Genomic DNA, 56,764 nt, shown 5'->3' with positions numbered 1-56,764 from the left:
GGATCTACTACGGCATCTTCCCGAACAACGTGCTGTCGATCATGCCGGAATCGGTGCAGTTCTATCAGGAATTTCCGCTGTCGACGGGTGAGACGCTGCTGCGCGGCGCCATCTACCGCTATCGCGACGAGACCAGGGAACAGGCGGCAGCCCGCTACCTATCCTACCGCATCGACCGCGACACGCTGGCCGAGGACGTGAAGCTTTCGATATGGTCCAACGAATCCATGCTGTCCGAAGCCTTCGGAGGTTTTTACCTCTCCGATCTCGAATATGGCGTGCGCACCCACCACGACCATTTGCGTAAGCAAGTTCCCGTGCTCGGATTGGAGACCGCGCCCGAGGAGAAGGATATGTGGGCACTCAACGAGGCGCTCAGATCACGCTCCTGACGCCCTGGTCCTCAGGCCCAGATGGCGACGGGAATGCCTAAACGATCGGCGAGCGGCGGATCCGGAAACGGCATTGCCTCGCCTTTGACGATGCGTCCGGCAACCAGCATCATCGCCGCGGCATCGAGGAAATCGTCGGCGGCCGCGCCGCGCGGCGGCGTCTGGTCGAGAAAATCCTGGCTATAGCCATGCCGGGCAAGCAGCGCCTTGCGTTCGGCCATGCCGGCCGGATTGATGTTGCCCCTGATCTTCTTTGGCAGGCGCATCGCCCGGTCGCCGTTCAGTTTGCAGAAGGCAACTTCCGGATGCGATTCGAACACGCGGCTGCGCAGTTCGGGGCGCGCGATCAGCAGCGAATCGATCTCACGGATCTTGGCGAAGATGCCGAAGGCCTGGATCGAGACACCGCGCGGCGGATCTGAGGTCGTCTTGGCCACCTCACTTGCCTTGCGATGTGCGGCGTACCAGGCGTCGACCGTGGTGAAGGCTTCGATCTCCGCGTAGAGCGCGGCGCGGGAGGGGATGGCAAAGACACTGGACTGCCGGGCCCCAAGCAGCGGCCGCACCAGCGCCTCCGGGCCGCGACCGCCTCTTTGGGAGAAATCGGGCAGGCCGATCGGCATATCGACCGCTACCAACGAGTCGGCGGGCAGTCGGTCGAGCAACGCCGCGAAGCTTGGGAAAACGGCTGTCGACGGTGCCGCACCGGGATCGCGGCGGACGGCTATCCAGCCGGCCTTGCAACCGTCGACGCCGACAAGCACAACACCCCAGGGCATAACATCGTCGGGCGCAACGTCCTTGGGCGCACCATCCTGGGGCACGGCGTCTTCGGCCTGTGTCACGCCCGGCGGTCCCGTTCCGGATGCAGGAGATGGCGAAGCTGCACCATCGCCATCGGGTGCGACAGGCTCTGGGCATCGGTCTCGAGCTGCAACTCGTCGCCGCCGCGCTTGGCGGTCCGCGCCAGGATCTCGTAGACCGCCGCCGTGGTCGATTGCAGCGCCTTGGCGGCCGGCTGGCCGGACAGGATCCGCGCCAGGTAGACGGCCGCCGTCAGGTCGCCGAGCCCATTCGGCGGCTTGTCGATGAGCCGGTGTTCGGCAAGCAGTGCCTCTCTGCCGGCGAGCAGTAAATTGCCGGTGCCGCCGGCCATCATCGCCGGCGCCGATGTGACCAGCATGGCCGGTGGGCCGGCCTGCAGGGCTGCAGCCATTGCCGATTTCAAGTCGGGCAGCGGCGCTCCGGCCATCCATTCCAGCTCGTAGCGATTGGGCGTGGCGATATCGGCGATCGGCATCAGCCGGTCGCGCATGGCGATTGCGGTCGGCTCAGGTACGTAGAGCCCGCCCGAATCGCCCATCACCGGATCGCAGATATAGAGGGCGTCCGGCGTCTTCGCCTTGACCGCGCCGACCAGCGAAGCGACGGCTTCGGCCTGGCCAGCCTCGCCGAGATAGCCGGACAGCACGGCGCCGACCTCGCCCAGCCACGGCGCGCGCTCGAGGTCGGTCATCAGCGCCTTGAACTGGTCCAGCGGTGGCACAATGCGGGTGGCCCGGCCATGGCCCGGATGCCAGGGCAAAATGACAGTCGGCACCGCCCAAACCGGAAAGCCGAGCGTCTCCAGCGCAAAGACGGCGGCACGGTTGCCGACCGAGCCACGGGCGACATGGCTGGAGACGACGATGACCGCGCGCGGCGCGTCGGTTTTTTCGGCACTCATTGATTTTTCCTAACTGCCCCTGGTGACGAAAAGCACGAGCCAGATCAACAGGCCGATGGCAATAAGCAAGCCCGCTGCCCGACCGATGCGGGTGCCCCAATATTCGATCGGGTCCGACCGGTCGGCATCGGCCGCGGTGACGTGGTCGCGCGCGCCTTTAGTGGTTCGTGCAAGGAACGAGGTGCCGCCCGGGTCGGTCTCGCGCGCCACCCGTTCGATGATGCGGCGCGATTCCGCGTCGCTGTCGTGGCGTTTCGCCATGGTGATGTCCCGTTTTATGCCGAGCTTAACCCGTTCGCCTCGTCTGTCACAGGGCCCGACGGCGAATGGCAGAAACCAGTAACACTTCTCGGCCGAAGTCATTTTCTTACGCAAGGATTGTGCTAATGCTTCGCCTGCCAATGCTATCGAGGGGACTTATCATGCTTGCCCAGCGCCTTTCTTCGCCGCCAATCTTCCGTAATTTAGCTGCGTTCCTGGTTATGGCCGTCATGCTGCCGCTACTTGCCGGCTGCGGCTACAACACCATTCCAACAGCTGAGGAAAACGCCAAGGCCGCATGGAGCGAGGTGTTGAATCAATACCAGCGCCGCGCCGATCTCATCCCCAATCTGGTCAACACGGTCAAGGGCTACGCGGCGCACGAGAAGGACACGCTCGATGCCGTGGTCGAAGCGCGCGCCAAGGCGACGCAGGTGACCGTGACGCCGGAAACGCTGAACAATCCGGAAGCCTTCAAGAAATTCCAGGACAGCCAGGCCGGCCTGACCAGCGCGCTGTCGCGCCTGCTGGCGGTGGTGGAGAACTATCCCGATCTCAAGGCCAACCAGAACTTTCTGGCGCTGCAAGCACAACTCGAAGGCACCGAGAACCGGATCACGGTCGCCCGCCGCGACTATATCCAGGCAGTGAGAGAGTACAATCTGACGCTGAGGACCTTCCCGTCGGTGATCTGGGCGACCTTGTGGTTCCGCGGCAACCAGCCGTTTGCGAATTTCACCATCGAGGAGGATAAGATGCAGCCGCCGAAGGTCGATTTCGGCACGCAGCAGGGCGGGTGAAGAACAGCCGGTGAGCGTGGTCCCTATTGGCCTTGCACTCCGTAGCGCCCCCCTCTGCCCTACCGGGCATCTCCCCCTCAAGGGGGGAGATTGGCAGCTTTGGCCTCACCGCCCATCCGGCAACGTTGGAGATTGGCGAAAACAGCCGTGACAGCCGATCTCCCCCCTTGAGGGGGAGATGTCCGGCAGGACAGAGGGGGGCGCGACAGAACGCCAGCCTGGCCTTCCTGCTCGTCTTCCAAAGCCTTCTCCTCCTCCCTCTCATCGCCTTCGCCGCCGACCTGCCAACCCTCACCGGACGGGTCGTCGACAATGCCGGCATCATCGATGCCGCAACCGAGACGGCGCTGACGCAGAAGCTTGCCGATTTCGAGACCAAGGGTTCGGACCAGATCGTCGTCGCGACCATCCCCAGCCTCGACGGCGAGGAGATCGAGCCTTACGCCAACCGGCTGTTCCGCGCCTGGAAACTGGGCCAGGCGAAGGAGAACAACGGCGTCCTGCTTCTGGTGGCGCCGAACGACCGCAAGATGCGCATCGAAGTCGGCTATGGGCTGGAAGGCACGCTGACCGACCTGCACACCAAGCTGATCATCGAAAACGACATGGTGCCGGCCTTCCGTGCTGGCGATTTCTCAGGCGGCATCAGCAAGGCCGTCGACGACATGATCATGGTGCTGGAAGGCAATCCCGAAGAACTGGAGGCGCGCGGCGAACGCAACCAGCAGCCGCCGTTCAACAGCGACGATCTGTTCTTCACGATCTTCATAGCCATCTGGGCAATCATCTTTTTCGGCGGCCTCGCGGCCTCCATCCTGCCGCCGATCTTCGGCCAGAAGATCGGTCCCGGCCGCTATCGCTGGCTGGGCATGACCTTCGAGCCAAACCGGCGGTCATCCGGCGGCTGGTCGGGAGGTTCCGGCGGGGGATGGTCGTCGGGTTCAAGCGGTGGCGGGTTTTCCGGCGGCGGCGGTTCGTCCGGCGGCGGCGGCTCCTCGGGAAGTTGGTGACGAGATGACAAGACACGCCATCAGCCCGGTGGAATCCGGCCGTTTCATCAAAATGATCGGCACCGCGCTGTTGGCCATGGCGGTGCTGCTGGTCGGCTTCGCGGCCCTCGCCGCCGCACTGCCGGCGCTGACCGGACGGGTCGTCGACAATGCCGGCATCATCGATGCCACGACCGAGGCGGCGCTGACGCAGAAGCTTGCCGAGTTCGAGACCAAAGGGTCCGACCAGATCGTCGTCGCGACCATCCCCAGCCTCGACGGCGAGGAGATCGAGCCTTACGCCAACCGGCTGTTCCGCGCCTGGAGACTCGGCCAGGCGAAGGAGAACAACGGCGTCCTGCTTCTGGTGGCGCCGAACGACCGCAAGATGCGCATCGAAGTCGGCTATGGGCTTGAAGGCACGCTGACCGACCTGCACACCAAGCTGATCATCGAAAATGACATGGTGCCGGCCTTCCGTGCCGGCGATTTCTCGGGCGGCATCAGCAAGGCCGTCGACGACATGATCATGGTGCTGGAAGGCAATCCCGAAGAGCTGGAGGCGCGCGGCAAGCGCAATCCGGCGAATGACAATCCTGTCGATCCCATCTTCATGCTGTTCATTGTCCTGTGGGCGACGATGTTCTTCGGCGGCTTGGCAATGGCGTTCCTGCCGCCGATCTTCGGCACGCAACTGTCGCCGGGCGTGTACAAGTGGCTGGGCATGACGTTTCGCTACGGCCGTGGGCCAGCTTCGTCATCCTCCGGTGGCGGTGGCTGGACGTCGGGGACCTCGTCTGGCAGTGGCTGGTCGTCTGGAAGTTCCGGCAGCGGTTGGTCGTCCGGAAGTTCCGGCGGCGGGTTTTCAGGCGGCGGCGGTTCGTCCGGCGGCGGCGGTTCTTCAGGAAGCTGGTGAGACATCAATCATGGCAACACGACCGATCAGCCCCGAGGATCATGAGCGCATCGCCGGTGCGATCCGCGCTGCCGAATCAAAGACCGACGGCGAGATCTACTGCGTCGTGGCGCATGCCAGCGACAGCTATTTCTTCCCGGCCGCTTTCATGGCGACGCTCGGCATGCTCGTCGTCAGCCTCGCGGTCGGTTATGGGCTGGAAGCCTGGTGGCTGTCGATCCGCTTGCCGCATTTCGTCATCGCCGAGCTTCTGGCGCTTGCCAGTGTGCTCATCCTGTTGTGGGCATTGCCGGCATTGCGCATCCATTTGGTGCCGAGGCGGCTGCGCTACCAGGCCGCCCACGCCAATGCGATGAAGCAGTTCCTCGCCCGCAACGTCCACCGCACCACGGCGCGCACTGGCGTGCTGGTGTTCGTCTCGATTGCCGAGCGCTACGCCGAGGTGGTCGCCGACAGCGGGATCGATTCTCGTGTCGGCCAGCATGTCTGGGACGGTGTCGTCCGCGACCTTACGGCGCATGCCGGCGACGATCGGCTTGCCGAGGGGTTCGTCAAGGCGATCCAAGCAGTCGGTGCGGTACTGGCCGAGCATTTTCCGGTCTCGACCGGCGACAGCAACGAACTGGACGACCATCTGGTCGAGATTTGATCTCGCCAAAAGCGGTTTCGCAGCGTCTCAAGGACGCACCGTCCGGCTGTGTGAAAGCATCGCGGCGGTTGACCGGACTCTTGCAATCGGGCGCGGCGGGTTTATGGTTAACCAATCATGAATACGCTGAGCATCGACATCAGGAAAGCCGAACCGCGCGATGCAGCCGCCATCGCCGACGTGCATCTCGAGGCCTGGCGCGGCGCCTATTCGGGCATCATCCCGCACCGCACGCTGACATCGATGATCAACCGCCGCGGCGCCGACTGGTGGGCGAATGCCATTCGCCGCGCTGCCACCGTCCTGGTCGTCGAAATCGGCGGCAAAATTGCCGGCTATGCGACGATCGGCAAGAACCGCGCCCGCGAACTCAGGCAGCAGGGCGAGATCTACGAACTTTACCTGCGGCCGGAATATCAAGGCATCGGGCTCGGCACCCGGCTGTTCTCGGCCGCGCGGGCACGGCTGGCCGACCATGGCCTGAAAGGCATGGTGGTCTGGGCGCTGGAAGACAATCAGAACGCACTTGCCTTCTATGCCGGCGCCGGTGGCCGCGATGTTGCCGAAGGCGTCGAGATATTCGAGCAGAAGGCGCTGAAGAAGGTCGCTTTCGTCTGGGAATGACGGCCAGCGCATGATCCGGCCGGTTTTCGGTTCGGACGATCTCCCCGTACCATTCGCCGCATTGCACCATTCGCCGTCGCCCGCTATCGATCTGCAATCGAGAGAGGGATAAAGCGATGCGTATCGAAGCGATTGCCAGCGGAAAGAACCCGCCCGAGGACGTCAACGTCATAATCGAGGTGCCGATCGGCGGCGAGCCGATCAAGTACGAGATGGACAAGGAAGCCGGCACGCTGTTCGTCGACCGCTTTCTGCACACGTCGATGCGTTATCCCGGCAATTACGGTTTCGTACCGCATACGCTGTCGGGCGACGGCGACCCGATCGACGTATTGGTCTGCAACACGCGCGCGCTGGTGCCAGGCTGCGTCATCAATGTACGGCCGATCGGCGTGCTGGTGATGGAGGACAATGCGGGCCAGGACGAGAAGGTGATCGCGGTACCTTCACCCAAGCTGACCTTGCGCTACGAGGACGTCCACGAATACACGCAATTGCCCGACATTACCCGCCAGCAAGTGCAGCACTTTTTCGAGCACTACAAGGATCTCGAACCCGGCAAATGGGTCAAGATCGAAGGCTGGTACGATGCGGCCTATGCCAAGAAGATGATCGTCGAGGCAATCGAGCGGGCCAGGCGCAAGTAATTATCGGGCGCAAATAATCAGTTGTCGACGCGGCCGAAAGCGGGCGCGTCGCCAAGCACCTCACGCTTGTCCTTGCCGCAGGCGAAGGTGCGTGCCTTCTCGTCGGCAAGCTTGCGCGCCTGATCGTTGGCGGCGGGATTGCCGGTGGTGAGCACAAGGCCGATCGTGCAGCCTTCGTGGGCGTCAGGCTGGGCAACCTTGGCGACAATCAGCACTTCCGTCGACTTGTTCTCGCCCTCGCTATCGCTGATCGAGCGACGATGGATGACCGCGAAAGGAATGGCAGTTTTGCCGTTGGTTTCGATACGCCACTCGACCTTGGGTCCAGCCGAATTGAGGCCGGAAAAGCTTTCCCAGACCGTGGTCATATCGCCAGGTGGAAAGCCGTAGAACAGCGATTCCCGCGCATCATCGTAGGAAACCAGCACCGGGTAGCCGCGGTAGCCCGAACAGGCGAGATCGGCCCAGTCGCCGTCGCCTTCTTCCGCTTGGGCATAGGTGACGCAGTCCTTCTCCCAATCGAGATCGGTATAGACGCTGGATATGTCGCCGGCCCGGGCCACCTGGCAGAAACCGGCGAGGATAAGCGGAACAAGCAGCAGGGCACGCATGGTGGAGAATCCCCTCTGAACCCTATCTCGACCTAAGCCTTGCAAAAAAATACAGGGCGTACAACGCGGAAAAAGAAGAAGATATAACGAACGTTTGGTAGTGAAGCAGGAACATCTTTTGAAGATCGTCCAAAATTGTTCGAGCAATCGAGTTCAAGGCGTTACGTGCAATGTGAGGCCAAAGCGTAGCAATCATATTGCTCCCGACCGGCACAGACAGCAAGAGAGCTATTTCTTCAAGCTTGCCTCGATCAGAAGATCGGCGTTGCGGGCCACCGACTGCGCCGGTCCGCCGGCACCGAACAGCTGGCCGCTAATATAGGCGCCCTCGATCAGCAGCAGCAGCCCGTCGCCCAGCGTCTCGGCGTCGCCGGCGCCCATCGCCGCCGCCATGGCGCGCAAGCGGCGGCGCAGTTCCTGCTTGTTGGCCTCACTCACGACGCGGGCCGGATGGCCATGTTCGGGATATTCGACCGCGGCATTGGTCATGCCGCAGCCACGATAATCGGGCCTTTGCGTACGCTTGCCGACACGCGTCAGGAAGGCGACGATCTGCGCGCGCGGATCGCCGGGATGGGCATCCACCGCCTCGTCGAAGCGCTCCCAGAATTCGAGGTCATAGTGCCGGAGGTAGGATGCGGCCAGCTCATCCTTGGACGGAAAGCTGCGGTAGAGGCTGGGCTTGGTGACGCCGGCACGCCGCACGATCTCGTCGACGCCGATCGCCCTGATGCCTTGCCGGTAGAACAGATCGCGCGCCACCTGGAGAATCCGTTCGGCGGCGCGAGGCGGGGGTGCGTCATTCGCCTTGATCGTTGGTTCAATGCTTTTCATGCCTGGTCTGCCGATTAGCTGGTTGACAATGTTACCGGTCGGTACGTATGTTTCGCGCTCCTGCAACGTACCGGTCAGTAACATGATAGCTCAATCCCGCCCGTTTGGCCAGCGCTACGCTTTCGTCGTGGTCGCCGTCATCTTCCTCTGCCTGCTGATCGCAGCGGGCCTGCGTTCGGCGCCGGCAGTCATGATGCTGCCGCTGGAGAACAGTTTCGGCTGGCGGCGCGACGTGGTGTCGCTGGCGGCGGCCACCGGCATCTTCCTCTATGGCCTGACCGGGCCGTTTGCCGCGGCGCTGATGGAGCGGATCGGGCTGCGCCGCACCTTGCTTGCCGCGCTGCTGTTGATGTCGGGATCGACCGCGCTCAGCCTGTTGATGACCAAACCGTGGCATCTGCTCCTCACCTGGGGCGTGTTTTCCGGCGTCAGCTCGGGCGCCGTCGCCACCGTGCTCGGCGCGACCATCGTCAACCGCTGGTTCAAGACCAATCGCGGCTTGGTGATGGGGCTGATGTCGGCGTCCAGTGCCACCGGGCTGCTGGTCTTCCTGCCGCTGCTCGCCTCGCTCGCCCAGTCGGGCGGCTGGAAGCCGGTCGCCATCGCCATTGCCGTGGCCACCGCCTGCCTGGTGCCGCTGGTCTATATGCTGGTGCCGGAGCGCCCGGCGTCGATCGGCATGGTCCGCTATGGCGCCGATGCCGACGACGTGCCGCCGGTGCCGCCAGCCTCGCAAGGCAATTTCCTTTCGCATACGCTGAGCACGCTGCGCCGCGCCGCCGGCACGCGCGTGTTCTGGTATCTGTTCGCCACCTTCTTCGTTTGCGGCTTCACCACCAACGGGTTGGTCGGCACGCATCTGATCGCCTTTTGCGGCGATATGGGCATTGGCGAAGTGCAGGCCGCAGGCCTGCTCTCGATGATGGGCATTTTCGACCTTGTCGGCACGACGCTGTCGGGCTGGCTTACCGACCGTTTCGACCCGCGCAAGCTGCTCGGCGTCTATTATGGCATTCGCGGCCTGTCGCTGATCTATCTGCCCTATTCCGGCTTCTCGGCGACCAGCCTGATCATCTTCGCGGTGTTTTACGGACTGGACTGGATCGCCACCGTGCCGCCGACGCTCAGGCTTTCCAACGAGGCGTTCGGCGACCGCAGCGGGCCGATCGTCTTCGGCTGGATCGTCGCCGGCCATCAGGTTGGCGCCGCGACAGCGGCCTTCTTCGGCGGCACCATGCGCGAGCTGCAAGGCAATTACGAGCTTGCCTTTCTGATTGCCGGCATGACGGCAATAGCCGCCGCCTGCATCTCGCTGCTGATCAACACCACCCGCCCGGCCTTTGATCCGGAACCGCAGGCGGCTTGAGCTGCGACGGCTGAGCGCTAATCTCCCCGACGGGGAGATGGCCGGGAAGCAGCCTGAGGGGGTCGGTCCAACCGGGCTCGGCTCCTTATCGCAGGCGCAAGAGGTCGGTGCTCCATGCGAGACGACCCCCTTCTGTCGCCTTCGGCGACATCTCCCCCCTCAAGGAGGGAGATTCGCCAGCCTGTTCACTGTTATCAAACCTTCATCGTTTCGAAATGTGCCTGAAACATTGAAGCTGGAGCTTGGCGGCGACGTTCAATGCCATCCAGGAGACAGCCATGAACAAGATTTCGATGACGCGGCGCGCTTTCGTCATGTCGGCCAGCGCCGTTGGCCTGGTCGGCGCCTCGGGCCTCGCCCTTCCCTATTACTCGCGCGCCAATCAGCGCCCGGCGTTCACCCATGGCATCCAATCCGGCGACGTCGACGCCACCAGCGGCATGGTCTGGACACGCACCGACCGGCCGTCGCGCGTCATGTTCGAGGTGTCGCCGACCGAAAGCTTCACCAATGCCGTCCGCCTGGCGCCGCTCGATACCTCGCCGGCCAGCGATTATACGGTGAAGCGGCTGCTTACCGATCTCGCCTCCGACCAGGACATCTTCTACCGCATGGTCGCGGCCGATCTTGCCGACATCAACGCCGTTTCCGAGCCGGTCGTCGGCCGCTTCCGTACGGCACCTGCCTCGAAGCGCGACATTCGCTTTGCCTGGTCGGGCGACACCGCCGGCCAAGGCTGGGGCATCGACGAGACCGGCATGAAGACCTACGCCACCATTGCCAAGCACACGCCCGACTTCTTCCTGCATTCGGGCGATACGATCTATGCCGATGGTGCGATGAAGGACGAGGTCGACCTGCCCAACGGCGGCAAGTGGAAAAACAAAGTGCTGATCGACGAGAAGCGCAAGGTTGCCGAGACGCTGGACGAATACCGGGCGCAGTGGAAATACAACATGATGGACAGGCATGTGCTGGCGCTCAGCGCCATCTGTCCGACCTTCTATCAGTGGGATGACCACGAGGTGCTGAACAACTGGTCGGACTCGAAGGACCTGAGCGCCGACGATCGCTACACTGAAAAATCCATCCATGTGCTGGCGGCACGTGCGGCACGCGCCTTCCACGAAATGACGACGATCCGTTACGAGCCGTCGGAGCCCGGCCGCGTCTACCGCAAGATCGCCTATGGTCCGCTGCTCGACGTGTTCTTCCTCGACATGCGTTCCTACCGCGGCCCCAACGGTCCAGATATGCAGGAGACGATGACGCCGCAATCGCGCATCCTCGGTGAACAGCAGATCAAGTGGCTGAAGCGTGAACTGGCGAATTCCAACGCAACCTGGAAAATCATCGCCGCCGACATGCCGCTCGGCCTCGTCGTCTGGAACGACGGCACCAAGAAGGTAGGGGCCGAGGCGGTCAGCAATGGCGACAATGGCCCGGCCAAAGGGCGTGAGCTGGAAATTGCCGACCTTCTTCGCTATATAAAGAATGCGGGTATCAGCAACACTGTCTGGCTCACCGCAGACGTGCATTACACAGCCGCGCATTACTACAATCCGGACAAGGCACAGTTCCAGGACTTCAATCCGTTTTGGGAATTCGTTTCGGGTCCGATCCATTCCGGCACGTTCGGGCCTAATGGTTTCGATATGACATTCGGCCCGGAGCTGAAGTTCATAAAGGCACCAACTGCCGAACAGGGTCAAAACCTGGCGCCTTCGGCCGGCCTGCAGTTCTTCGGGCTCGTCGAAATCGATGGCGCCACCGAGCAGTTGACGGTGCGGCTGATGGATCGCGACGACAGCGAGCTCTACAAGGTCACGCTCGATCCGGTGCGGTCGGCGTGAGCGACGGCGCCACTACCCTCGGGCCAGCCCGAGGGTAGGACGTATATCAATCGGGATAGCAGACGACGGGAATGTTGGGCCAGACGGCGCTGTCGCATCCGGCATTTTGCTGCCGCTGCTTGAAGGCGGCGCTGACCGGCCCGGTCACCACCGGATCGACGCCATCGGGAGCATCGGCAAAAAGCTGCTCCGCCGACGGCTTGTCGGACGGCAAAGCAGACCGCGTCTCCTTGAACGACGCCGCCGACTGCGCCGCGCCGGCCGCGAGGAGGACGGCGAGCGCGGTACATGCCAAAATCGGCCGGAGTTTGATGCCTATCTCGATCATGAAATTCGAACTGTCCGGACCATGAAAGGTTCCGCCTTGGTTAATAATTCCACTTCACACCAAGACATTTAAGATTTGGTGACTTTATTTGGTGGCTCGCCTCCTCTTTCGCAATTGCGAAAAACCCTGTATGAGCCGCCCAACCGAAAGAGGCAGCGCCTTTTGGCCTGCTGCCTGCAACGCTCCCGAGACCGAAACATGAAAATCCGCAATATCGCGATCATCGCGCACGTCGACCATGGAAAAACCACCCTCGTCGACCAGCTTCTGAAACAGTCCGGCTCGTTCCGCGACAACCAGCGCGTCGCCGAGCGCGCCATGGATTCGAACGACCTCGAAAAGGAACGCGGCATCACCATCCTGGCCAAGGCGACCTCGGTCGACTGGAAGGACACCCGCATCAACATCGTCGACACGCCCGGCCACGCCGACTTCGGCGGCGAGGTCGAGCGCATTCTGTCGATGGTGGATTCGGCCATCGTGCTGGTCGACGCCGCCGAGGGGCCGATGCCGCAGACCAAATTCGTGGTCGGCAAGGCGCTCAAGGTTGGACTGAAGCCGATCGTCGTCATCAACAAGATCGACCGGCCCGATGCCCGCCACGTCGAAGTGGTCAACGAGGTGTTCGATCTTTTTGCAGCACTTGACGCTACCGACGAGCAGCTCGACTTCCCTATCCTTTACGGTTCAGGCCGCGACGGCTGGGTCTCGGAAAACCCCGAAGGTCCGAAGGACCAGGCTCTGGCGCCGCTGTTCGACCTCGTCATCAAGCACGTGCCGGCGCCGACCGTTCATCCCGGCCCGTTCCGCATGATCGGCACCATCCTGGAAGCCAATCCGTTCCTCGGCCGCATCATCACCGGCCGTATCGAATCCGGCACGCTGAAATCCAACCAGGCGGTCAAGGTGCTGCACCATGACGGCACCCAGGTCGAAACCGGCCGAATCTCGAAAATCCTTGCTTTCCGCGGGCTCGAGCGCCAGCCCATTGACGAGGCGCAGGCGGGCGACATCGTCGCTATTGCCGGCCTGTCGAAGGGCACCGTCGCCGACACCTTCTGCGACCCGTCGGTGACAGAACCGCTGCATGCGCAGCCGATCGATCCGCCGACCGTGACGATGTCGTTCCTGGTCAATGATTCCCCTCTGGCCGGCACCGAAGGCGACAAGGTGACCAGCCGCGTCATCCGCGACCGCCTGCTGCGCGAGGCCGAAGGCAATGTCGCGCTGAAGATCGAGGAATCGCCGGACAAGGATTCGTTCTTCGTCTCCGGTCGCGGCGAATTGCAGCTGGCCGTGCTGATCGAGACGATGCGCCGCGAAGGTTTTGAGATCGCCGTGTCGCGGCCGCGCGTCGTCATGCAGAAGGGCGACAGCGGCGAATTGCTGGAGCCGGTCGAGGAAGTCGTCATCGACGTCGACGAGGAGCATGCCGGCGTCGTCGTGCAGAAGATGTCGGAGCGCAAGGCCGAGATGGTCGAGCTTCGCCCTTCGGGCGGCAATCGCCAGCGCATCGTCTTCCACGCACCGACGCGCGGGTTGATCGGCTACCAGTCGGAACTGTTGACCGACACGCGCGGCACCGCTGTGATGAACCGGCTGTTCCATGCCTATGAACCTTACAAGGGTGAGCTGCCGGGCCGTACCAACGGCGTGCTGATCTCCAACGAACAGGGTGAATCGGTGGCGTACGCCATGTGGAACCTGGAAGACCGCGGCCCGATGGTCATCGACCCCGGCGTCAAGGTCTATCAGGGCATGATCATCGGCATCCATTCCAGGGACAACGACCTCGAAGTCAACGTGCTCAAGGGCAAGAAGCTGACCAACATCCGCGCCGCCGGCAAGGACGAGGCGGTGAAGCTGACACCGCCGATCCGCATGACGCTGGAACGCGCGCTGGCCTGGATCCAGGACGACGAGCTGGTCGAAGTGACGCCGAAGACCATCCGCCTGCGCAAGCTCTATCTCGATCCGAACGAGCGCAAGCGTTTTGAGAAGTCGGCGAAAGTGGTCGGCGCGGCATAAGAGCTTTTATTCTGGGCGGAATGGAGGGGCGAAACACGCGTTCCTTCCCGCTGAGCGGACACGGCTTGTCGCCAGAAGGAATGTGGCGCCGGCCGCTCAGTGTCTCTTCAGGGGACTACAGCGGAGTCGTCGCAATACCATGATATTTTCGCTCTCTCCTTCTTTGTCACGGTAGTTTAGCTGTGGGTAAAGGCGGGGAAACGGGTGTGGGAAATGCCGTTCTGGCTTTCGTCCGGAGCCTTATGCAAGATGACATGCGGCGAAGGCTCGTTGCTCACAAGAATCTTGTTGGATTTGGCAATGCAGTATTGCCAGCGATCGAGCACGAACTTGCAAGGATCGATCTAGGCAAGGTTTCCCATCACGAAATCGCAACGCTTGTGGCGGGCCTCGCTACTGCTCTGCACGATATCAACGAAGACGCATCCCGACGATATATGTCGGCTTCGCTCGCAAGACCGATAACTCCCCTCATGCGAGCTGCGCTCCGCAGCATCGTCCGCTGTACAATGGACGACTGGCGGCGGTCTTCGGTCGGCGGCATCATTGTTCTGGAGCATGGCAAGCTCGACAGTCGCTTTGAAGCCTCTCGGCACGTTGGCCGCTGGCTCGCAAATGTACCTGAAGCCGATCTGGTTGGCATTTCGCGAATCTACATAATCCCGGAACCTCCCGAGCCCGAATTCGCAGGTACCTACCTCCAGGCGGTATCGGTCATCGAGATTGTCTGGCGACGCCCATCCGAGCACAGGATTGGGAACGTAGTTCGGAGATTCATGATCGAGAAAACGCTCTATCATGAGGTAGGACACCACGCGCTGCAGCATGTCGAATCTGGACAGGATCCTGATCAGGAACGGCAGGCAGACCGTTACGCATGGAAAATGATGCGCAAGGCACATCCCAATCTATCGATGCTTACTCTTCCCTTGCGATTCCTTGGCGCGTTTCACCGAAGGAAAAATGCCAAGGATTTGGAAACAGCTTAGGATTGCGTTTCGGGAAATCGGCGAAAGTGGTCGGCGCGGCGCAAGTTTCTTTCTTGTAGTCTACAACAACGAGGGAAGGGAGCAGTCGTGTGCTCCCTTCCCTCGTTGTTTCATCCGCCGGCAGCCGAGATGATGGCTTCCCGGTCGGGCTCGCCGACGAGATAGACGCGGATCGTCGTTCCCGCTCGAGCCGGCTTGCGCAAGGCTTTGCCCCCGTCCGGACCAATGACCAGCAATCGCTTCTCTTTCCAAACCTGAAGCCGCGATCGCGAGACACCGAGTTCGTTGGCGAGCAACCGGTCGAGCCGCAGCGCTGTCGGCATTTCGAGCCAGAGCTGAAGTTCGAGCGCGCTGGTATTTTCCGGCCTGTCCCCGAGCACCTGCTTATGAACGATGGCTTCGGGAAACTCCTCGACGCGCCCGATCCTGCTTCGCAATGCGGCAACATCGAAAGCATGGCGCCGCGCCAGGACCGGATTATTGCTTTCGAGCGCCTGCAATATTGTCGGTTCGATATCGCGGCGGCTGCAGCGCTCCAGAATGCCGAAATTCCAGGAATTGTCGCAGTCGATGCAGCGGTAGATCAACCAGGCGTCAATGCGCTTGCCGTTGGCATTGACCCGGAATTTGCCGCTGCAGCGATAGGCTTTCAGGCCGCCGCAGCGATTGCAGTTGAGGTGAGGTCGAGGTGCGGTCTTGGGTGTGATCGCCCAGCGGATACGCAGTATCGAAGGCATGCCGAAAAGCCCTTCCCGTCGGGAAGTTCGTCAGATCGGCGATATCGAGAACCCATGCGGGCACGGCGTGGCGAGAGACTGCGGCAGTTGGAAATCAGGTGTCGCGGGTGGTTATGCGCGACAGCGGTTCAGCAGTGCCAAACCGGTCTCGAACCGCCACCCGAGGAACACATGATGTGAAAACAGGCATCGCGACTGCGACGCCCTGCTCTGTGTTGGGGGAGTTGACGAGACCGGCGGTTACGTAGGCAAAGTGAAGCTCGAAATGATGTCGGGACGACATTTCTAGCCGCGAGGTGCCTGGCCGACAAGCCTTCTTTCCGTGGACGCTACTGTCGTCGGACCAGTTGGGTTATGTTGAACGACCCAAACATTTCAAACGGGATCCGCGTCATGCATTTCACATCGCTTCTGATTTTTGCCGGCGCCCTGCTTGTTGCCGCCGGCTCGCCCGGCCCATCGATCGCCGCTCTTGTGGCGCGGGTCATCGCAAAAGGGTTTCGCGACGTGTTCCCGTTCCTGCTTGCGATGTGGATCGGCGAAGCGATCTGGCTGTCGCTGGCGGTGTTTGGCCTCGCCGTGGTGGCGCAGACGTTCCATTTTGCCTTTGTCGTCGTGAAATGGGTTGGCGTTGCTTATCTCGCCTGGCTGGCCTGGAAGATGTGGACGGCGCCGGTCGAGGCAAAAGAAGGTTCGCTGCCGCGCGAAGATTCGCCCGTCAAGCTGTTCTTTGCCGGCATGGCGGTGACGCTCGGCAACCCGAAGATCATGATGTTCTACCTGGCGCTGCTGCCGACCATCATCGACCTCGGTTCGGTCAGCATGATCGGCTGGGTCGAGCTGACCGCGACCATGGCCGTTGTCCTGGTCGCTATCGATTTGACCTGGGTGCTCGCCGCATCACAGGCGCGCAAGCTGCTCAAAAGCAAGCGGGCGATGAAGATCGCCAACCGCGTCAGCGCCGGAACCATGGCCGGCGCTGCGGCGGCTATCGCGGCGCGGTCCTGAGCCGGCGCGTCAACCCATTTCGATTATCGGCGCAATCTCGACGCTGAAACCCGGGTCCGTCAGGATAGGACAATCCTTGGCTTTGCCGACGGCATCGTCGATGTCTTTCGCTTCGATGATGGTGTAACCGGCGGTCGGATTGCTACCGCCATTGTTCTCGACCTTGCCGCCGGGCAGCAGGGTCTTCGACATGCCGACTGGATTGCCACCGTCGACCACGGCTGAGCCAAGCTTGCCGTACCAGCCGTTCCAGGCATCCATCGCTGCCTTCCGTTCGGCCTCCTCGGTCGGCATCTTGCCCGAGCCGTGATAGACGTAGAGAAATTTCGCCATGTTCTCCTCCTTTGATCGGCGGCATCGAACCGGCATGCGGTCATGCCGCATGCCGATCATCGGACCAAACCGGCAAACAAGCAACGAGAATGCGAAGTAGCTAATATAATATGCTGTTGGCTCGCAACGGCGGTGCCCTATCGCGCCATCGCGTGGTATTCATCGTTCGGCCGCATGTCGATTGCCGATGCCAGCCGGTTCGACATGTTGAAGAACGCTGCGGTCGAGGCGACGTCCCAGATGTCGCGGTCGGAAAAGCCGACTTGCCGCAACGCCGCCCGGTCCGCTTCGACGATCTTTGCCGGCTGCCCGGTCAGCTTCACCGCGAATTCGAGCATGGCGCGTTGCCTGTCCGACAGCTCGGCGGCGCGAAAATTCATCACCATCATCTCGCCGAAGGCCGGGTCGCCGGAAAGCTGGCGCACCGCCGCGCCATGCGCGACCAGGCAATAGTAGCAATGGTTGACCGACGAGACGGCCACCGCGATCATCTCGCGCTCGAGTTTCGACAGGCCGGATTCACCCAGCATCAAATCATTGTACATGTCGGTGAAAGCGCGCAGCTTCTTCTCGTCGAAGGCATAGGCGAGCAGCACATTGGGAACGAGGCCGAGCTTCTCCCGGCACTTGGCGAAATAGGCCTTGGTCGCGTCGCTCAACTCCGCCGGTGCCAGGTCAAGCGCGGTAATTTTCTCCGTCATGGCGGATTTCTCCTCGTTTTCGCCAGGCTGCCGGTGAATTCCGACATTTCGTCGCAAGCCGTCAAACCTTTGTCGCCAAATACCCGTCATCTGTTAGCATAGCCGCAAAAACATGTGACGGGAGGGACTCATGGCCAGCGTAAAGTCAGCGAGCCGGTTGAAAAAAGCCGGCGTGACGAGGGGTGAAGCCGCGGGTGGCGAAAAGCCCGGCAGGCTTGCCGACTACCTGCTGGCCCGAGCTCCGGCCGAAGATGTCGCCGCCTACGACGTCATCGATCTCGAACGCGCTGCCGAACTCGCCGGCCGCGCAGTGGCCAGGCACAAGAAGGACGACTGCGTCGTTGCCATAGACGTCGATTCCGGTGTCGTCCGCCAGGGCCGGCCGATGACGGTGATCACCGTCGTCAACGACAACATGCCGTTCCTGTTCGATTCCGTCCTCGGCGAGATTACAGAAAGCGCCGGCGAGCCGCTGCTGGTTACCCATCCGGTCATAGTCGTCAGGCACGGCAAGAACGGCGTCGAGGAAATCCTCGGCGATGGCGGTTATGCCAAGGGCGACCACAGTCATGACCGACTGAGCGTCATCCATGTCCATATCGGCCGCCTTTCGGCCGAGCAGGCCGAAGGCCTGGCCGCACGCCTGACCAAGCTGCTCGGCCAGGTGCGAGCCGCCGTCACCGACTGGAAGCCGATGCTTGCCCGCCTCGACCAGGCGATCTCGGAATTCCGCTACTCGCCAGTGCCGCTCGACAAGGCCCATGTCACCGAGGCGATCGCCTTCCTCGAATGGCTGCGCGACGACAATTTCACCTTTCTCGGCATGCGCGAATTCAACTACACTGGCGGCGAGACGAGCGGCATGCTCGAGCGCGCCGAAAAGCCCGGCCTCGGCATCCTTTCCGATCCCGACGTGCTGGTGCTCAGGCGCGGCACCGAAGCGGTGAGCACGACGCCGGAAATCCGTGCCTTCCTGCATGGGCCGGAACCGCTGATCGTCACCAAGGCCAACGCCAAGTCATCGGTGCACCGCCGCATCTACCTCGACTACATTGGCGTCAAGACCTACACCGGCAAAGGCGTGCTTTCAGGCGAGCTCCGTATCGTCGGCCTGTTCACCTCGACTGCCTATACGCGCTCGGTGATGAAAATCCCCTACCTGCGCTCGAAGGCGGAAACCGTCATTGCCAAATCCGGCTTCAATCCAAGCGACCATTCCGGCAAAGCTTTGATCAACGTCCTGGAGAGCTATCCGCGCGACGAGCTGTTCCAGGTTTCGGTGCCGATCCTGCGCAAGCATGCCGAAGCCATACTGGGCTTGATCGAGCGACCGCGCGTCAGGGCATTGGTGCGTGTCGACCAGTTCGACCGCTTCGTCTCCGTGCTCGTCTTCGTGCCCCGCGACCGCTACGACAGCGTCGTGCGCGAGAAGATCGGCACCTATCTGAAGACCGTCTTCGAAGGCCGGCTGTCGGCATATTATCCGGCCTTCCCGGAAGGCGGGCTGGCGCGCGTCCATTTCATCATCGGCCGCTCCGGCGGCAAGACGCCGAAGGTCGAGCAGGCGACGATCGAGGCGGCGATCCGCGACATCGTACGGACCTGGGACGATGCACTGCGCGAGACCGCGACAGAGACCGGCGCCGATGCGAGACTCACGGCCATCGCCTCGCGTTTTTCGGAAAGTTATCGCGACAGTTTTCCGCCGGCCGTGGCGCTGGCCGACGCCGGGCGCATCGCCAAGCTCGATGCGTCAAATCCGATCGCCATCGACTATTACCGTCACACCGTCCAGAAGCCGCATCAGGCGGCGCTGAAGATCTATCACCATGGCAGCCCGGTGGCGCTGTCGCGGCGCGTGCCCGTGCTGGAAAACATCGGTTTCCGCGTCATCAGCGAGCGCACATTCGAGGTCGGCGACATTCAATCCGGCATGATCAATAGTGATCAGCCCGGCATGGTCTTCATCCACGACATGGAACTCGAGAACAGCTACGGCAGGCCGATCGACCTCGGCAATGGCGGCGCGCTGTTCGAGGATGCGTTCCTTTCCGTCTGGCGCGGCGATGTCGACAATGACGGCTATAACGGCCTTGCCCAGACCGCCGGCCTGTGGTCGGGCGAGATCACCGTCCTGCGCGCCTATGGCCGCTATCTGCAGCAGGCCGGCATCCCGCAGAGCCAGGATTTCATCGCCGCCGCACTCAACCGTTATCCCGAGATCGCCCGCGGCCTGCATGCGCTGTTTGTCGCCCGCCTCAGCCCGACGGCCGAGACGGAAGGCGTCGTTCAGGCCAAACATCTGAAAGCCAAGATCACGGATGCGCTGGAAGACGTTCCCAACATTGACGACGACACCATCATCCGCCGTTATCTGAATCTGATCGAAGCCTCGCTGCGCACCAATCATTTCGTTGCCGATACGAAACGGAAAGGCCAATCGCTGGCGATCAAGCTCGATTCGCAATCGGTCGACGGGCTGCCGGCGCCGCGGCCATGGCGGGAGATCTTCGTCTACGGCTCCGAGGTCGAGGGTGTGCATCTGCGCTTCGGCCCGGTCGCGCGCGGCGGCCTGCGCTGGTCGGACCGTGCGCAGGACTATCGCACCGAGGTGCTCGGCCTGGTCAAGGCACAGCAGGTCAAGAATGCGGTGATCGTGCCGGTTGGCGCCAAGGGCGGCTTCTACCCGAAAAAGCTGCCGATGAGCGCCGGGCGCGACGCAATTTTCGAGGCCGGCACGGCCGCCTACAAGAATTACGTTTCCAGCCTGTTGTCGATCACCGACAATATCGGGCTGGACGGCGTCATCCCGCCAGCCGGCGTCGTGCGGCGCGATCAGGATGATCCGTATTTCGTCGTCGCCGCGGACAAGGGCACGGCGACCTTCTCGGACATCGCCAACGCCATCAGCGAAAGGCACGGCTTCTGGCTCGACGACGCTTTCGCCAGCGGCGGTTCGGCCGGCTACGACCACAAGAAGATGGGCATCACCGCCAAGGGCGCCTGGGAAGCGGTCAAGCGGCATTTCCGCGAGATGAACCGCGACATCCAAACCACGCCGTTCACCGTCGTCGGCGTTGGCGACATGTCGGGCGACGTGTTCGGCAACGGCATGCTGCTGTCGGAGCAGACCCGGCTGATCGCCGCCTTCGATCATCGCGACATCTTCATCGATCCCAATCCCGACATGGCGGCTTCGATGGCCGAGCGCCGGCGTATGTTCGCTCTCGCCCGCTCAAGCTGGCAGGATTACGACAAGACGAAGCTGTCCGAAGGCGGCATCATCGTCTCGCGCAGCCAGAAGTCGATCACCTTGCCGGCCGCCGCGGCCGCAGCTATCGGCCTCGGCAAGACAACGGCCACGCCGGTCGAGATCATGAGTGCCATCCTCAAGGCGCCGGCAGATCTTTTGTGGTTCGGCGGCATCGGCACCTATGTCAGGGCATCGGGCGAGACCAACCAGGACGTCGGCGACCGTGCCAATGACGCGATCCGCATCACCGCGCTCGACCTGCGTGCCAAGGTCATCGGTGAAGGCGCCAATCTCGGCGTCACGCAGCGGGCGCGCATCGAATTCGGATTGAATGGCGGCCGCTGCAACTCAGATGCGATCGACAATTCGGGCGGCGTGAACTGCTCAGACGTCGAGGTCAACATCAAGATCGCGCTGGCTTCCGCCATGCGGAAGGGATCGCTGACGCGGCCGTCGCGCAACAAATTGCTGGCCGAGATGACCGACGAGGTCAGCGCCCTGGTGCTGTCCAACAATTACCAGCAGACGCTGGCGCTGTCCCTTGCTCGCAAGCGCGGCCTTGCCGACATTGCCCATCAGAGCCGCTTCATGGAGGCGCTCGAGGCGCGCGGGCTGCTCGACCGTGCCGTCGAGACGCTGCCGTCGCCGGCGGCTCTTTCCCCCCGCGAACCCCGCGGCGAGCCGCTCACCCGGGCCGAGCTCGGCGTGCTGCTTGCCTATGCCAAGATCGTGCTGTTTTCCGATATCGTCGCCAGCGACGTGCCGGACGATCCGCATTTCGACCGCGACCTGATGGGTTACTTTCCCGACCGCATGGCAAAGAAATATGCGGCGGAAATCCACGGCCATCGCCTGCGCCGCGAGATCATCGCCCGTGTCGTCGCCAATGATCTGGTCAATCGCGGCGGCCCGTCCTTCGTCAACAGGCTGCAGGAAGCGACCGGGCGCAGTGCCGCCGATGTCGTGCGCACCTTCGCCGTGGTGCGGGATGGCTTTGCACTGCCGGCGCTCTATCGCCAGATCGATGCACTCGATAACCAGATCGACGGGCAGATCCAGCTCGACCTCTATCAGGCGGTCAGCCGGCTGATCTATGTGACCAGCGGCTGGTACCTGAAGAACGATGCCGACACTGCACTGCTCGGGCAGCGGATTGCCGAGTTGCAGGATGCGCGCAAGGCGCTGGAGCCGAAGCTCGTTTCGCTGCTGCCGGCCTTCTCGCGCGAGCGGATCGAGGAGCGGCGGCACAGCCTGTCGAAGGGCGGCGCGCCCGAGAGCCTTGCCGAGCAACTGGCGTTGACCGATGTGGCGGAACTCATCCCCGACATAGCGCTGACGGCGCGGACGGCAAATGCCGGCATCGTCGCTGCCGCCAAGGCGTTTTTTGCAGTCAGCGATGTCTTCCGCATCCCGCGCGTCGAAGATGCGGCGCGCTCGATCACGCCCTCGGATTATTACGATCAACTGGCGCTTTCCCGCGCCACCGACACGATCGGCGCGGCCAGGCGCGGCATCGCGGTGGCGGCGCTGACCGGCCATGCCGAGGCGGCGGATCCGGTGTCGGCATGGTTGGAGGCCGGCGGCGAACGGGTCGGACGCATCCGCGAGCGGTTGCAGGCGCTGACCGAGGGCGGCGACATCACCGTGTCGCGGCTGTCGGTGGCATCCGGCCTGATGAGTGATCTGACGCAGCTGTGAGACGTCTTCCATATCGCGCGGGATTGCCGGGAAGAACTGCGCTATTGAGCGAACGGCGCCCTGCTTTGGGGGGCGCCGGAGCATGATCCCAAAAAGTGACGATCGGCTTTTGGACAAGATCGTGCTCAACAGAAGACGGAGCGTCATTCCGATTCGATCGGCATGGAGCAAGCTCCAGTGGAGGGGACATGGCTGAGATGGCAGTGCAGCGGGCATCGGGACGCGGCATCTGGGGATGGATGCTGTTCGACTGGGCGGCACAGCCGTTTTTCACGGTCGTTACCACCTTCATCTTCGGTCCTTATTTCGTCTCGCGCATGGCCAGCAATCCGGAGACCGGGCAAGCGGCCTGGGGCTACGGCATTGCCGCCGCCGGCCTCGTCATTGCCGTTTTGTCGCCGGTCCTCGGCTCGATCGCCGATCAGACCGGACCACGCAAACCGTGGATAGCCTTCTTCGCCGCGGTTAAAATCACCTGCCTCAGCCTGCTGTGGTTCGCCGCGCCCGGCTCTAATCTTTTTCTGGTCGTGGCGTTGTTCTCGCTGGCGTCGGTCGCGGCGGAATTCTCGACTGTGTTCAATGATTCGATGATGCCCCGCCTGGTGCCGAAGAGCGACATCGGCAGGATCTCGAACATGGCCTGGGGACTCGGCTATCTCGGCGGCATGATCGCACTGATCTTCGTCGTTACCGTCATGGCCGGCTCGCCTGAAACCGGCAAGACCGTCGTTGGGCTCGACCCGATCTTCGGCCTCGACCCCAGGCTCGGCGAGGACGCGCGCGCTACCGGGCCGTTGTCGGCGGCCTGGTATTTCCTGTTCATCCTGCCGATGTTCTTCTTCACGCCTGATGCGATCAAAGGCATTCCAATCGGGCCGGCGGTGCGCGAGGGACTATCGGAACTGAAGTCGACGCTGGCCGAAGTGCGCAAGCGCAGCGGTATTTTTCGCTTTCTCGTCGCCCGTATGATCTATCAGGACGGCGTCAACGCACTGCTGGCGCTGGGCGGAACGTTTGCGGCGGCAATGTTCCATTGGTCGATTACCGAGATCGGCCTGTTCGGCATCATCCTCAACGTCGTTGCCATCGTCGGCTGCCTGGTTGCCGCACGCCTCGACACAGCGCTGGGTTCCAAGACCATAGTGATGATTTCGCTGGTCATGCTGAGCATTGCCACGATCGGCATCGTTTCGACCGGACCGGGCTATACGCTGTTCGGCGCCTGGGTGATGCCCGGACTGGATGGTGGCGGATTGTTCGGCACGGCGGCGGAAAAAGCCTACATTTTCTACGGCCTGCTGATCGGGCTTGCCTTCGGGCCGGTGCAGGCATCGTCGCGCTCCTACATGGCGCGCAGCGTCACCGCAGCCGAATCGGGCCGCTATTTCGGCATCTATGCGCTGGCCGGCCGGGCAACCAGTTTTGCCGCACCCTTCATGGTGGCCACGATCACCCTGGCCAGCGGCTCGGCGCGGCTCGGCATGGCGGCGATCGTGCTGTTCCTTGGCGCCGGCATGGCGATCCTGATCGGCACGCCCTATCCAGCGGATCGGCCGGCGGAGTGAGCTGCTCTTGCCTTCTCCCACAGCGGGAGGGTAACGAGTTCAATGCCGGAAATGCCTCACTCCGGTGAAGACCATGGCAATGCCGTGAGCGTCGGCGGCGGCGATGACATCGTCGTCGCGCATCGAGCCGCCGGGCTGGATGACGGCTGTGGCGCCGGCTTCGATTGCCGACAAAAGCCCATCCGCGAACGGGAAAAAGGCATCCGAGGCGACGACCGAGCCCCTGGTCAAAGGCTCCGTCAGGCCGGCAGCCTCGGCCGCGTCGAGCGCCTTGCGCGCCGCGATGCGCGAGGAATCGACCCGGCTCATCTGGCCGGCGCCGATGCCGACTGTAGCGCCATCCCTGGCATAGACGATGGCGTTCGACTTGACGTGCTTTGCCACGCGAAAAGCGAATTTCAGATCGGCCAATTCGGCCGGCGTCGGAGCGCGCCTGGTCACCACTTTCAGCTCGAGGTCATCCACCACCGCGTTGTCGCGGCCCTGGACCAGCAAACCGCCAGCAACCGATTTCAAGCCAAGGCCCGCCGCGCGCGGGTCGGGCAGGCCGCCGGTGACTAGCAGGCGTAGGTTCTTCTTGGCGGCAATGATGCGGACTGCTTCTTCGGACGCCTCCGGTGCGATGATCACTTCGGTAAAGGTCTTGACGATCTCTTCGGCGGTTCCGGCATCGAGGATGCGGTTCATGGCGACGATGCCGCCGAAGGCCGAGACCGGGTCGCAGGCCAGCGCCTTGGCATAGGCCGCCTGCAGCGAAGCGTCCTCAGCGACGCCGCACGGGTTGGCGTGCTTGATGATGGCAATTGCTGCGGAGCGCGACGGGTCGAACTCGCCGACCAGCTCGAAGGCAGCGTCGGTGTCGTTGATGTTGTTGTAGGAAAGCTGCTTGCCCTGAAGCTGGCGCGCCGTGGCGACGCCCGGCCGCCTGTCGCCGTTGACATAGAAGCCGGCGCCCTGATGCGGGTTTTCGCCATAGCGCATCACCGATTGCAGCTTGCCGCCGAAGGCGCGCCATGTCGGATGCTCGATCTCGAGCGCCTCGGCGAACCATCCCGAGATCGCCGCATCGTAGGTGGCAGTACGGGCAAAGGCCTTGGCTGCCAGCTTCTTGCGGAAATCCAGCGACAGCGAGCCGAAATTCATCTCCAGCGCGTTGAGCACCGAGGCATAGTCGTCAGGGTCGGTGACGATACCGACATAAGCGTGGTTTTTGGCCGAGGCACGGATCATCGCGGGGCCGCCAATATCGATGTTCTCGACGATCGCCGCGTAGTCGGCGCCGGAGCGGCGCACCTCTTCGAATGGATAGAGATTGGAGACGACGAGATCGATCGGCTCGATGCCGTGGTCGCGCATCGCCGTGGCGTGCTCGGGATCGTCGCGAACACCGAGCAGTGCGCCATGCACCGACGGGTGCAGCGTCTTGACGCGGCCGTCCATGATCTCGGGAAAGCCGGTGAGCTCGGACACGTCGCGCACCGCCATGCCTGCCTCGGCAAGGGCCCTTGCGGTGCCGCCGGTCGAGACTAGCTCGACGCCGGCCGAAGCCAGCGCCCTGGCGAAATCGATCAGGCCGGTCTTATCAAAGACGGAAAGGAGCGCGCGACGGATGGGTACAAGGTCGGGCGCGGGAATGTTCTTGGCGGCGACGGCCATGGGCTGGCGGCCTTTCCAGTTCTGGTTGGAGAGCGTCCGCGGGCCGTAGCATATGAGGCCCGGAAATCAAGCCGCAAGACTTGATCAGTGTCTGCCGTTGCCGTCGGCTTCAGCTTTTTCCGGACGGCCGGCGATGATGGTGCGCGTCAATTGCCAGTGGACCTCGGAAATTTCCGAGGCCTTGAACGCAAGCACGATCTGGCGGCTGCGGCGCGGGCCGCCAAGCCCTGCGAAATAGATCGATTCCTCGACCTCGGGCACCACTTCGGTAGAGGTAAACACCCAGGTGTCGGCATGGTCGGCGGCCAGCACCAGACGGTCATGCTCATCCTGGAGCAGGCTTATATCGGGATGGACATGGAAACGCACCGTGACGAAGTCACGGCCATTGTTGCGGATAGAAGCGCCGCCCGGGCGCAGGAAACGGTCCCTGCCGGCAAGCACATTGCCTTCGGTCGATAATTTCAGCTCGCGCTCATGCAGGAAGCCGAAGCGCGCCACATAGCCGTCATGGCGGGCGATGAAGCCCTGGCTGCCCTTCTGGTCGGTGCGCTTGCAAGGCACATGCTGCGGCCCGCCGATCAAAGGCGTGCCGAGCAGGTCGTTGACGCGCAAGGAGTGATTGAAGCGCGCCGACGACGTGTCGTTGATGGTGGCGGTCGAGTGGGCGGCGGTGGCGCGGGCAAGCGGCCGGAACTCGGCGGCGCCATAAGTGTCTATTCCGGCGTTGACGATATAGTGCTGGCGGCCCGACGACAATTCGAAGGCGAGGCATCCGGCGTGAGCGGCATTGGATACGTCGACGGGGGGCGGCGGGCCGGTATCGGCGATCACAGTGACACCGCCCATCGACAGGCGCTCATAACCCGAATGCGGCGCGTGCAGCAACGGTGCGCCGGCGGTGTCGTCGTGATGCAGGATGCTGGCGATACGGTCGTGAATGGTGGCGCCCATGCCGTTGAAGCGGGCAAGGCTGCCGTCCTGATGGCGAAAGAAGCGCAGTGCCGGCAGCATCCGGTCTATGGCGCCGATCAGGGCGGCCGGCGGCGTCTCGGCCTGATTGGCGTATGTCTGGCGCAACGGCAGAAGGTCGGCGAGGATTTCAAGCACGGTCATCGGATTACGCGAGATATGGCCGCCGTCAGGCAGGATCTGGCGGTCGAGCTCCTCGGCGAGATTGCGGGTAGCACCGCGTAGCGCCGAGGCCGGCGCCGGCAGCGACAAAGCGGCAAAGGCCAGCGCAATGCGGGCGCGCAGCCTGTCCTTGCCGTCCGGCATCTCGCGCACCATGGCGCGCAGATAGCGGATCTGGACGGCGAGCGATTTCAAGAACGCGCGGTAGAACGGAAATTCGGCGCCCTGCAACACGATCGAGGAATGCTGCAGCCAGGCAATGACACGCTTGGCCGTCGTGCCGGGCTCCCAGGCGACGCCGGAAATATGGCTGCCATGGATTGCAATCCAGTCGGAAACCAACGCCCGCGCGTTGGCGGCGGCGAGCTCGGTACCGGCGGCACGCATATGGCGCAGCCAGCGAAAGCCATGCAGCGTTTTTTGCCAGCCGGGATTGGGCACGTCGATCTGGAAGGGCGATTTGCCGCCGGTCTCGACCAGATGCCCCGAAAGCGGATAGCGGCCGTAATAGATCTCGAGCGCGATCTGAGGATCGGCGAGCCGCAGGTCCGGTGGGGCGATCAGGACGCGCTCCGGCGTGCGGCCTGAGTAGCGCCAGCGATAGAGTGGCCCGGCGCGCAAGCGCCGGCGCGTCTTGCGCCAGAACTCCCTCGCGACAAGCGTCCACAGACGCGTCGTGTTACCGGCAGCGATTGCCAAAACCCCTCCTGATCGTCCTCACCCAAGCACAAGTTTATATGATTCAAGAACTTGTGCGAAGGCGAATTCCGCGGCAGTGGGGCCGTTCAGCCTGTTTTCCATGCCTCCTCGCCCCAAGAAGCCGGACGGCGCTTCAAGATCGGCCCTTAGCCGGCTCTGCGCATGCGGGCGGCGAAGAAGCCGTCCAGCCCGGAGCGGCCCGGCGAGCCTAGCTCCAGATCGGCAGGCGTGGTGCGCAACGTGCCTTGCGGCGTCAGAAACGGGTCGATGCCGGCGATCTCACCCGGCCGAAGCGGGTCGTCGACAATCTCCGCATTGCCGGCGAGAAAGTCGCGATAGAGCTCTTCGCCTTCCAGCGGATCGAGCGAACAGTTGGAAAAGACGATGCGTCCACCAGGCTTGACCAGGGTGACGGCGCGGGCAAGCAGCCGGCGTTGCAGGTCGGCCAGTTTTTCGACGTCGGCCACCGTCTTCGTCCAGGGAACGTCGGGATGCCGCCGCACCGTGCCGGTCGAAGAGCAAGGTGGGTCGAGGAGGACGGCGTCGAAGAGGTCCTTCGGCTCGTATTTGAGCAGATCGGCCTGGACGATCTCGGCGGCCAGACCGAGCCGTTCGAGGTTCTGCGTCAGCCGTGCCAGCCGCGTTTTGGACATGTCGAGCGCGGTGACGTGGGCGCCGGCGAGGATCAGCTGGGCGGTCTTGCCGCCCGGCGCGGCACAGAGGTCGGCGATTCGCAAACCATCGATGTCGCCGAACAGCCGGGCCGGCAGGCTGGCCGCTGCATCCTGAACCCACCAGGCGCCTTCCCCAAAGCCGGGCAGTTCGGTCACGGAAGCGCTGAGCTTTTCCACCCGCACCGTGCCGGTCGGCAAGACAAAGCCGCCGAGCCGTTCGGCCCACAGCGCCGGGTCCGACTTGACCGAGAAATCGACCGGTGCCTCATGGCGATGGGCGAGCAGTATCTGCCTGGCCTTGTCGAGGCCGTAGACCGTCTTCAAACGGTCGGAAAACCATTTTGGCGCCTCGTCGGTAGCGGCAAGTGCTGCGGCGAGCTCGTCCTGCTTGGCCCGCGCCAGCGTGCGCAGCACGCCGTTGACGAGGCCGGAAAAGCGCGCCGTGCGCGGATCGGACTTGGCGTGTGTCACGGCGAGGTCGACGGCGGCGCTGTCGGGAACATCGAGGAACAGGATCTGCGCTGCCGCCACATGCAAAATGTGCGAAAGCGCCGTGGCGTTGGGCGGCAGCGGCTTTTCCAGGCGACGGGCCAAAAGGCCTGATATGGTCATGCGGTAGCGCAGGGCGGTGACCAGAATGGCGCGCACCAAGGCGCGGTCGCGCAGGTCGAGCGCCTTGTACTGCGGATGGCCGTTTTCATGGTCGGTCAGCCCGTCGAGCGGCGTTTTCGCGTCAATGACGGCGGCAAGCAGGCGCGCGGCTGCCTTGCGCGCGGCGAGACCGGCTACGGCCTCGCCGCTCGAATTGTGTTCACGATCGCCTGAAATTCCGTGCCGGCGCTTCGCTGAACTCACGACCACGGACCTTTGGGTCCGGTCGGATTGCGTCCCCAGGGATTGGGTCTCGGCTTGGCCGGCTCAGGCGGCCTCTCGGGCCGCGCGGCCCTGTCCCACGGACCAGACGGCTGCTGCCCGGTCCCTTCCGGCGCTGGCCTTGGCGTCGCGGCCGCTTCGGGTGCGCCGGCCATTTCGCTCGCCATCCTCTGCAACGCGGCGATGCGGTTTTCTGTGCTCGGGTGAGTGGAAAACAAACTGTCCATGCGCTCGCCGGAAAGAGGATTGATGATGAAGAGATGGGCGGTTGCCGGATTGCGCTCGGCATCCGGGTTGCGGATGCGTTCGGCGCCCCGCGCGATCTTGTCAAGTGCCGAGGCGAGCCACAGCGGGTGTCCACAGATTTCGGCACCGCGCCGGTCGGCCTCATATTCGCGGGTGCGGCTCACCGCCATCTGCACGATCATGGCGGCCAGGGGCGCGACTATCATCGCCACCAGCACGCCGACGATGCCAAAGGAATTGTTATTGTCGCGGTTGCCGCCGAAAAAGAAGGCGAAATTGCCGAGCATCGAAATTGCGCCGGCAAAGGTGGCGACGATCGTCATAGTCAGCGTATCGCGGTGCTGCACATGGGCGAGCTCGTGTGCCATCACCGCCGCGACTTCTTCATGCGATAGCCGCTCGAGCAGGCCGGTGCTGGCGGCGACAGCGGCATTTTGCGGATTGCGGCCGGTGGCGAAGGCATTGGGCTGCGGATTGTCGATGAGATAGGTTCTCGGCATCGGCAGGCCGACACGTTGCGCGAGACCCTTCACGATGGCGTAATATTCAGGCGCGTTGCGTTCGTCGACTTCGATCGCACGGTGCATCGACAGCACCATCTTGTCGGCGTTCCAATAGCTGAACAAATTGGTGCCGGCGGCGATCAGCAAGGCAATCATCATGCCGCCGGATCCGCCGACCAGATAGCCGACGCCCATGAACAGGGCCGTCATTGCGGCCAAAAGCATGGCGGTGCGAAGGGTGTTCATCGTCTGCTCCATTTTGGCCCAACAAAGGGGTCGATCCTTGTGGGCCCATCGCTATATGATGGGAAACAGCGGTTCCCGTTTCAATCGGGGCCTGTTTCAATCTAGCGGAAGATCGCATGATCGACAAAACCAGCCAAACGCATGCTAACGGCTCGCCGCAAAAGCCGCTGACCCCGGCAGCCAGGCGCGCCTTGGTCGAGGCCGAGGCCCGGCGGGAGAAATATCGCGAGCAGGAAGCCACGCTGCCGAGGGAGATCGACGGGCGCGGAGGCAAGGAGCCCGGCCGCTACGGCGACTGGGAGGTCAAGGGCCTGACCAGCGACTTTTAGCCCAGGCGGGGTGCTAGTCAAACAGGCAGCGCGGCCCGCTCCACTCCGATGGCAATCCAGCCGCTGGAATCGACGGCGATGCCGATCGCGTCATAGCCGGCGATGGTGGCATGCGGCGTCTCCAACGGATGCCGGTGCGTGGCGCTGATCACCACGACCGCAGCGCCCGCGGCTTCGGCCGCCGCTATGCCGGCCGGCGCGTCCTCGAAGACGAGGCAGTCGCCCACATCGACGCCGAGCCGTTCGGCCGCCAGCCGGAAGCAGTCGGGCGCCGGCTTGCCGCGCGATACATCCTCCGCCGCAACAATCACGGCGGGAGCCGGAATACTCGCGGCCTGCAGGCGCAGCAGGGCGAGCTCGCGCGGTGCCGAAGTGGCGATCGCCCAGCTTCCAGGCGGCAGCGACGCCAGGAAGGCCGCGGCGCCGGCAATCGGGCGAATGCCCTCGACATCGGCCGCCTCGGCCTGCAAAAGCGAATCGGCTTCGCGGGCAGGATCGACGCCCGGGAGCGCCAGCCGGCCGATGGTCTCGATCGCCCGCACGCCGTGGATGGTCGGCAGGAATGCGGCGACGTCAAGACCTTGCCGATGCGCCCACGCTGCCCAGACCCTTTCCGCTGCGGCGATCGAATTGAGAATCGTGCCGTCCATATCGAACAGGAAGGCCGCGAATTTTCTGCCTGCAAACATCGGTTTCCCGGGGTTATCTTGGAGGGATTATTTCGAAAGACGCGTGTCAATCGACCGTAACGTTGCCGCGTCCGTATGGGAAGCCGCGAGGCGTCGTTTTTGACGACCACAAGGAACCGCCACACACTGTCCCGCGTTGATCGGCACTATCTTCCATGACGATCGTAGGGGAGGGCGATGCTGATTCGGCTCGGCTATGAAATTGCCATTGAATGCGTTGCAGCAACGCCGGTCGTTTCATTGCTCGATATCCACAGGGACCGCCAGGCCGACATCAAGCGGCAGACGCGCGTGCTGACCTCGCCGTCGGTCCCGACCAGGGTCTACCACGACCTTTTCGGCAATAGCTGCCGCCGCTTCACGGCGCCGGCCGGAAGCTTTCGCATCCTCTATGACGCGGTGGTCGAGGACAGCGGCGAGACAGACGAAGTCAACACGCTGGCCAGGGAAGTCCCGGTTGCCGAATTGCCGGACGAGGTGCTCGGCTATCTGCTCGGCAGCCGTTACTGCGAGACCGACCATCTCGGCGACCTGGCCTGGCAACTTTTCGGCCAGCTTCCGCCGGGCTGGGCGCGGGTGCAGGCCATCGTCGACTATGTCCACAACCGCCTGTCCTTCGGCTACGGCTATGCGCGCTCGACCCGCACGGCGGCGCAGGCGCATGAGGAACGCGTCGGCGTCTGCCGCGACTTTGCCCATCTGGCGATCACGCTCTGCCGCTGCATGAACATCCCGGCCCGCTACGTGAACGGCTATCTCGGCGATATCGGCGTGCCCGCCGATCCGGCGCCGATGGATTTCTCGGCCTGGTTGGAAGTGTTCCTCGACGGCAGGTGGTACACTTTCGATCCTCGCCACAATGTGCCGAGGATCGGCCGCGTCGTCATCGCCCGCGGCCGCGACGCCACCGACGTGCCGCTGCTGCACAGTTTTGGCCCGCATCGGCTCACCCTGTTCAAGGTCTGGACGCACGAGCAGGAAGGTAATCTGTTCAAGCCGCCTTATCGTGGCGTCGACAAGACGGTCAGCGCACGGATGCTGGCCTAGTCTTTCGGGACACATTCACAGTCCGTGTTTCCATTTCCCGCCACCGCGATCGTGCTGAACCGGTTCGATACATCTCGTCTGTACCGGATTGGGACGCAGTCCAGTCGTCCTGAATTGCGAGCCTGTTCGTGGTAAGCGCTTTGTCAACAAAGCCGTGCCGGCGCAGCTTTCGTTTACCCGCTGTTTACCCTGCCGCCGCTCGAAACCGTTTGGAAACAATGACCTGATCGCGGGCCGGTCGCTTTCCCGGGCCTGGCGGCGCGATCCGGCCGGATTCCTGCAATGCGCGTTCGGACAGCTGCAGGCTGTAGCGAATGGAGGCGGAAGGAATGCGGCGTTTCGGGGGTCTTGTTCAGACGATCGGCGGCTTTGCCGGGGATCGCAGCGGAAATTTCGCGGTCCTGTTTGGGATAATCGGCTCAGTGCTGGCACTGAGTGTCGGCTTTGCGGTCAACGTGTCCCAACTCTACAATGTAAAATCGAGCCTGCAAGGCGTGGTCGATGCAGCGGTCACCTCGACGGCCCGCGACCTGACAACCGGCGTCATCAGCGAGGCCGACGCCGGCAAATCGGTGCAGGCCTTTCTCGATGCCAACAGCACGGCGGGTATCCTCCAGGACAACCAGATCGTCCTCGACAATCTGGTTGTCGACAGGACAGCCAAGACTGTCCAGGCGGACGTCCATGTCAACGTCAACTACTATTTCCCGCTTTTCAGCACGGTTGGCATGCAACGCGTCCCCGCATCGACGATGGCGCTCTATTCGGACAAGCAGATCGAAGTCGCTATGATGCTGGACGTGACCGGTTCGATGGCCGGCCAGAAAATCATCGATCTACGGGCGGCCGCGGCGAATGCCGTCGACAGTTTCCTGGGCGGCCAGGACCCTGCCAACCCGCGAGTGCGCGTCTCCATCGTGCCCTACGCGAATTCGGTGAATGCCGGCGCGCTTGCCGTCAGCAGCGTCTATGTGGAAACCACCGCCAGTCAACGCAAACAGGCGCCGGCCAATGACGCCGTGCAGTATGTCTCGGGCTTTATCCGTCCCGATAATTGCGCCACCGAGCGCAAGGGGATCTATCAATATTCGGACGCAGGCCCCGACGCCAGCATGGTCAACCGCGACTACCTGCTGTCGTCCTTCGCGTGGCAAACCGGCACCGCCGCCTGCCCGAGCGCCGCGCTGATGCCGCTGACAGCGGATGCGACGGCGCTCAAGACGGTCATCAAGAATTTCGTCGCCTCCGGCGGCACCGCTGGCCATATCGGCGTGCAGTGGACCTGGTACATGCTCTCGGAGAACTGGGGGGGCATCATGAGGACTTCGCAGCGGCCGGCCAAGATGGATCCAAAGAAGGTCGCCAAGATCGCGATCCTGATGACCGACGGCGAATTCAACCTGTCCTACTTCGATGCGAGCACGGTGAGCGACGTCTACAATGACGCCGGCAAGGAGCCGACCCGCACGGCCGCCAAGAAACTTTGCGCTGCCATGCGCGACAAGGGCATCGAGGTCTTCACCATTGGGTTTGACCTAAACGAAACGAATGCCAAGGCGACGCTCCAGGATTGCGCGAGCCCGGACACCGCCAAGATCAAGCACTTTTATCAGGCGGCCAATGGAACGGAACTCAACCAGGCTTTCCAGGATATAGCGCGCAACGTCGAGATGTTAACCGTAACCAAATAGGGGACAACAGCCCAAAAAAGAAAAGGCCGCCGCTTCTCGCGAAGCCGGCGGCCTTCCGTGTTTCCGTCCATGGCGCGGCTCCTGGCGGCGACGGTTGGTCGCCAGCCGCGCATCTCGCGCCTTAACGGGAAGACTGCTTCCCGAAAGTGCGATCCGCTGAGGCCACGTTCTGGAAAACGAAATCACTCGACATCGGATCACCTCCTTTCGATTTGTTGAACACTCCCTCATGATGGGGTGTCATCCGGCAAATGGCAAGGCGCGGCACCCGAAAATCCTGAACAAGCCTGCTTGTGCACTCGGGCGGCTTGCGGCCGGCCGATCGGGCAGGCAAGATCGAGCCGCTATTGTTCCGGGCCACTATTTTGCCGGGTAAGGGAGGACGGGGATGGAGGCAGCCGAGAGAGCGGCCCGGATTGTTCGGACGGTCATCGAGACGCTGAAGCCGGGTTTTGCGGTGAGGCTGTGGACAGGCGAGCGGATCGGCCCGGCTGCCGGCCCGGTGCTCACCATCAACGACCAGGACATCGTCTGGCAGATCGTACGTCGGCCCTCTTTATCGACGCTGATCGAGATGTGGATTGCCAAGGCGGTCGACGTCGAAGACGGATCGCTGTTCGATTTCTACGCCTTGCCCACGCAGGGCAAGCTCAGGACGAAGCTCAAGACATTGCCGAAGCTGGCGATCCTGCGCGACCTGCCGGCGGTGCTGTTTTCGCGAAAACAGATGACGACGCGAACCGATCTTTCCGGCCGCAATCCTTTTGTCAGCGGTTCGAGCAAGGAGGCGATCCAGCATCATTACGACATTTCCAACGCATTCTACCGGCTCTTCCTCGACGAGCGCATGGTCTATAGCTGCGGCTACTTCAAGGATTTCGCCAACGATATCGATCAGGCCCAGAGAGACAAGCTCGACCATATCTGCCGCAAGCTTCGGCTGAAGCCCGGCGATAGATTGCTCGACATCGGCTGCGGCTGGGGAGCGATGCTCATCCATGCGGTGAAGAATTATGGCGTCGTCGGCCACGGCGTTTCGCTATCGGAAGCACAGACCGAGCTCGCCCGTGACCGCATCCGCGCCGCCGGGCTGGAGGACCGCATCACCATCGAGATCAAGTCCTATGCCGAGCTGTCCGGCTCCTTCGACAAGATCTCCTCGATCGGCATGTTCGAGCATCTGGGGCTTGCCAACCATGCGGCCTATTTCTCGAGGATCCATCGCCTGCTCAAGCCCGGCGGCATCTATCTGCACCACGCCATCACCCGGCGCGACAAGGGCAGCTTGAAGAAGACGCTGCGCAAGGGGCCGGAATTCAAGGCGCTGATCAAATACATTTTTCCGGGCGGCGAACTCGATACGATCGGCATGACGCTCGGCAATCTCGAGGCGCACGGCTTCCTCGTCTACGACGTCGAAAACTTGCGCGAGCACTATGCGCGCACCTGCAGGCTATGGGCAGAGCGTCTCCACGCACGCTTCGACGAAGCCATCGCCGAGGTCGGCGAAGCCAAGGCGCGGCTCTGGCTGCTTTATCTGACCGGCTGCTCGATTACCTTCGAACGCGCCTCGGCGCAGGTTTTCCAGACCGTCGCCACAAGGCGCGCGCGTGGGCCGAGCGGCCTGCCGCCGACGCGGGCGGATTTGTACCGATAGCTACAGGAGGCGCATCGTGGCGCCGATCTCGACGCGGGCCGGTCGATCGACGGTGCAGTAGACGCCGAGGTTATGGGCGTTGTGGCGGACCAGGCTGCGCAGGATTGCCGGGTCGTGGTCGAACCCGTCCTGGCCAATGATGGTGAAGCCGCAGCGGCGGCACGGCTCGGAGATGGTCAGGAGCAGGTCGCCGATTGCCAGCTTGCGCCCGATCCATTCCGTCTCGGGGAACGATCCCTCGACCTCCGGCATATCGACGACGATGTTGGGGCGGAAGCGGCGCGCGTCGGCGGTGCCCTCTGGATGCAGCACTTTCAAACGCGCCAGTGAGGCGGTGGTCAGCAGATGAATAGGGGCTTTGACGTAGCGTTCCGTCAGCGGAGGGCCGGCGTAATCCGGAGCCGCATTTTCCCGACGGAACGGCCGGATGGAAGCCGCAAAGCCGAGATAGGCGCAAATGGCGCGATCACTTTGCGCGCCAGGTGCCGAAAGCCAGCGTCCGTCGGGGATGGCGACCTCCAGCCTGCCGGCCTGCGACAGCCGGGTGCGGATGCGGGGCACCTTGTGCCATTTCGCTTCGCGGTCGGGCCGTGCGATTTCATCGGTCGAGGTATCGACAAGACCAAACAGGCGGTCGCCTTCGACGGTATGCCAGTCGACGGAGATCGCCTGCTGAAACTCGCCGGCGAGCGAGCTCGCGGGATAGCGCCAAAGCTCGGTGACGGCGCCCAATGCGGGTTGCATCAGCCCTTCTTGTTTTGCCGGTTGGCGATAAGGTCGTCGACGACCGCCGGATCGGCCAGCGTCGAGGTATCGCCGAGCGCGGCAAAATCATCCTCGGCGATCTTGCGCAGGATGCGTCGCATGATCTTGCCGGAACGCGTCTTCGGCAGGCCGGGCGCGAACTGGATCTTGTCGGGCGAAGCGATGGCGCCGATCTCCTTGCGGACGTGGGCGACGAGCTCCTGGCGCAATTCCTCGCTTGGCGTCTCGCCGGCCATCAGCGTGACATAGCAGTAGATGCCCTGGCCCTTGATATCGTGCGGGTAGCCGACGACGGCGGCCTCCGAGACCTTCCCATGCGAAACCAGCGCCGATTCGACCTCGGCGGTGCCCATGCGGTGGCCGGAGACGTTGATGACGTCGTCGACGCGGCCGGTGATCCAGTAGTAGCCGTCAGCATCGCGGCGGCAGCCGTCGCCGGTGAAGTATCTGCCCTTGTAGGTCGAGAAATAGGTCTGCACGAAGCGGTCGTGATCGCCATAGACGGTGCGCGTCTGGCCCGGCCATGAGTCGGCAATACAAAGATTGCCGCTGGCTTCGCCTTCGAGCACCTTGCCGTCGGTATCGACCAGCTGCGGCTTGACGCCAAAGAAGGGCCGCGTCGCCGAACCCGCCTTGAGGTGGGTGGCGCCCGGAACCGGCGTGATCATGATGCCGCCGGTCTCGGTCTGCCACCAGGTATCGACGATCGGCACCTTGCCGTTGCCGACGACGTTGAAATACCACTCCCAGGCTTCCGGATTGATCGGCTCGCCGACGGTGCCGAGCACGCGCAGCGACTTGCGCGACGTTTTGGTGACATGGGCATCGCCGGCGCCCATCAGCGCGCGCAACGCCGTCGGCGCCGTGTAGAAGATGTTGACCTTGTGCTTGTCGATCACGTCCCAGAAACGCGACTGCGACGGGTAGTTCGGCACGCCTTCGAATATCAGCGTGGTGGCGCCGTTGGCGAGCGGCCCGTAGACGATATAGCTGTGGCCGGTGACCCAGCCGACATCGGCGGTGCACCAGTAGATATCGCCGTCATGATAGTCGAAGACATATTGGTGGGTCATCGAGACATAGACGAGATAGCCGGCGGTGGTGTGCAGCACGCCCTTCGGCTTGCCGGTCGAGCCGGATGTGTAGAGGATGAACAGCGGGTCCTCGGCGTTCATCTTCTCGGGCTTGCATTCGGCCTTAACCGTGGCGACCTCGTCATGGTACCAGACGTCGCGCCCGGCGGCCCAGCCGGTCTTGCCGCCGGTGCGGCGCACGACCAAGACCTTTTCGACTTTCGTTCCGGCCTTGGCGGCGATCTCGATCGCCTTGTCGGTGTTCTCCTTCAGCGGGATAGGCTTGCCGCCCCGCAGGCCTTCGTCGGCGGTGATGACGAAGGTCGACTTGCAGTCATCGATGCGTCCGGCCAGCGCATCCGGCGAAAAGCCGCCGAAGACGACCGAATGAATGGCGCCGATGCGCGTGCAGGCGAGCATCGCATAAGCGGCCTCCGGGATCATCGGCATGTAGATGGTTACGCGGTCGCCCTTCTTGATGCCGTGCTTTTTCATCACATTGGCGAGGCGGCAGACATGCGCGTAAAGCTCGTTATAGGTGATCTTCCTGTCGTCGTAGGGATTGTCGCCTTCCCAGATGATGGCGGTCTGTTCGCCGCGCTTCTTCAGATGCCGGTCGATGCAGTTCCAGGAAACGTTGGTCTGGCCATCCTCGAACCATTTGATCGAGACCTGGCCGTCGAAGGACGTGTTCTTGACCTTGCTGTAGGGCTTGAACCAGTCGATGCGCTTGCCGTGCTTGCCCCAGAACTTGTCCGGGTTCTTGACACTGTCGGCGTACCATTTCAGGTAGGTGTCGTTGTCAATCAGCGCGTTCTTCTTCCACGCCGGCTGGACGCGATGGACATGAACATCGGACATTTCTTCGCCTTCCTCCCCAAAACCAAACCGCCGGCTTGACTGCCGGCAGGATCGCGGCGATGCGGCCGCGAATTCGCGCGCATTATTAACAGTTCGGCCGCGACGGCAACATTAGACGTTGGATTCGCGCGGCGGGATGCCGCAGGTGCCTTGCCGGGCGGTGTCAGCACTCTCGTGAGGCGGCTGCTAAGCGCATGTTTTTGCGGGAGGAATCTAGTTTGATCGCAGAAATATCAATAGACGAATAAGTAAATGGGGTGCACAATTTCAGGCTGGGAGGAAGGAGAATCAACCAGGGGACCGCAATGCGCGACCATTCAGAAATGGACCTGATGCTCAAGGGCTATGGCTTGACCACGGCCAAAATTCTTTATCACTTTCCAGATCATCCGCATCTGCTGCAGAGCTTCATCTGGCAGGATTACGATATCGCCCCGAAATTTCCCGTGCTGATCCGTTTCATCGAGTTCTGGAAGGCCAAGCTCGAAGGCCCGCTGCATTCGGTCAGCTACACGCACCAGAAGTTGATCGCGCCTAACGAATGGCGCAAGGTCGACGGCGAGTTCGTGCTGCATTAGCCCGGGGGCGGCAGCCTGGGAGCCGCCGCCCAGCTTTTGGAGCGTCAGACTGCGGGCGGGTTCAGCCGGGCAAAACCCTCCTGCCGGCGATAGGGAAAATACGGATAGGGTGCGGTGACCTCACTTGCCGTGTCGAGCTTCTTCATCTGCTCGGCTGTCAAGGACCAGCCGACGGCGCCGAGATTCTGGCGCAACTGCTCCTCGTTGCGCGCGCCAACGATGACGGAGGTGACGGTCGGCCGCTGCAGCAGCCAATTGATGGCGATCTGCGGTACGGTCTTGCCGGTTTCCTCGGCGACAACATCAAGCGCGTCGACGACCCGATAGAGATGCTCATCCTCGACGGGCGGTCCGAAGCTTGCCGTGTCGTGCAGCCGGCTTTTTTCAGGCAGCTTCTGGCCACGGCGGATCTTGCCGGTCAGGCGGCCCCAGCCGAGTGGGCTCCACACCAGCGCACCGACGCCCTGGTCGAGGCCGAGCGGCATCAACTCCCATTCATAATCGCGTCCGACCAGCGAGTAATAGACCTGATGGGCGACGTATCGGGGATAGCCATATCTATCCGCCAGGCCGAGCGACTTCATCACTTGCCAGCCGGAAAAATTGGAGACGCCGACATAACGCAGTTTGCCGGCGCGCACGAGACTGTCCAGCGTCGACAGCACCTCCTCGATCGGTGTTGCGGCGTCGAAGGCGTGCAGTTGCAGCAGGTCGATGTAATCGGTGCCAAGACGCTTCAGCGCGTCTTCGACGGCCTTGATCAGGCGTGAACGTGACGATCCGGCATCGTTGGGACCGTCGCCCATCGGCAGCGAGGTCTTGGTCGAGATCAGCACGGCGTCGCGGCGGCCCTTGATGGCAGCGCCGAGCACTTGTTCGGAAGCGCCATTCGAACAGACGTCGGCGGTGTCGAACAGGTTGACGCCGGCCTCAAGGCAGATGTCGACCAGCCGCCGTGCTTCCGTCGCATCGCTGTTGCCCCAGGCGCCGAACAGCGGGCCTGAACCGCCGAAGGTTCCAGCGCCGAACGAGAGCGCCGGGACCTTCAGGCCTGATGCGCCAAGATTTCGATAATCCATGGGTTTGCTCCTTGTGGAAGGATGGCTGTTTCAAAGATTGGTTGAGGTTTGCCGTTCTATGACCGCGCGATTTCCGGTGTGGCGAGGACAGGATCTCGGTCGAGGCGCAGCGCAAACGCCGCCACGGCAAGCGCTGAAAGCGGCAACAGGGCCGCGACCCAGGTGACGGCATCGAGGCCGGGACCATGGGAGATGACCACGCCGCCGAGCCAGGCGCCGGCAGCATTGCCGAGGTTGAAGGCGGCGATGTTGAAGGATGAGGCGAGGCTCTGGCCGGCGCCTTGTGCCTTTTCCAGCACCCACATCTGCAGCGGCGCCACGGTGGCGAAGGCGGCGGCGCCGAGCAAGCCGACATAGATAGCGGCCATGACCTGGCTGTGCAGGGCGAAGGTCATGGTGCCGAGCACCATCGCCAGAACGACGAGACTGCCGAGAACGGACGGTACCAACCAACGGTCGGCGAACTTGCCGCCGGCGAGGTTGCCGGCGATGAGGCCGCCGCCGAAGACCAGCAGGATCGGCGACACCGCTGCTTCGTCAAAACCGGTGATCTCGGTCAGCAACGGGGCGATGTAGGTGAAGACGGCGAAGACGCCGGCATAGCCAAGCACGGTGGTGGCAAAGCCAAGCAGGACCGGCGTGCGGCCGAGCACGGCGAGATCGGCGCGCAAATTGCCCTTCTCGGGCTCTGTTCGGCTGCGCGGCACCAGCAGCAGAATGATGGTAAAGGCGGCGATGCCGACCAGGGTCACCGCCCAGAAGGTCGCGCGCCAGCCGAAGGCTTGGCCGAGCCATGTGCCGAAGGGCACGCCGAGGATGTTGGCGATGGTCAGACCGGTGAACATCAGGGCGATCGCCGAGGCTTTCTTGTTGGGCGCCACCAGTCCGGTCGCCACGACCGAGCCGACGCCGAAGAAGGTGCCGTGGGCGAAGGCGGTCAGTACGCGCGCACCCATCAGCGTCCAGTAGTCTGGGGCAAGCGCACAAGCGAGGTTGCCCAGCGTGAAGATCGCCATCAGCGCCAGAAGCACGGTTTTGCGCGGCCAACGGCCGGTCGCGATCGTCAGCAGCGGCGCGCCGATGACGACGCCCAGCGCATAGCCGGAAATCAGCTGGCCGGAAGCTGAGATCGAGACGCCGAGATCAGTGCTGACGTCGAGCAGCAGGCCCATAATGACGAATTCGGTGACGCCGATGCCAAAGGCACCGGCGGCAAGAGCGTAAAGAGCAAGGGGCATGGCGGTTCCCACTTCGATGACGACCAGATTTGACGACGGGCGCCGTGTCCTCCCACGCCCCGATGCGGAAGATCGTGCCGCGATGTGCTGTGAACCAGTCTTGCATCGGGCACATCGTCTGTGAAATAGATTCACCAATGGCCAGGCCCGACATCAATCGCTCCGGCGAGATCGAAGTGTTCGTCCGCGTCGTCGAGGCGGGCAGCTTTTCAGCCGCTGCCCGCGCGTTGCGGATGACGCCGTCGGCGGTGAGCAAGCTGATCGCGCGGCTGGAGGCGCGGCTTGGTGCGCGGCTGGTCAGCCGTTCGACGCGCAAGCTGCAACTGACGCCGGAGGGGGCGGCGTTCTTCGACAGCGGCGTGCGCGTCCTGGCCGACATGGCGGCGGCCGAGCGCGAGGCAGCGGTGGGTGCCGCGCCGCGTGGCCGGCTGCGGATCAACAGCTACGTGCCTTTCGGGCAGCATCGGCTGATCCCGCTTTTGCCGCGTTTTCTAGAGCGCTACCCCGAAATCTCGGTCGATCTGGTGTTGACCGACAATGTCATCGACCTGATGGAGGAGCGCGCTGACGTCGCCATCCGCGCCGGACCGCTCGGCGAATCACGGCTGGTGGCGCGCAAGCTCGGGCAGAGCCGGGTGGTCGTCGTTGCGGCGCCATCGTATCTCGAAGCGCGTGGCACGCCCAAGACGCCCGCCGATCTCGATCGTCACAACCGGATGGGCTTCCGTTTCGTACGCCACCTCGAGGGCTGGCCTTTTATCGACGCGGCCGGCAAGCCTACCACCCTGTCGATCATCGGAAACACACTGGTCAGCGACGGCGAGGCTATGCGGCTGATGGCGCTCTCGGGGGCGGGCATCGCCCGGCTGGCACGCTGGCATGTGGAGGCCGACATTGCGGCCGGCCGGCTTCTGCCGCTGCTGGAAGAGTTCAACCCCGGCGACGAGGAACTCACCCACGCCGTCTATGTCGGCCAAGGCAAGCATCTGCCGGCGCGGGTGCGGGCGTTTTTGGACTTTTTGGTCGAGACTGTCCGGCTGACCTGAACCCAAAAAAATCGGGAGCCTGCCGGCTCCCGAAGTATCGAATCGAAGGTGAGATTGAGTTACGTTTTCGGCACAACGGGCGCCGGACGCCGGCCGGCAGCCTGACGTTCCAGCATCCAGCCGGGGTATTCGGCGGGCAGGGCACTGACTTCGTCGAGGCGAACGAGATCATCGGCATCGAGCTTCAACTCGGAGGCTGCAAGGTTCTGTTCCAACTGCTCCATGCGGCTGGCGCCGATGATGACGCTCATCACGAATGGCTTGGCCAGGACATAGCCGAGCGCCACCGTGGCGACGCTGACGCCGTGCTTGACGGCGATCTCGCGCATGACGGCGACTGCTGCCCAGGCACGGTCCTCATTGACCGGCGGGAAATTGAAGCTAGCGCGGCGGCCCTCGCCATTGCCGGGGGCGCCCGGTCCGTATTTGCCGGAGAGCAGGCCGCCAGCCATCGGCGACCAGACCATCAGCCCGAGCTTCTCCTCGTTGAGCAGCGGCACGATTTCGCGCTCGAGATCGCGGCCGGCGATCGAGTAGTACGACTGCACGGTCTCGAAGCGGGCAAAGCCTTTGCGCTCGGCAATACCCAGCGCCTTGGCGATGCGCCAGGCCTGCCAGTTCGAGACGCCGACATAGCGGACCTTGCCGGCGGCAACCAGGTCGTCGAGCGCCCGCAGCGTTTCGTCGATCGGCGTCACCGTGTCGGTGCCGTGCAGTTGGTAGAGATCGATGTGATCGAGCTGCAGCCGCTCGAGGCTGCCTTCGACCGAATCCATGATGTGGCCGCGCGAGGAACCGCGCTGGTTCGGGCCGCCGCCCATGGCGCCATGAACCTTGGTGGCGATGATCACGTCCTGACGGTTGACGCCAAGGTTCCTGAGCGACTGGCCGAGAAGCCGTTCCGAGGCGCCGAAGGAATAGACATCCGCCGTGTCGAAGAAATTGACACCGGCGGCGAGCGAGCGGGCAACGATCTCGTCGACGCCCTTCTGGTCGAGGCTGGCGATCAGGCCCCATTGGGCATTCTCGCCGGCCGCGCCGAACGTCATCGTGCCGAGGCAAAGTTCGGAGACGAACATCCCCGTATTTCCAAGTTGATTGTAACGCATGGTGGCTCCAGACGGGTTGAGAATAACTCGACCCATATAGGAACGAAACGTTCCGTTTCTATACGCTGGCTTAGTCAATGTCAGCCTGTGGCCTAAGGCTGGCTGCGCCTCATCTGGCGCCGAAAATCGCCGATCCAACCCTGACACTGGTCGCGCCGAAGGCGATCGCGGTTTCGTAGTCGCCGGACATGCCCATGGAGAGCTTGTCGACGCCGGCCTCGAGCCCAAGCTTTTCCAGCAGCGCGAAATGCGGACCGGGGTTCTCGTCGGCCGGCGGAATGCACATCAGCCCTTCGATGGCGAGGGCGTGAACCGAGCGGCAGCGGGCCACGAAGGCGACAGCCTCGCATGGCTCGATGCCGGCCTTTTGCGGCTCCGAGCCGGTGTTGACCTGGACGTAGAGCCTTGGCGTCCTGCCCTGCCTGGCGATTTCCTTGGCCAGCTCTGCGGCGATCTTTTCACGGTCGACGGTTTCGATGACGTCGAACAATGCCACCGCTTCCTTAGCCTTGTTCGATTGCAGCGGACCGATCAGATGCAGCTCGATGTCGGAAAATGCCTCCTTCAGCACCGGCCATTTGGCTTGTGCTTCCTGGACGCGGTTTTCGCCGAAGACGCGCTGGCCGGCCTCGATGACGGGGCGGATATCGGCGGCGTCGAAGGTTTTCGAGACTGCGACCAGCGTCACCGCTCCGGCCTCGCGGCCTGCCTCGCGCTCGGCGGCAGCGATCCTTGCCTTGACCGTGAAAAGCTGTTCGACGGCGCTCGCCATGCCTATATCCTGCCTGTGTTTGGCTTTTCGCCGGATCGCCGCAGTTGACGGGTCCGGCAATCCATGGTGAACACCGCGACGACATTTCCTGAGCCGCCCGGGCATTGTCCGGCGGCTCGCGCATGCTTTTAAGTGAAAAACACCCGATGGCAACCGAACGATACAATCCGCGCGCGTCAGAGCCCAAATGGCAGAAGGCCTGGGACGCCAAGAAGCTGTTCGAAGCCGACAATGACGACCCGCGCCCGAAATACTACGTGCTGGAGATGTTCCCGTATCCGTCGGGGCGCATCCATATCGGCCATACCCGCAACTATACGATGGGCGACGTGGTGGCGCGCTACAAGCGGGCCAAGGGCTTCAACGTGCTGCACCCGATGGGCTGGGACGCCTTTGGCATGCCAGCCGAAAACGCGGCGATGCAGAACAAGGTCCATCCCAAGGACTGGACCTATCAGAACATTGCCGCCATGCGCGAGCAGCTCAAGGTCATGGGCCTATCGCTCGATTGGGCGCGCGAGTTCGCCACCTGCGATGTCGACTACTATCACCGCCAGCAGATGCTGTTCCTCGATTTCGTCGAGAAGGGGCTGGTGACGCGCAAATCCTCCAAGGTCAACTGGGATCCGGAGGACATGACGGTGCTTGCCAACGAGCAGGTCATCGACGGACGCGGCTGGCGCTCAGGCGCGCTGGTGGAACAGCGCGAGCTGACGCAGTGGTTCTTCAAGATCACCGATTATGCGCAGGATCTGCTGGATTCGCTCGATCAGCTCGACGACTGGCCGGAAAAAGTGAAGCTGATGCAGGCGAACTGGATCGGCCGTTCGGAAGGGCTGCTGATCCGCTGGCCGCTGGCCAAGCCAATCGCCGGCGAGCATGAGCTCGAAGTCTATACGACCAGGCCCGACACGATCTTCGGCGCCTCCTTCATGGCGATTGCAGCCGACCATCCGCTGGCCAAAAAGGCCGCCGAAGACAATCCGGCACTGGCAAAGTTCATCGACGAAGTCCGCCATATGGGCACTTCGGCGGTGGCCTTGGAGACGGCCGAGAAGAAGGGTTTCGATACCGGCATTCGCGTTGCCCATCCGTTCGACGAGAGGTGGACGCTGCCCGTCTACGTCGCCAATTTCGTGCTGATGGACTATGGCACCGGCGCCATCTTCGGCTGCCCGGCACATGACCAGCGCGACCTCGACTTCGCCAACAGATACGGCCTTCCGGTCATTCCGGTGGTGATGCCGGAAGGCGAGAATCAAGGAAGCTTCCAGGTCATCGACGAGGCTTATGTCGATGATGGCGCGATGATCAATTCGCGCTTCCTCGACGGCATGAAGCCGGATCAGGCATTCGACGAGGTGGCGAAGCTGCTGGAACAAAGGACCATCGGCAACCGGCCGATGGCAGAGCGCAAGGTGAATTTCCGCCTGCGCGACTGGGGCATTTCGCGCCAGCGCTATTGGGGCTGCCCGATCCCGATGATCCATTGCGAGGATTGCGGCGTGGTGCCGGTGCCGAAAGCCGACCTGCCGGTCAAGCTGCCGGACGACATCGAGTTCGACCGGCCGGGCAATCCGCTCGATCGCCATCCGACATGGCGGCACGTCAAATGCCCGCGTTGCGGCAAGGATGCGCGGCGCGAAACCGACACGATGGACACATTTGTCGATTCTTCGTGGTATTTCGCTCGCTTCACCGCGCCGTGGGCAAACGATCCGACCGATCCCGAGGCCGCGACTGAATGGCTGCCGGTCGACCAGTATATTGGCGGTATTGAGCATGCGATCCTGCATTTGCTCTATTCGCGCTTTTTCACCCGCGCCATGCGCGAGACCGGCCATGTCGATCTCGCCGAGCCGTTCAGGGGCCTGTTCACGCAAGGCATGGTGGTGCACGAGACCTATCGGGTTGGCGGCGCCTCGAACGGCCGCTGGCTTGCGCCAAGCGAGGTCAGGCTGGAAGACGCCGACGGCAAGCGCCGCGCCTTCGAAATCGCCACCGGCGAAGAGGCGGTGATCGGTCCGCTCGAAAAAATGTCGAAGTCGAAGAAGAATACGGTGAGTCCGGAAGAGATCACCGACGGCTACGGCGCCGATACGGCGCGCTGGTTCATGCTGTCGGACTCGCCGCCCGAACGCGATGTCGAATGGACCGACGAGGGTGCGGCCGGCGCGCACCGCTTCATCCAGCGCATCTGGCGCCTGGTGTCGACGGCTGCCGAATCGCTCGCCGGAGTCCGGCCAGAGGCGGCGAAGGACGGCGAGGCCGGGACAGTGTCCAAGGCCGCGCACAAGATCTTGAAGTCGGTCGGCGAGGATATCGAAAAGCTCGCCTTCAACCGCGCCATCGCCCGCATCTATGAGCTCGCCAATGCCTTGACCGTACCGCTCAACGAGGCGGCAGAGGGCAAGGCCGGTCCGGCGCTGCAAGCGGCCTGCCGTGAGGCCGTCGAGATCCTGGTGCACCTGATCGCGCCGGTCATGCCGCATCTGGCCGAGGAGTGCTGGCAGACGCTCGGCGGCACCGACCTTGTCGCCGAACGGCCCTGGCCGGACTACGATCCCTCGCTTGTCGTCGACGCCGAGATCGTGCTGCCCGTCCAGGTCAACGGCAAGAAGCGCGGCGATTTGACAATTGCCCGCGACGCGGACCAAGGTGCGGTCGAAAAAGCGGTTCTGGCCCTCGACTTCGTGCAGAAAGCGCTCGAAGGTAAGGCGCCGCGCAAGGTGATCATCGTGCCGCAGAGGATCGTCAATGTCGTTGCCTGATCCGAAAAAAGCGGAGCTGACGCTGCGCCGTATCGTGCTTTACGGGCTGCTCGCCTCGGTGGCGCTGGTTTCCGCCTGCACGGTGCGGCCGCTCTATTCGAGCGCGCCGCTGATCGCCGGCTCGCGGGTCGGCGCCGCTGCCGAGCTGGCATCGATCTCGGTCAAGCCGGTCAAGACCCGCTACGCCCAGAAGGTCCGCAACAATTTGATCTTCGCGCTCGGCCAGGGCGCCGGCGAGCCGGCTTCGCCGGTCTATTCGCTTGATCTTGGCGTCTCCGAACTCGTCGAATCGGCGGCAATCGAGCAGGTCACGACCGACGAAGACGAGCCGACCGCCGGCACTGTGACGCTGACTGCCAACTATGTGCTCAGCGATGCCAAGACGGGCACGGTCATAGCGAGGGGCAAGCGCTCGATTCCGTCGTCATACGACAGGCCGCGCCAGGAATTCGCGTCATACCGGGCCCAGATCGACGCCGAGAACCGTGCGGCGCGCGAGCTGGCAGATGTGCTGCGGCTGTCGATTGCCCAGGATCTGATCAAGCACGGCAAGCCGGCGGCAAGCTAGGTCTTTCCAGAGTGCGCAATCTGCAAAAAAAAAGGCCGATTGCTCGGCCTTTTTTGTTCGTAGGATAGTCGCTTCAGCCGATCTTCTGCCCGGTCTTTGCCCAGTCGGCGAGGAACAGTTCCAGGCCCTTGTCGGTCAGCGGGTGCTTGACCAGCGCCTTGAGCGTCGCCGGCGGCGCGGTGATGACATCGGCACCGATCAGCGCCGCCTGCTTGACATGGTTCACGGTACGCACCGAAGCGGTCAGGATTTCAGTCTGGAAGTCATAATTGTCGTAGATGGTGCGGATATCGGCAATCAGCTCCATGCCGTCCCAGCCGCTGTCGTCGATGCGGCCGACGAAGGGCGAGATGAAGGAGGCGCCGGCCTTGGCGGCGAGCAGCGCCTGGGTGGCCGAGAAGCACAGCGTGACGTTGACCATGCGGCCGTCCGACCGGATGTCCTTGCAGGCTCTCAGGCCGTCGAGCGTCAGCGGCACCTTGATGCAGACATTGTCGGCGATCCTGGCCAGGATCTTGGCCTCCGCCATCATGTCCTTGTATTCGGTGGCGACGACTTCGGCCGAGACTGGGCCCTTGACGATCTCGCAGATCTCTCTTGTGACGTCGGCGATCTTGCCGCCGGATTTCAGGATCAGCGACGGATTGGTGGTTACGCCGTCGAGCAGCCCCAAATCGTTCAGCTCGCGGATTTCCTTGACATCGGCGGTGTCGACAAAAAATTTCATGGCGGTCTCCTGAAGATTTTTCATGTGCACGTCATGCACATTTGGGGTCGGACTTTGATCTAGACCAAAGTCGGGGCAAGGTCACGCCTCATGATCGAAGATTCGCCCTTTGTCGCGGCCGCACCGGTGCTGGTGCCGATGCCCGCCGAGCGCCCCTACACCTATGCCGTGCCGGCTGGCATGCGCGTGGTGCCGGGCTCGATCGTGCGCGTTCCGCTTGGGCCCCGCCAGGTCGCCGGCATCGTCTGGGACGGCGCCGTCGAAAAGGTCGACGCGAAGAAATTGCGGCCGATCGAGCAGGTTTTCGACTGCCCGCCGATCGACCGCGCGATGCGGCGTTTTGTCGATTGGGTGGCGCAGTACACGCTGTCGCCGCCCGGCATGGTGGCGCGCATGCTGCTCAGGGCGCCGGAGGCGTTCGACCCGGAGCCGTGGATCGAAGGGCTGCAGCGCACCTTCGCCAAGCCCGACCGGATGACGGAGGCGAGGACGCGCGTGCTGGAGACGGCCGAAGGCGGACTTGCCTGGACGCGATCCGGCCTGGCGCATGCGGCAGGCGTGTCGTCGACGGTGGTGGACGGGCTGCGGGTGCAGGGCGTATTCCAGACGGTGATGATCCCGCCGCGGCCGGTGGTCGCAGCACCCGATCCCGGCTACGCCGTGCCTTCACTGATGCCCGACCAGAGCGATGCCGCCGAGACGCTGCGCGCCAATGTCGCGACCGGTACATTCGGCGTCACCCTGCTCGACGGTGTAACCGGATCCGGCAAGACGGAGGTCTATTTCGAGGCGGTCGCGGCCGCGCTCGATCGCGGCAAGCAGGTGCTGATCCTGCTGCCGGAAATCGCGCTGACCCACGCTTTCCTCGAACGCTTCCAGGAGCGGTTCGGCGCCAAGCCGGCGGAGTGGCACTCGGACCTGCCGCCAAGGATGCGCGAAAAGGTCTGGCGGCAGGTGGCGGAAGGCGGCGTGCGGGTCGTCGCCGGCGCGCGCTCGGCGCTGTTCCTGCCATTCAGGGAGCTTGGATTGATCGTCGTCGATGAAGAGCACGACCCCGCCTACAAGCAGGAGGATCGCGTCTTTTACAACGCGCGCGACATGGCCGTGGTGCGCGGCCATATCGGCGGCTTTCCGGTCGTGCTCGCTTCGGCGACACCGTCAGTCGAAAGCCGGGTCAATGCCAGCCAGGGCCGCTACAGCAGGGCGGTGCTTTCGGCGCGCTTTGCCGAGGCGGCACTTCCCGATCTCAAGACGATCGACATGCGCCGCGCGCCGCCCGCACGCGGCGGCTTCCTGTCGCCTGTACTGCTCGGCCATATACGGCAGACGCTGGAAAGAAAGGAACAGTCGCTGCTGTTCCTCAACCGGCGCGGCTATGCGCCGCTGACGCTCTGCCGGGTCTGCGGCCACCGCTTCGGCTGTCCGGTCTGCTCGGCCTGGCTGGTCGAGCACCGCTTTCGCGGCCAGCTCGTCTGCCATCATTGCGGGCACAATGAGCGCCGGCCCGAAGCCTGTCCGGAATGCGGCACGCTCGATCATCTGGTCGCCTGCGGGCCAGGCGTCGAGCGCATCGCCGAGGAGGTCGTCGCGCATTTCCCCGATGCCCGCACTATCGTACTGTCGTCCGACCTGATGGGCGGCGTGCGCCGGCTGCGGCTCGAGCTTGAAGCCATCGCCAATGGCGAGGCCGACATCGTCATCGGCACGCAACTCGTCGCCAAGGGCCATAATTTCCCCAACATGACGCTGGTCGGTGTGGTCGATGCCGATCTCGGCCTTGCCAATGGCGATCCGCGCGCCGCCGAGCGCACCTTCCAACTGCTCAGCCAGGTGACCGGCCGCGCCGGCCGTACCGGCAAGAAAAGCCTCGGCCTGCTGCAGACCTTCCAACCCGACCACCCGGTGATGCGCGCGATCGTCTCCGGCGATGCCGAGTCCTTCTACGAGCGCGAGATCGCCGAGCGTGAGCGGGCGGGGCTGCCGCCCTTCGGCCGGCTCGCCGGCGTCATCGTCAGCGCGGCGATACGGCCCGAAGCCGAAGAGCACGCCCGTGGCCTGCGTCGCGCCGCGCCGCAAGCCACCGACCTGTTCGTGCTCGGCCCGGCCGAGGCGCCGCTGTCATTGATCGGCGGCCGCCATCGCTTTCGCCTGCTGATCCAGGGCGAACGGCGCGCCGACATGCAAGGGTTCATTCGCACCATGCTGGCCGAGGGGCCGAAGATAAGGGGCTCGGTGCGAGTCCAGGTCGACATCGACCCGCAGAGCTTTTTGTAAGGGGCTCAGAGGACAGGCTTCCGTAAATTGCCGATGCCCATCTGGCGTATGTCTCTTGCTTCGCTAGAATGCCCGAAATTTTGAATATCCATTTACGAGGGGACAACATGGAATTTGCGTTTCCGTGGCCGATGAGCCAGGGCGAGTGGCTGGCATGGTCGAGCGCCGTGGTGACCTTGCTGTTCGGCCTGCTGCTGTTCCTGGCGCCAGGATTGGCATTCCGCATCCTGCGGCTGCAGGTCAGACCGGAGAAGGCAGCGGCGATCGCCGAGGGGCGCGGCCGGATGTCGGGCTTCTATCTCGGCCTCAGCCTGTGCTGCATCCTCCTGGCGCAGCCGCTGCTCTATATGGCGCTCGGCTTCTCCTGGCTGTTCACCGCCTTCGGCCGGCTGCTGTCGATGATGTCGGATGGCGCCAACACGCCGTTCAACTGGGCTTCCATCGTCGTCGAGCTGGTGCTGGCGGCGCTGCCTCTGGTCTTCGCCTTCGGCTTTTTGCCCTGAATCAGGGATCAATCCGGGGTTGGTTGCTGAACTCGCCCGGCGGATGCGACAATAGTGCCTGAAAACCATGCCGGACGACGCATTGCGGTCTGAAAATGCCTGTGCTAGACGGCAATCGACTTTCGACCGGGGATAGCGGAAGCCGCGCCTCCGTGCTTGGAAAAATGCAGTAAGGTCAAAGATTTAGCCAGAGTTTTTGCTCGCGCCAACAATCTGCGGCCTGTCAGACAAGAGAAAAGACGGTCCGTGGCCCAATCGTCATCGCCAATCTCAGGTGTCGCAGAACGCTATGCGGGTTCGCTGTTCGAACTCGCGCTGCAGACCAATTCGGTCGCCAGCGTCGAGGCCGACCTCAACAGTTTCGAAGCGATGCTCGAAGGCAGCGCTGACCTTTCGCGGCTGATCAGGAGCCCTGTCTTCTCCAGCGAGGACCAGGCCAAGGCGATCGCCGCGATCGCCGACAAAGCGGGGATCACCGGCCTCACCGGCAATTTCCTGCGCGTCGTTGCCCAGAATCGCCGGCTGTTTGCCGTGCCCGGCATGATCAAGGCGTTCCGCCAGATCGCCGCCGAACACCGCGGCGAGACCGCCGCCGAGGTCACCTCGGCGCATGCGCTGACGCCTGCCCAGGAAACCGAGCTGAAGGCAGCGCTGAAAAGTGTCGCCGGCAAGGATGTGGCGATCACGGTCACCGTCGATCCGTCGCTGCTCGGCGGACTGGTGGTCAAGATCGGCTCGCGCCAGATCGATACGTCGCTCAAAACCAAACTCAATTCGCTCAAGCTTGCACTGAAAGAGGTCGGCTGATGGACATCCGCGCCGCGGAAATTTCCGCAATTCTGAAAGACCAGATCAAGAATTTCGGCAAGGAGGCCGAGGTCTCCGAAGTCGGCCAGGTGCTGTCCGTCGGTGACGGTATCGCCCGCGTCTACGGCCTCGACAATGTCCAGGCCGGCGAGATGGTCGAGTTCCCCGGCGGCATCCGCGGCATGGCGCTCAACCTCGAAGCCGACAATGTCGGCGTTGTCATCTTCGGCGCCGACCGCGACATCAAGGAAGGCGACACCGTCAAGCGCACCGGCGCCATCGTCGACGCGCCCGTCGGCATGGGCCTGCTCGGCCGCGTCGTCGACGCGCTCGGCAACCCGATTGACGGCAAAGGCCCGATCCAGGCCACCGAACGCAAGCGCGTCGACGTCAAAGCGCCCGGCATCATCCCGCGCAAATCGGTGAACGAGCCGATGTCGACCGGCCTCAAGGCCATCGACGCGCTGATCCCGGTCGGCCGCGGCCAGCGCGAGCTGGTTATCGGCGACCGCCAGACCGGCAAGACCGCGATCATCCTCGACACCATGCTCAACCAGAAATCGGTGCACGACAACGGCCCTGAGAAGGAAAAGCTGTACTGCGTCTATGTCGCCGTCGGCCAGAAGCGCTCGACGGTGGCGCAGTTCGTCAAGGTCCTGGAAGAGCGCGGCGCGCTCGACTATTCGATCATCATCGCCGCGACCGCCTCCGATCCGGCGCCAATGCAGTTCCTGGCGCCGTTCACCGCCTGCACCATGGGCGAATATTTCCGTGACAACGGCATGCACGCGCTGATCAGCTACGACGACCTGTCGAAGCAGGCCGTCGCCTATCGCCAGATGTCGCTGCTGCTGCGCCGTCCGCCGGGCCGCGAAGCCTATCCCGGCGACGTCTTCTATCTGCACTCGCGCCTGCTCGAGCGCGCCGCCAAGCTCAATGACGAAAATGGCGGTGGGTCGCTGACGGCGCTGCCGATCATCGAAACGCAGGCCAACGACGTGTCGGCCTATATCCCGACCAACGTCATCTCGATCACCGACGGCCAGATCTTCCTGGAAACCAATCTGTTCTTCCAGGGCGTCCGTCCGGCGGTCAATGTCGGCCTGTCGGTGTCGCGCGTCGGCTCCTCGGCGCAGATCAAGGCGATGAAGCAGGTTGCCGGGTCGATCAAGGGCGAGCTCGCGCAGTACCGCGAAATGGCTGCTTTCGCGCAGTTCGGCTCCGATCTCGACGCCGCCACGCAACGCCTGCTAAACCGCGGCTCGCGTCTGACCGAGCTGTTGAAGCAGCCGCAATTCTCGCCGCTCAAAGTCGAGGAGCAGGTCGCGGTGATCTTCGCCGGCGTCAACGGCTATCTCGACAAGCTGGCGGTCAACCAGGTCGGCAAGTTCGAGCATGGTCTGTTGTCGCATATGCGCTCGGCCGGCAAGGACGTGCTCGACGGCATCCGCAAGGAGAAGGCGCTGTCCGACGATCTGCGCGCCAGGCTGAAGGCAGAAATCGACGCCTTCGCCAAGACCTTTGCTTGAGCAGGACGGACGGGATCAGGTTTGAAGCATGCCTTCGTTAAAAGACCTTCGTAACCGTATCGCCTCGGTCAAGGCGACGCAGAAGATCACCAAGGCGATGCAGATGGTCGCCGCGGCGAAGCTGCGTCGCGCGCAGGAAGCGGCGGAAGCGGCGCGTCCCTATTCGGAGCGCATGGGCGCGGTGCTGGCCAATATCACCCAGGCGATCGGCGGCGGCGGCGATGCCCCGGCGCTGATGACCGGCACCGGCAAGGACGACGTGCATCTGCTTGTCGTCTGCACGGCCGAACGCGGTCTGTGCGGCGGTTTCAATTCGCAGATCGCCCGCTTTGCCCGCGACCACATCCGCAAGCTTCTGGCCGACGGCAAGCAGGTCAAGATCATCTGCGTCGGCAAGAAGGGGTTCGACATATTGCGCCGCGACTACGGGGCGCTGATCATCGAGCGTGTCGACCTGCGCGAGGTCAAGACGCTGGGCTTCGTCAATGCCGATGCCATCGCCAAGAAGGTGATCCACCTGTTCAACGAAGGCGGCTTCGACATCTGCACGCTGTTCTATTCGCAGTTCAAGTCGGTGATCAGCCAGATCCCGACGGCGCAGCAAATTGTCCCGGCGGGCGCGCCTGCGGCTGCCGCGGAAGTGAAGGACGGCGGCAGCGCCGTCTACGAATACGAGCCGGAGCCGGGCGAGATCCTCTCCGATCTCATCCCGCGCAACATTTCCGTGCAGGTTTTTCGCGCGCTGCTCGAGAATGCTGCCGGCGAGATGGGCGCCAAGATGAGCGCCATGGACAATGCGACGCGCAACGCCGGCGACATGATCAACAAATTGTCGATCACCTACAACCGCCAGCGGCAGGCGCAGATCACCAAGGAATTGATCGAAATCATTTCGGGCGCCGAGGCGCTCTAGGCACGCCCACAAGGAGGTCATCGACCTCAAGCGTGTGAGAAACAAAGAGACGAAAAGGGTAAAGACGATGGCGAAAGCAGCGACCCCCAAGACGGCAGCCCCTAAGGCCGCGGCACCAGCGAAGGCTCCGGCAGCAGCAAAGGCCGCTCCGGCCAAGAAGGCGGCAGCAACCAAGGCCGCCGCTGTGAATACGCCGGCCGCCACCATCAAGAAAACCGGCCTGGCAGGCAAGGTTCGCCAGGTCATCGGCGCCGTTGTCGACGTCCAGTTCGGCGAACATCTGCCGGCGATCCTGAACGCGCTCGAGACGATCAATGTCGGCAATCGCCTCGTGCTCGAAGTGGCCCAGCATCTGGGCGAAAACACCGTGCGCTGCATCGCCATGGACTCGACCGAAGGTCTGGTCCGCGGCCAGGACGTCTATGACACCGGTGCACCGATTACCGTGCCGGTCGGCCCGGGCATGCTCGGCCGCATCATCAACGTCATCGGCGAGCCGGTCGACGAGGCAGGCCCGGTCGACGGCATCGAGATGCGCTCGATCCACCAGCCGGCGCCGACCTATGTCGAGCAGTCGACGGAAGCGCAGATCCTGGTCACCGGCATCAAGGTGCTCGACCTGCTGGCCCCCTATGCCCGCGGCGGCAAGATCGGCCTGTTCGGCGGCGCCGGCGTCGGCAAAACGGTGCTAATCCAGGAACTGATCAACAACGTCGCCAAGGCGCATGGCGGCTTCTCGGTGTTCGCCGGCGTCGGCGAGCGCACCCGCGAAGGCAACGATCTCTATCATGAGTTCATCGAGTCCGGCGTCAACAAGAAGGGCGGCGGCGAAGGCTCCAAGGCAGCGCTCGTCTATGGCCAGATGAACGAGCCGCCGGGCGCGCGTGCCCGCGTCGGCCTGACCGGGCTGACGGTTGCCGAATATTTCCGCGACCAGGGCCAGGACGTGCTGTTCTTCGTAGACAACATCTTCCGCTTCACGCAGGCGGGCTCGGAAGTGTCGGCGCTGCTCGGCCGCATTCCTTCGGCCGTGGGCTACCAGCCGACGCTGGCTACCGACATGGGCGCGCTGCAGGAGCGTATCACCACGACGACCAAGGGTTCGATCACCTCGGTGCAGGCGATCTATGTGCCGGCCGACGACCTGACCGACCCGGCACCGGCGACCTCGTTCGCCCACCTCGACGCGACGACCGTGCTCAACCGCGCGATTTCGGAAAAGGGCATCTATCCGGCGGTCGATCCGCTCGATTCGACCTCGCGCATGCTCGACCCGATGGTTGTCGGCGAAGAGCATTACCAGGTCGCCCGCCAGGTGCAGTCGATCCTTCAGCGCTACAAGTCGCTGCAGGACATCATCGCCATCCTGGGCATGGACGAGCTGTCGGAAGAGGATAAGCAGACGGTGGCCCGCGCCCGCAAGATCGAGCGCTTCCTGTCGCAGCCCTTCTTCGTCGCCGAAGTGTTCACCGGCGCACCGGGCAAGCTGGTCGACCTCGCCGACACCATCAAGGGCTTCAAGGGCCTTTGCAACGGCGACTACGACCATCTGCCAGAAGCCGCCTTCTACATGGTCGGCGGCATCGAGGAAGCGGTCGAGAAGGCACAGCGCCTGGCCGCTGAAGCGGCCTGATGGTGAATGGTCAATAGTGAATTGTGAATGGGGAGTAGCGGATAGGAAATCGGGGCTGAGTGAAGGTCATTCTTTCTGACCGTTCACCATTCACCATTCACCAGTCGCTAGATTGATCATGCCTGAAGCTTTCAAATTCGAACTGGTCTCGCCGGAGCGCCTCTTGGTTTCCGAGCAGGTCGAATCCGTCGTCATCCCGGGCGCCGAAGGCGAGATGACTGTCATGGCGCATCACGCACCGGTCATGACCACAATCAAGCCGGGCGTCGTTACGCTGAAGACCGCGCAAGGCAAGGAAGAGCGCTATGTGGTGTTCGGCGGCTTTGCCGACATCGTTCCGGCCGGCTGCACGCTGCTCGCCGAATCGGCTGTGGCCGTCGGCGACATCGACCGCGCCGACCTTGCCCGCCGCATCCAGGAGGCGAGGGAAGACGCCGCCGACGCCAAGGACGACCAGACCCGCAGCAAGGCCGAGCAGTTCCTTAACCAACTCACCACGCTCGAAGGTGCGCTGTTGCCGGCTTAACAGGCGCCCCTTGCCTTCTCCCCTTGTGGGAGAAGGTGGATCGGCGCGCAGCGCCGAGACGGTTGAGGGGTGTTGGAAGAAACGAGACGTCGGCGTTCCCTGGAACACCCCTCATCCGACCGAGCTTCGCTCGGCCACCTTCTCCCACAAGACGACTAGGGGATGCACACATCTTTTCGTTGCGTCGATGACTCATCTGTGAGTTGCGGCGTCGGGTTGGTGTGTGATTCTGTAGGCGAC

General features: G+C 63.2%; 50 protein-coding genes (1 of these 50 cut by a window edge). 29 read left to right on the top strand and 21 right to left on the bottom strand.

Annotated features, from left to right (window positions below; genetic code table 11):
* Positions 1 to 392, top strand: the 3' portion of a protein-coding gene (locus tag NKJ23_RS20155; RefSeq protein ID WP_352681841.1) for an aromatic ring-hydroxylating oxygenase subunit alpha. 811 nt of this gene lie to the left of the window's left edge; the window shows 392 of its 1,203 coding nt (coding positions 812–1,203); its start codon lies off the left edge, out of view; it ends in the stop codon at positions 390 to 392.
* A gap of 11 nt (positions 393 to 403) precedes the next feature.
* On the opposite strand, the gene NKJ23_RS20150 is transcribed toward NKJ23_RS20155, so the two are convergent.
* The 3 genes from NKJ23_RS20150 to NKJ23_RS20140 all read right to left on the bottom strand — a co-directional run bounded on the left by NKJ23_RS20150 (position 404) and on the right by NKJ23_RS20140 (position 2,379).
* Positions 404 to 1,171, bottom strand: coding sequence for a DUF429 domain-containing protein (locus NKJ23_RS20150; RefSeq protein WP_352681921.1), 768 nt, complete (start codon positions 1,169 to 1,171; stop codon positions 404 to 406).
* Positions 1,172 to 1,233: 62 nt separating this feature from the next.
* A complete protein-coding gene (gene pdxY, locus NKJ23_RS20145; protein WP_352681839.1) occupies positions 1,234 to 2,118 on the bottom strand; it encodes a pyridoxal kinase PdxY in 885 nt (294 codons plus the stop codon).
* A 9-nt stretch (positions 2,119 to 2,127) separates the two neighbouring features.
* Positions 2,128 to 2,379, bottom strand: coding sequence for a hypothetical protein (locus NKJ23_RS20140; RefSeq protein WP_023678142.1), 252 nt, complete (start codon positions 2,377 to 2,379; stop codon positions 2,128 to 2,130).
* A gap of 161 nt (positions 2,380 to 2,540) precedes the next feature.
* Here NKJ23_RS20140 and NKJ23_RS20135 point away from each other — a divergent pair, with 161 nt between their 5' ends.
* The 6 genes from NKJ23_RS20135 (at position 2,541) to ppa (ending at position 7,004) form a co-directional block, all read left to right on the top strand.
* Entirely contained in the window at positions 2,541 to 3,179 is a 639-nt protein-coding gene (locus NKJ23_RS20135) for a LemA family protein (protein WP_352681837.1), read from the top strand.
* A 167-nt stretch (positions 3,180 to 3,346) separates the two neighbouring features.
* Positions 3,347 to 4,189 carry a TPM domain-containing protein gene (locus tag NKJ23_RS20130; RefSeq protein ID WP_352681835.1) on the top strand — a complete coding sequence of 281 codons (843 nt, stop codon included), beginning with the start codon at positions 3,347 to 3,349 and terminating at the stop codon, positions 4,187 to 4,189.
* A gap of 52 nt (positions 4,190 to 4,241) precedes the next feature.
* Positions 4,242 to 5,084 (top strand): TPM domain-containing protein, encoded by an 843-nt coding sequence (locus tag NKJ23_RS20125; RefSeq protein WP_502902553.1) that lies wholly within the window; start codon positions 4,242 to 4,244, stop codon positions 5,082 to 5,084.
* A gap of 10 nt (positions 5,085 to 5,094) precedes the next feature.
* Positions 5,095 to 5,733, top strand: coding sequence for a TPM domain-containing protein (locus NKJ23_RS20120; protein WP_352681831.1), 639 nt, complete (start codon positions 5,095 to 5,097; stop codon positions 5,731 to 5,733).
* Between the two features lie 117 nt (positions 5,734 to 5,850).
* Positions 5,851 to 6,357, top strand: coding sequence for a GNAT family N-acetyltransferase (locus tag NKJ23_RS20115; protein WP_352681829.1), 507 nt, complete (start codon positions 5,851 to 5,853; stop codon positions 6,355 to 6,357).
* 116 nt (positions 6,358 to 6,473) lie between these two features.
* Positions 6,474 to 7,004, top strand: a complete 531-nt coding sequence (gene ppa, locus NKJ23_RS20110) for an inorganic diphosphatase (protein ID WP_352451245.1) — start codon at positions 6,474 to 6,476, stop codon at positions 7,002 to 7,004.
* A gap of 17 nt (positions 7,005 to 7,021) precedes the next feature.
* Here the strand turns inward: ppa and NKJ23_RS20105 are convergent, their stop codons facing one another.
* On the bottom strand, positions 7,022 to 7,615 hold the full coding sequence (locus NKJ23_RS20105) for a hypothetical protein (protein WP_352681827.1): 594 nt from the start codon (positions 7,613 to 7,615) through the stop codon (positions 7,022 to 7,024).
* A 228-nt stretch (positions 7,616 to 7,843) separates the two neighbouring features.
* Positions 7,844 to 8,449: a TetR/AcrR family transcriptional regulator gene (locus tag NKJ23_RS20100; protein ID WP_352540898.1), complete on the bottom strand. Its 606-nt coding sequence runs from the start codon at positions 8,447 to 8,449 to the stop codon at positions 7,844 to 7,846.
* 82 nt (positions 8,450 to 8,531) lie between these two features.
* On the opposite strand from NKJ23_RS20100, the gene NKJ23_RS20095 reads away from it, so the two are divergent.
* Together NKJ23_RS20095 and NKJ23_RS20090 are read left to right on the top strand one after the other, a co-directional pair.
* Entirely contained in the window at positions 8,532 to 9,815 is a 1,284-nt protein-coding gene (locus NKJ23_RS20095; RefSeq protein WP_352681825.1) for an MFS transporter, read from the top strand.
* A gap of 278 nt (positions 9,816 to 10,093) precedes the next feature.
* The gene (locus NKJ23_RS20090; RefSeq protein ID WP_352681823.1) at positions 10,094 to 11,668 is read left to right on the top strand and encodes an alkaline phosphatase D family protein; all 1,575 of its coding nucleotides are present in this window, start codon (positions 10,094 to 10,096) and stop codon (positions 11,666 to 11,668) included.
* A gap of 46 nt (positions 11,669 to 11,714) precedes the next feature.
* Here the strand turns inward: NKJ23_RS20090 and NKJ23_RS20085 are convergent, their stop codons facing one another.
* Complete coding sequence (locus NKJ23_RS20085) at positions 11,715 to 11,996, bottom strand: hypothetical protein (RefSeq protein WP_352451242.1); 282 nt, start codon at positions 11,994 to 11,996, stop codon at positions 11,715 to 11,717.
* Positions 11,997 to 12,194: 198 nt separating this feature from the next.
* Here NKJ23_RS20085 and typA point away from each other — a divergent pair, with 198 nt between their 5' ends.
* Together typA and NKJ23_RS20075 are read left to right on the top strand one after the other, a co-directional pair.
* Complete coding sequence (typA, locus tag NKJ23_RS20080; protein WP_023678130.1) at positions 12,195 to 14,024, top strand: translational GTPase TypA; 1,830 nt, start codon at positions 12,195 to 12,197, stop codon at positions 14,022 to 14,024.
* A gap of 242 nt (positions 14,025 to 14,266) precedes the next feature.
* Positions 14,267 to 15,013 carry a M48 family metalloprotease gene (locus tag NKJ23_RS20075; protein WP_352681821.1) on the top strand — a complete coding sequence of 249 codons (747 nt, stop codon included), beginning with the start codon at positions 14,267 to 14,269 and terminating at the stop codon, positions 15,011 to 15,013.
* A gap of 110 nt (positions 15,014 to 15,123) precedes the next feature.
* On the opposite strand, the gene NKJ23_RS20070 is transcribed toward NKJ23_RS20075, so the two are convergent.
* Positions 15,124 to 15,750, bottom strand: coding sequence for a DUF1062 domain-containing protein (locus NKJ23_RS20070; protein ID WP_352681819.1), 627 nt, complete (start codon positions 15,748 to 15,750; stop codon positions 15,124 to 15,126).
* Positions 15,751 to 16,143: 393 nt separating this feature from the next.
* Here NKJ23_RS20070 and NKJ23_RS20065 point away from each other — a divergent pair, with 393 nt between their 5' ends.
* Positions 16,144 to 16,758, top strand: coding sequence for a LysE family translocator (locus tag NKJ23_RS20065; RefSeq protein ID WP_352681817.1), 615 nt, complete (start codon positions 16,144 to 16,146; stop codon positions 16,756 to 16,758).
* 9 nt (positions 16,759 to 16,767) lie between these two features.
* Here the strand turns inward: NKJ23_RS20065 and NKJ23_RS20060 are convergent, their stop codons facing one another.
* Both NKJ23_RS20060 and NKJ23_RS20055 read right to left on the bottom strand, forming a co-directional pair.
* Positions 16,768 to 17,091, bottom strand: coding sequence for a YciI family protein (locus tag NKJ23_RS20060; protein WP_023678126.1), 324 nt, complete (start codon positions 17,089 to 17,091; stop codon positions 16,768 to 16,770).
* A gap of 137 nt (positions 17,092 to 17,228) precedes the next feature.
* Complete coding sequence (locus NKJ23_RS20055; RefSeq protein ID WP_352681815.1) at positions 17,229 to 17,792, bottom strand: peroxidase-related enzyme; 564 nt, start codon at positions 17,790 to 17,792, stop codon at positions 17,229 to 17,231.
* A 130-nt stretch (positions 17,793 to 17,922) separates the two neighbouring features.
* Here NKJ23_RS20055 and NKJ23_RS20050 point away from each other — a divergent pair, with 130 nt between their 5' ends.
* Both NKJ23_RS20050 and NKJ23_RS20045 read left to right on the top strand, forming a co-directional pair.
* Entirely contained in the window at positions 17,923 to 22,743 is a 4,821-nt protein-coding gene (locus NKJ23_RS20050) for an NAD-glutamate dehydrogenase (protein ID WP_352681813.1), read from the top strand.
* Positions 22,744 to 22,931: 188 nt separating this feature from the next.
* Positions 22,932 to 24,308: an MFS transporter gene (locus NKJ23_RS20045; RefSeq protein ID WP_352681810.1), complete on the top strand. Its 1,377-nt coding sequence runs from the start codon at positions 22,932 to 22,934 to the stop codon at positions 24,306 to 24,308.
* 39 nt (positions 24,309 to 24,347) lie between these two features.
* Here the strand turns inward: NKJ23_RS20045 and purH are convergent, their stop codons facing one another.
* From purH to htpX, 4 genes are all read right to left on the bottom strand, one after another.
* Positions 24,348 to 25,964, bottom strand: coding sequence for a bifunctional phosphoribosylaminoimidazolecarboxamide formyltransferase/IMP cyclohydrolase (purH, locus tag NKJ23_RS20040; protein ID WP_352681807.1), 1,617 nt, complete (start codon positions 25,962 to 25,964; stop codon positions 24,348 to 24,350).
* A gap of 84 nt (positions 25,965 to 26,048) precedes the next feature.
* Positions 26,049 to 27,797 carry a heparinase II/III family protein gene (locus NKJ23_RS20035; RefSeq protein WP_352681805.1) on the bottom strand — a complete coding sequence of 583 codons (1,749 nt, stop codon included), beginning with the start codon at positions 27,795 to 27,797 and terminating at the stop codon, positions 26,049 to 26,051.
* A gap of 146 nt (positions 27,798 to 27,943) precedes the next feature.
* Positions 27,944 to 29,332, bottom strand: a complete 1,389-nt coding sequence (locus NKJ23_RS20030) for an RsmB/NOP family class I SAM-dependent RNA methyltransferase (protein WP_352681803.1) — start codon at positions 29,330 to 29,332, stop codon at positions 27,944 to 27,946.
* Complete coding sequence (htpX, locus tag NKJ23_RS20025) at positions 29,323 to 30,339, bottom strand: zinc metalloprotease HtpX (RefSeq protein WP_352681801.1); 1,017 nt, start codon at positions 30,337 to 30,339, stop codon at positions 29,323 to 29,325. Before htpX ends, NKJ23_RS20030 begins: the two co-directional genes overlap by 10 nt.
* A 116-nt stretch (positions 30,340 to 30,455) precedes the next feature.
* Between htpX and NKJ23_RS20020 the strand changes: the two genes are divergently transcribed.
* Positions 30,456 to 30,668, top strand: coding sequence for a DUF1674 domain-containing protein (locus tag NKJ23_RS20020; RefSeq protein ID WP_352681799.1), 213 nt, complete (start codon positions 30,456 to 30,458; stop codon positions 30,666 to 30,668).
* Between the two features lie 17 nt (positions 30,669 to 30,685).
* Here the strand turns inward: NKJ23_RS20020 and NKJ23_RS20015 are convergent, their stop codons facing one another.
* Positions 30,686 to 31,357, bottom strand: a complete 672-nt coding sequence (locus NKJ23_RS20015; protein ID WP_352681797.1) for an HAD-IA family hydrolase — start codon at positions 31,355 to 31,357, stop codon at positions 30,686 to 30,688.
* A 177-nt stretch (positions 31,358 to 31,534) separates the two neighbouring features.
* Between NKJ23_RS20015 and NKJ23_RS20010 the strand changes: the two genes are divergently transcribed.
* The 3 genes from NKJ23_RS20010 (at position 31,535) to NKJ23_RS20000 (ending at position 35,752) form a co-directional block, all read left to right on the top strand.
* A complete protein-coding gene (locus NKJ23_RS20010) occupies positions 31,535 to 32,404 on the top strand; it encodes a transglutaminase-like domain-containing protein (protein ID WP_352681794.1) in 870 nt (289 codons plus the stop codon).
* A 329-nt stretch (positions 32,405 to 32,733) separates the two neighbouring features.
* Entirely contained in the window at positions 32,734 to 34,095 is a 1,362-nt protein-coding gene (locus NKJ23_RS20005; protein WP_352681792.1) for a pilus assembly protein TadG-related protein, read from the top strand.
* 388 nt (positions 34,096 to 34,483) lie between these two features.
* Positions 34,484 to 35,752: a class I SAM-dependent methyltransferase gene (locus NKJ23_RS20000; RefSeq protein WP_352681790.1), complete on the top strand. Its 1,269-nt coding sequence runs from the start codon at positions 34,484 to 34,486 to the stop codon at positions 35,750 to 35,752.
* Here the strand turns inward: NKJ23_RS20000 and NKJ23_RS19995 are convergent, their stop codons facing one another.
* Complete coding sequence (locus NKJ23_RS19995; protein WP_352455016.1) at positions 35,753 to 36,496, bottom strand: MOSC domain-containing protein; 744 nt, start codon at positions 36,494 to 36,496, stop codon at positions 35,753 to 35,755.
* Complete coding sequence (gene acs / locus NKJ23_RS19990) at positions 36,496 to 38,451, bottom strand: acetate--CoA ligase (protein WP_352681788.1); 1,956 nt, start codon at positions 38,449 to 38,451, stop codon at positions 36,496 to 36,498. Before acs ends, NKJ23_RS19995 begins: the two co-directional genes overlap by 1 nt.
* A 305-nt stretch (positions 38,452 to 38,756) precedes the next feature.
* Between acs and NKJ23_RS19985 the strand changes: the two genes are divergently transcribed.
* Positions 38,757 to 39,029, top strand: coding sequence for an usg protein (locus NKJ23_RS19985; protein WP_023678111.1), 273 nt, complete (start codon positions 38,757 to 38,759; stop codon positions 39,027 to 39,029).
* Positions 39,030 to 39,073: 44 nt separating this feature from the next.
* On the opposite strand, the gene NKJ23_RS19980 is transcribed toward NKJ23_RS19985, so the two are convergent.
* Both NKJ23_RS19980 and NKJ23_RS19975 read right to left on the bottom strand, forming a co-directional pair.
* The gene (locus tag NKJ23_RS19980) at positions 39,074 to 40,108 is read right to left on the bottom strand and encodes an aldo/keto reductase (RefSeq protein ID WP_352681786.1); all 1,035 of its coding nucleotides are present in this window, start codon (positions 40,106 to 40,108) and stop codon (positions 39,074 to 39,076) included.
* Between the two features lie 56 nt (positions 40,109 to 40,164).
* On the bottom strand, positions 40,165 to 41,346 hold the full coding sequence (locus NKJ23_RS19975; protein ID WP_352681784.1) for an MFS transporter: 1,182 nt from the start codon (positions 41,344 to 41,346) through the stop codon (positions 40,165 to 40,167).
* A 137-nt stretch (positions 41,347 to 41,483) separates the two neighbouring features.
* Here NKJ23_RS19975 and NKJ23_RS19970 point away from each other — a divergent pair, with 137 nt between their 5' ends.
* Positions 41,484 to 42,392, top strand: coding sequence for a LysR family transcriptional regulator (locus tag NKJ23_RS19970; RefSeq protein ID WP_352681782.1), 909 nt, complete (start codon positions 41,484 to 41,486; stop codon positions 42,390 to 42,392).
* A 59-nt stretch (positions 42,393 to 42,451) separates the two neighbouring features.
* Here the strand turns inward: NKJ23_RS19970 and NKJ23_RS19965 are convergent, their stop codons facing one another.
* Positions 42,452 to 43,501 carry an aldo/keto reductase gene (locus NKJ23_RS19965; RefSeq protein WP_352681780.1) on the bottom strand — a complete coding sequence of 350 codons (1,050 nt, stop codon included), beginning with the start codon at positions 43,499 to 43,501 and terminating at the stop codon, positions 42,452 to 42,454.
* A gap of 109 nt (positions 43,502 to 43,610) precedes the next feature.
* Positions 43,611 to 44,273: a YggS family pyridoxal phosphate-dependent enzyme gene (locus NKJ23_RS19960; RefSeq protein ID WP_352681779.1), complete on the bottom strand. Its 663-nt coding sequence runs from the start codon at positions 44,271 to 44,273 to the stop codon at positions 43,611 to 43,613.
* A gap of 146 nt (positions 44,274 to 44,419) precedes the next feature.
* Here NKJ23_RS19960 and leuS point away from each other — a divergent pair, with 146 nt between their 5' ends.
* Complete coding sequence (gene leuS / locus NKJ23_RS19955; RefSeq protein WP_352681777.1) at positions 44,420 to 47,044, top strand: leucine--tRNA ligase; 2,625 nt, start codon at positions 44,420 to 44,422, stop codon at positions 47,042 to 47,044.
* Positions 47,031 to 47,612, top strand: a complete 582-nt coding sequence (locus NKJ23_RS19950) for an LPS assembly lipoprotein LptE (protein ID WP_352681775.1) — start codon at positions 47,031 to 47,033, stop codon at positions 47,610 to 47,612. The genes leuS and NKJ23_RS19950 overlap by 14 nt, the downstream gene beginning before the upstream one ends.
* Before the next feature lie 73 nt (positions 47,613 to 47,685).
* Here NKJ23_RS19950 and fsa read toward each other — a convergent pair whose 3' ends face one another.
* The gene (gene fsa / locus NKJ23_RS19945; protein WP_023678103.1) at positions 47,686 to 48,339 is read right to left on the bottom strand and encodes a fructose-6-phosphate aldolase; all 654 of its coding nucleotides are present in this window, start codon (positions 48,337 to 48,339) and stop codon (positions 47,686 to 47,688) included.
* Positions 48,340 to 48,429: 90 nt separating this feature from the next.
* On the opposite strand from fsa, the gene NKJ23_RS19940 reads away from it, so the two are divergent.
* The 7 genes from NKJ23_RS19940 (at position 48,430) to NKJ23_RS19910 (ending at position 56,524) form a co-directional block, all read left to right on the top strand.
* Complete coding sequence (locus NKJ23_RS19940; protein WP_352681773.1) at positions 48,430 to 50,613, top strand: primosomal protein N'; 2,184 nt, start codon at positions 48,430 to 48,432, stop codon at positions 50,611 to 50,613.
* Positions 50,614 to 50,720: 107 nt separating this feature from the next.
* Entirely contained in the window at positions 50,721 to 51,116 is a 396-nt protein-coding gene (locus NKJ23_RS19935; protein ID WP_352681771.1) for an AGROH133_08824 family phage infection protein, read from the top strand.
* Between the two features lie 246 nt (positions 51,117 to 51,362).
* A complete protein-coding gene (locus NKJ23_RS19930; protein WP_352636906.1) occupies positions 51,363 to 51,923 on the top strand; it encodes a F0F1 ATP synthase subunit delta in 561 nt (186 codons plus the stop codon).
* On the top strand, positions 51,923 to 53,452 hold the full coding sequence (gene atpA / locus NKJ23_RS19925; protein ID WP_352450899.1) for a F0F1 ATP synthase subunit alpha: 1,530 nt from the start codon (positions 51,923 to 51,925) through the stop codon (positions 53,450 to 53,452). The genes NKJ23_RS19930 and atpA overlap by 1 nt, the downstream gene beginning before the upstream one ends.
* A 28-nt stretch (positions 53,453 to 53,480) precedes the next feature.
* Positions 53,481 to 54,365 carry a F0F1 ATP synthase subunit gamma gene (locus tag NKJ23_RS19920; protein ID WP_352681769.1) on the top strand — a complete coding sequence of 295 codons (885 nt, stop codon included), beginning with the start codon at positions 53,481 to 53,483 and terminating at the stop codon, positions 54,363 to 54,365.
* 67 nt (positions 54,366 to 54,432) lie between these two features.
* The gene (gene atpD, locus NKJ23_RS19915) at positions 54,433 to 55,998 is read left to right on the top strand and encodes a F0F1 ATP synthase subunit beta (RefSeq protein ID WP_023678097.1); all 1,566 of its coding nucleotides are present in this window, start codon (positions 54,433 to 54,435) and stop codon (positions 55,996 to 55,998) included.
* 118 nt (positions 55,999 to 56,116) lie between these two features.
* Positions 56,117 to 56,524 (top strand): F0F1 ATP synthase subunit epsilon, encoded by a 408-nt coding sequence (locus NKJ23_RS19910; protein WP_023678096.1) that lies wholly within the window; start codon positions 56,117 to 56,119, stop codon positions 56,522 to 56,524.
* Positions 56,525 to 56,764 lie beyond the last annotated feature (240 nt).

Source organism: Mesorhizobium sp. M0184, assembly GCF_040322215.1.
Classification (GTDB): Bacteria; Pseudomonadota; Alphaproteobacteria; order Rhizobiales; family Rhizobiaceae; genus Mesorhizobium.
This window is presented reverse-complemented; position numbering and strand designations above follow the sequence as displayed.

Excerpts from the sequence above, each read along its gene's own strand:
- NKJ23_RS20150 (WP_352681921.1), bottom strand. The coding sequence starts at position 1,171 with ATGCCCTGGGGTGTTGTGCTTGTCGGCGTCGACGGTTGCAAGGCCGGC.
- pdxY (WP_352681839.1), bottom strand. The coding sequence starts at position 2,118 with ATGAGTGCCGAAAAAACCGACGCGCCGCGCGCGGTCATCGTCGTCTCC.
- NKJ23_RS20140 (WP_023678142.1), bottom strand. The coding sequence starts at position 2,379 with ATGGCGAAACGCCACGACAGCGACGCGGAATCGCGCCGCATCATCGAA.
- NKJ23_RS20135 (WP_352681837.1), top strand. The coding sequence starts at position 2,541 with ATGCTTGCCCAGCGCCTTTCTTCGCCGCCAATCTTCCGTAATTTAGCT.
- NKJ23_RS20125 (WP_502902553.1), top strand. The coding sequence starts at position 4,242 with ATGATCGGCACCGCGCTGTTGGCCATGGCGGTGCTGCTGGTCGGCTTC.
- NKJ23_RS20120 (WP_352681831.1), top strand. The coding sequence starts at position 5,095 with ATGGCAACACGACCGATCAGCCCCGAGGATCATGAGCGCATCGCCGGT.
- NKJ23_RS20115 (WP_352681829.1), top strand. The coding sequence starts at position 5,851 with ATGAATACGCTGAGCATCGACATCAGGAAAGCCGAACCGCGCGATGCA.
- ppa (WP_352451245.1), top strand. The coding sequence starts at position 6,474 with ATGCGTATCGAAGCGATTGCCAGCGGAAAGAACCCGCCCGAGGACGTC.
- NKJ23_RS20105 (WP_352681827.1), bottom strand. The coding sequence starts at position 7,615 with ATGCGTGCCCTGCTGCTTGTTCCGCTTATCCTCGCCGGTTTCTGCCAG.
- NKJ23_RS20100 (WP_352540898.1), bottom strand. The coding sequence starts at position 8,449 with ATGAAAAGCATTGAACCAACGATCAAGGCGAATGACGCACCCCCGCCT.
- NKJ23_RS20095 (WP_352681825.1), top strand. The coding sequence starts at position 8,532 with ATGATAGCTCAATCCCGCCCGTTTGGCCAGCGCTACGCTTTCGTCGTG.
- NKJ23_RS20090 (WP_352681823.1), top strand. The coding sequence starts at position 10,094 with ATGAACAAGATTTCGATGACGCGGCGCGCTTTCGTCATGTCGGCCAGC.
- NKJ23_RS20085 (WP_352451242.1), bottom strand. The coding sequence starts at position 11,996 with ATGATCGAGATAGGCATCAAACTCCGGCCGATTTTGGCATGTACCGCG.
- typA (WP_023678130.1), top strand. The coding sequence starts at position 12,195 with ATGAAAATCCGCAATATCGCGATCATCGCGCACGTCGACCATGGAAAA.
- NKJ23_RS20075 (WP_352681821.1), top strand. The coding sequence starts at position 14,267 with ATGCAAGATGACATGCGGCGAAGGCTCGTTGCTCACAAGAATCTTGTT.
- NKJ23_RS20070 (WP_352681819.1), bottom strand. The coding sequence starts at position 15,750 with ATGCCTTCGATACTGCGTATCCGCTGGGCGATCACACCCAAGACCGCA.
- NKJ23_RS20065 (WP_352681817.1), top strand. The coding sequence starts at position 16,144 with ATGCATTTCACATCGCTTCTGATTTTTGCCGGCGCCCTGCTTGTTGCC.
- NKJ23_RS20060 (WP_023678126.1), bottom strand. The coding sequence starts at position 17,091 with ATGGCGAAATTTCTCTACGTCTATCACGGCTCGGGCAAGATGCCGACC.
- NKJ23_RS20055 (WP_352681815.1), bottom strand. The coding sequence starts at position 17,792 with ATGACGGAGAAAATTACCGCGCTTGACCTGGCACCGGCGGAGTTGAGC.
- NKJ23_RS20050 (WP_352681813.1), top strand. The coding sequence starts at position 17,923 with ATGGCCAGCGTAAAGTCAGCGAGCCGGTTGAAAAAAGCCGGCGTGACG.
- NKJ23_RS20045 (WP_352681810.1), top strand. The coding sequence starts at position 22,932 with ATGGCTGAGATGGCAGTGCAGCGGGCATCGGGACGCGGCATCTGGGGA.
- purH (WP_352681807.1), bottom strand. The coding sequence starts at position 25,964 with ATGGCCGTCGCCGCCAAGAACATTCCCGCGCCCGACCTTGTACCCATC.
- htpX (WP_352681801.1), bottom strand. The coding sequence starts at position 30,339 with ATGAACACCCTTCGCACCGCCATGCTTTTGGCCGCAATGACGGCCCTG.
- NKJ23_RS20020 (WP_352681799.1), top strand. The coding sequence starts at position 30,456 with ATGATCGACAAAACCAGCCAAACGCATGCTAACGGCTCGCCGCAAAAG.
- NKJ23_RS20015 (WP_352681797.1), bottom strand. The coding sequence starts at position 31,357 with ATGTTTGCAGGCAGAAAATTCGCGGCCTTCCTGTTCGATATGGACGGC.
- NKJ23_RS20010 (WP_352681794.1), top strand. The coding sequence starts at position 31,535 with ATGCTGATTCGGCTCGGCTATGAAATTGCCATTGAATGCGTTGCAGCA.
- NKJ23_RS20005 (WP_352681792.1), top strand. The coding sequence starts at position 32,734 with ATGCGGCGTTTCGGGGGTCTTGTTCAGACGATCGGCGGCTTTGCCGGG.
- NKJ23_RS20000 (WP_352681790.1), top strand. The coding sequence starts at position 34,484 with ATGGAGGCAGCCGAGAGAGCGGCCCGGATTGTTCGGACGGTCATCGAG.
- NKJ23_RS19995 (WP_352455016.1), bottom strand. The coding sequence starts at position 36,496 with ATGCAACCCGCATTGGGCGCCGTCACCGAGCTTTGGCGCTATCCCGCG.
- acs (WP_352681788.1), bottom strand. The coding sequence starts at position 38,451 with ATGTCCGATGTTCATGTCCATCGCGTCCAGCCGGCGTGGAAGAAGAAC.
- NKJ23_RS19985 (WP_023678111.1), top strand. The coding sequence starts at position 38,757 with ATGCGCGACCATTCAGAAATGGACCTGATGCTCAAGGGCTATGGCTTG.
- NKJ23_RS19980 (WP_352681786.1), bottom strand. The coding sequence starts at position 40,108 with ATGGATTATCGAAATCTTGGCGCATCAGGCCTGAAGGTCCCGGCGCTC.
- NKJ23_RS19975 (WP_352681784.1), bottom strand. The coding sequence starts at position 41,346 with ATGCCCCTTGCTCTTTACGCTCTTGCCGCCGGTGCCTTTGGCATCGGC.
- NKJ23_RS19970 (WP_352681782.1), top strand. The coding sequence starts at position 41,484 with ATGGCCAGGCCCGACATCAATCGCTCCGGCGAGATCGAAGTGTTCGTC.
- NKJ23_RS19965 (WP_352681780.1), bottom strand. The coding sequence starts at position 43,501 with ATGCGTTACAATCAACTTGGAAATACGGGGATGTTCGTCTCCGAACTT.
- NKJ23_RS19960 (WP_352681779.1), bottom strand. The coding sequence starts at position 44,273 with ATGGCGAGCGCCGTCGAACAGCTTTTCACGGTCAAGGCAAGGATCGCT.
- leuS (WP_352681777.1), top strand. The coding sequence starts at position 44,420 with ATGGCAACCGAACGATACAATCCGCGCGCGTCAGAGCCCAAATGGCAG.
- NKJ23_RS19950 (WP_352681775.1), top strand. The coding sequence starts at position 47,031 with ATGTCGTTGCCTGATCCGAAAAAAGCGGAGCTGACGCTGCGCCGTATC.
- fsa (WP_023678103.1), bottom strand. The coding sequence starts at position 48,339 with ATGAAATTTTTTGTCGACACCGCCGATGTCAAGGAAATCCGCGAGCTG.
- NKJ23_RS19940 (WP_352681773.1), top strand. The coding sequence starts at position 48,430 with ATGATCGAAGATTCGCCCTTTGTCGCGGCCGCACCGGTGCTGGTGCCG.
- NKJ23_RS19935 (WP_352681771.1), top strand. The coding sequence starts at position 50,721 with ATGGAATTTGCGTTTCCGTGGCCGATGAGCCAGGGCGAGTGGCTGGCA.
- atpA (WP_352450899.1), top strand. The coding sequence starts at position 51,923 with ATGGACATCCGCGCCGCGGAAATTTCCGCAATTCTGAAAGACCAGATC.
- NKJ23_RS19920 (WP_352681769.1), top strand. The coding sequence starts at position 53,481 with ATGCCTTCGTTAAAAGACCTTCGTAACCGTATCGCCTCGGTCAAGGCG.
- atpD (WP_023678097.1), top strand. The coding sequence starts at position 54,433 with ATGGCGAAAGCAGCGACCCCCAAGACGGCAGCCCCTAAGGCCGCGGCA.
- NKJ23_RS19910 (WP_023678096.1), top strand. The coding sequence starts at position 56,117 with ATGCCTGAAGCTTTCAAATTCGAACTGGTCTCGCCGGAGCGCCTCTTG.